At 34.1% G+C, this 57,671-nt stretch carries 47 protein-coding genes, 4 tRNA genes and 3 rRNA genes (1 of these 54 running past the window's edge); 24 read left to right on the top strand and 30 right to left on the bottom strand.

Features of this window, described 5'->3' with window-relative positions:
• Together msrA and msrB are read right to left on the bottom strand one after the other, a co-directional pair.
• Window positions 1-343, bottom strand: the 5' portion of a protein-coding gene (gene msrA / locus OZP08_RS19290; protein ID WP_268847657.1) for a peptide-methionine (S)-S-oxide reductase MsrA. The gene continues 284 nt to the left of window position 1, outside the view; only the first 343 of its 627 coding nucleotides appear in the window; its start codon is at window positions 341-343; its stop codon lies off the left edge, out of view.
• Window positions 344-367: 24 nt separating this feature from the next.
• On the bottom strand, window positions 368-919 hold the full coding sequence (gene msrB / locus OZP08_RS19285) for a peptide-methionine (R)-S-oxide reductase MsrB (protein ID WP_281322631.1): 552 nt from the start codon (window positions 917-919) through the stop codon (window positions 368-370).
• A 413-nt stretch (window positions 920-1,332) separates the two neighbouring features.
• On the opposite strand from msrB, the gene idi reads away from it, so the two are divergent.
• The 7 genes from idi to OZP08_RS19250 all read left to right on the top strand — a co-directional run bounded on the left by idi (window position 1,333) and on the right by OZP08_RS19250 (window position 4,400).
• Complete coding sequence (idi, locus tag OZP08_RS19280; protein ID WP_268847656.1) at window positions 1,333-1,860, top strand: isopentenyl-diphosphate Delta-isomerase; 528 nt, start codon at window positions 1,333-1,335, stop codon at window positions 1,858-1,860.
• A 52-nt stretch (window positions 1,861-1,912) separates the two neighbouring features.
• Complete coding sequence (locus OZP08_RS19275; RefSeq protein ID WP_281322630.1) at window positions 1,913-2,323, top strand: 6-pyruvoyl trahydropterin synthase family protein; 411 nt, start codon at window positions 1,913-1,915, stop codon at window positions 2,321-2,323.
• Complete coding sequence (locus OZP08_RS19270) at window positions 2,323-2,778, top strand: peroxiredoxin (protein WP_281322629.1); 456 nt, start codon at window positions 2,323-2,325, stop codon at window positions 2,776-2,778. Before OZP08_RS19275 ends, OZP08_RS19270 begins: the two co-directional genes overlap by 1 nt.
• Before the next feature lie 39 nt (window positions 2,779-2,817).
• A complete protein-coding gene (locus tag OZP08_RS19265) occupies window positions 2,818-3,786 on the top strand; it encodes a type I phosphomannose isomerase catalytic subunit (protein ID WP_268847655.1) in 969 nt (322 codons plus the stop codon).
• A gap of 55 nt (window positions 3,787-3,841) precedes the next feature.
• Entirely contained in the window at window positions 3,842-4,108 is a 267-nt protein-coding gene (locus OZP08_RS19260) for a hypothetical protein (protein WP_268847654.1), read from the top strand.
• A gap of 76 nt (window positions 4,109-4,184) precedes the next feature.
• Window positions 4,185-4,258 (top strand) — tRNA-Thr (locus OZP08_RS19255).
• Window positions 4,259-4,326: 68 nt separating this feature from the next.
• Window positions 4,327-4,400: transfer RNA gene (locus OZP08_RS19250), tRNA-Thr, on the top strand.
• Window positions 4,401-4,812: 412 nt separating this feature from the next.
• Here the strand turns inward: OZP08_RS19250 and OZP08_RS19245 are convergent.
• The 6 genes from OZP08_RS19245 to OZP08_RS19220 form a co-directional block, all read right to left on the bottom strand.
• Window positions 4,813-5,529: a DUF4369 domain-containing protein gene (locus OZP08_RS19245; RefSeq protein ID WP_281322628.1), complete on the bottom strand. Its 717-nt coding sequence runs from the start codon at window positions 5,527-5,529 to the stop codon at window positions 4,813-4,815.
• Window positions 5,530-5,716: 187 nt separating this feature from the next.
• Window positions 5,717-7,582, bottom strand: a complete 1,866-nt coding sequence (locus OZP08_RS19240; RefSeq protein WP_281322627.1) for a M61 family metallopeptidase — start codon at window positions 7,580-7,582, stop codon at window positions 5,717-5,719.
• 114 nt (window positions 7,583-7,696) lie between these two features.
• The gene (locus OZP08_RS19235; RefSeq protein ID WP_281322626.1) at window positions 7,697-7,975 is read right to left on the bottom strand and encodes a DUF2805 domain-containing protein; all 279 of its coding nucleotides are present in this window, start codon (window positions 7,973-7,975) and stop codon (window positions 7,697-7,699) included.
• Window positions 7,976-8,612: 637 nt separating this feature from the next.
• Window positions 8,613-9,320 (bottom strand): aquaporin Z, encoded by a 708-nt coding sequence (gene aqpZ / locus OZP08_RS19230; RefSeq protein ID WP_281322625.1) that lies wholly within the window; start codon window positions 9,318-9,320, stop codon window positions 8,613-8,615.
• Window positions 9,321-9,468: 148 nt separating this feature from the next.
• Window positions 9,469-9,852, bottom strand: coding sequence for a hypothetical protein (locus OZP08_RS19225; RefSeq protein ID WP_281322624.1), 384 nt, complete (start codon window positions 9,850-9,852; stop codon window positions 9,469-9,471).
• 102 nt (window positions 9,853-9,954) lie between these two features.
• Complete coding sequence (locus OZP08_RS19220; RefSeq protein ID WP_281322623.1) at window positions 9,955-10,857, bottom strand: EamA family transporter; 903 nt, start codon at window positions 10,855-10,857, stop codon at window positions 9,955-9,957.
• A gap of 1,215 nt (window positions 10,858-12,072) precedes the next feature.
• Here OZP08_RS19220 and OZP08_RS19215 point away from each other — a divergent pair.
• From OZP08_RS19215 to rrf, 5 genes are all read left to right on the top strand, one after another.
• Window positions 12,073-13,586 (top strand): 16S ribosomal RNA (locus OZP08_RS19215).
• Between the two features lie 130 nt (window positions 13,587-13,716).
• Window positions 13,717-13,790 (top strand) — tRNA-Ile (locus OZP08_RS19210).
• A gap of 150 nt (window positions 13,791-13,940) precedes the next feature.
• Window positions 13,941-14,014: transfer RNA gene (locus tag OZP08_RS19205), tRNA-Ala, on the top strand.
• A 142-nt stretch (window positions 14,015-14,156) separates the two neighbouring features.
• Window positions 14,157-17,040, top strand: a 23S ribosomal RNA gene (locus OZP08_RS19200).
• A 130-nt stretch (window positions 17,041-17,170) separates the two neighbouring features.
• Window positions 17,171-17,280: ribosomal RNA gene (gene rrf / locus OZP08_RS19195) — 5S ribosomal RNA — on the top strand.
• Together the 16S, 23S and 5S rRNA genes with 2 tRNA genes alongside form the textbook arrangement of a ribosomal RNA operon.
• A 541-nt stretch (window positions 17,281-17,821) precedes the next feature.
• Here rrf and OZP08_RS19190 read toward each other — a convergent pair.
• The 3 genes from OZP08_RS19190 to htpG form a co-directional block, all read right to left on the bottom strand.
• Window positions 17,822-18,634, bottom strand: coding sequence for a hypothetical protein (locus OZP08_RS19190; protein ID WP_268847650.1), 813 nt, complete (start codon window positions 18,632-18,634; stop codon window positions 17,822-17,824).
• Between the two features lie 262 nt (window positions 18,635-18,896).
• The gene (locus OZP08_RS19185) at window positions 18,897-20,090 is read right to left on the bottom strand and encodes a pYEATS domain-containing protein (protein ID WP_281322622.1); all 1,194 of its coding nucleotides are present in this window, start codon (window positions 20,088-20,090) and stop codon (window positions 18,897-18,899) included.
• A gap of 344 nt (window positions 20,091-20,434) precedes the next feature.
• Entirely contained in the window at window positions 20,435-22,321 is a 1,887-nt protein-coding gene (gene htpG, locus OZP08_RS19180; RefSeq protein ID WP_281322621.1) for a molecular chaperone HtpG, read from the bottom strand.
• A 171-nt stretch (window positions 22,322-22,492) separates the two neighbouring features.
• Here htpG and OZP08_RS19175 point away from each other — a divergent pair, with 171 nt between their 5' ends.
• The 4 genes from OZP08_RS19175 (at window position 22,493) to OZP08_RS19160 (ending at window position 26,274) form a co-directional block, all read left to right on the top strand.
• Window positions 22,493-23,005, top strand: coding sequence for a lipocalin family protein (locus tag OZP08_RS19175; RefSeq protein WP_268847647.1), 513 nt, complete (start codon window positions 22,493-22,495; stop codon window positions 23,003-23,005).
• A gap of 17 nt (window positions 23,006-23,022) precedes the next feature.
• Window positions 23,023-23,703, top strand: a complete 681-nt coding sequence (locus OZP08_RS19170) for a YiaD family glycine zipper/OmpA-like lipoprotein (protein WP_268847646.1) — start codon at window positions 23,023-23,025, stop codon at window positions 23,701-23,703.
• Between the two features lie 126 nt (window positions 23,704-23,829).
• Complete coding sequence (locus OZP08_RS19165; RefSeq protein WP_281322620.1) at window positions 23,830-24,774, top strand: ABC transporter ATP-binding protein; 945 nt, start codon at window positions 23,830-23,832, stop codon at window positions 24,772-24,774.
• Between the two features lie 492 nt (window positions 24,775-25,266).
• A complete protein-coding gene (locus tag OZP08_RS19160; protein WP_268847644.1) occupies window positions 25,267-26,274 on the top strand; it encodes a 3-oxoacyl-ACP synthase III family protein in 1,008 nt (335 codons plus the stop codon).
• 115 nt (window positions 26,275-26,389) lie between these two features.
• On the opposite strand, the gene OZP08_RS19155 is transcribed toward OZP08_RS19160, so the two are convergent.
• Window positions 26,390-28,732: a TonB-dependent receptor gene (locus OZP08_RS19155; RefSeq protein ID WP_281322619.1), complete on the bottom strand. Its 2,343-nt coding sequence runs from the start codon at window positions 28,730-28,732 to the stop codon at window positions 26,390-26,392.
• 348 nt (window positions 28,733-29,080) lie between these two features.
• Here OZP08_RS19155 and argS point away from each other — a divergent pair, with 348 nt between their 5' ends.
• Complete coding sequence (gene argS / locus OZP08_RS19150; RefSeq protein ID WP_281322618.1) at window positions 29,081-30,859, top strand: arginine--tRNA ligase; 1,779 nt, start codon at window positions 29,081-29,083, stop codon at window positions 30,857-30,859.
• 75 nt (window positions 30,860-30,934) lie between these two features.
• Here the strand turns inward: argS and OZP08_RS19145 are convergent, their stop codons facing one another.
• Together OZP08_RS19145 and OZP08_RS19140 are read right to left on the bottom strand one after the other, a co-directional pair.
• On the bottom strand, window positions 30,935-31,279 hold the full coding sequence (locus OZP08_RS19145) for a DUF6686 family protein (RefSeq protein WP_268847641.1): 345 nt from the start codon (window positions 31,277-31,279) through the stop codon (window positions 30,935-30,937).
• A gap of 16 nt (window positions 31,280-31,295) precedes the next feature.
• Entirely contained in the window at window positions 31,296-32,207 is a 912-nt protein-coding gene (locus OZP08_RS19140; RefSeq protein WP_268847640.1) for a DUF6607 family protein, read from the bottom strand.
• 116 nt (window positions 32,208-32,323) lie between these two features.
• Between OZP08_RS19140 and OZP08_RS19135 the strand changes: the two genes are divergently transcribed.
• The 4 genes from OZP08_RS19135 to OZP08_RS19120 all read left to right on the top strand — a co-directional run bounded on the left by OZP08_RS19135 (window position 32,324) and on the right by OZP08_RS19120 (window position 38,093).
• Window positions 32,324-34,435, top strand: a complete 2,112-nt coding sequence (locus OZP08_RS19135; protein ID WP_281322617.1) for a TonB-dependent receptor plug domain-containing protein — start codon at window positions 32,324-32,326, stop codon at window positions 34,433-34,435.
• 16 nt (window positions 34,436-34,451) lie between these two features.
• Complete coding sequence (locus OZP08_RS19130) at window positions 34,452-35,537, top strand: HmuY family protein (RefSeq protein ID WP_281322616.1); 1,086 nt, start codon at window positions 34,452-34,454, stop codon at window positions 35,535-35,537.
• 195 nt (window positions 35,538-35,732) lie between these two features.
• Complete coding sequence (gene ffh, locus OZP08_RS19125) at window positions 35,733-37,082, top strand: signal recognition particle protein (protein WP_268847636.1); 1,350 nt, start codon at window positions 35,733-35,735, stop codon at window positions 37,080-37,082.
• 126 nt (window positions 37,083-37,208) lie between these two features.
• The gene (locus OZP08_RS19120; RefSeq protein WP_268847635.1) at window positions 37,209-38,093 is read left to right on the top strand and encodes a bifunctional 5,10-methylenetetrahydrofolate dehydrogenase/5,10-methenyltetrahydrofolate cyclohydrolase; all 885 of its coding nucleotides are present in this window, start codon (window positions 37,209-37,211) and stop codon (window positions 38,091-38,093) included.
• 185 nt (window positions 38,094-38,278) lie between these two features.
• Here OZP08_RS19120 and rluF read toward each other — a convergent pair whose 3' ends face one another.
• From rluF to OZP08_RS19100, 4 genes are all read right to left on the bottom strand, one after another.
• Complete coding sequence (gene rluF, locus OZP08_RS19115) at window positions 38,279-39,091, bottom strand: 23S rRNA pseudouridine(2604) synthase RluF (RefSeq protein WP_268847634.1); 813 nt, start codon at window positions 39,089-39,091, stop codon at window positions 38,279-38,281.
• Window positions 39,092-39,366: 275 nt separating this feature from the next.
• Window positions 39,367-40,218 carry an alpha/beta fold hydrolase gene (locus tag OZP08_RS19110; protein WP_268847633.1) on the bottom strand — a complete coding sequence of 284 codons (852 nt, stop codon included), beginning with the start codon at window positions 40,216-40,218 and terminating at the stop codon, window positions 39,367-39,369.
• A 52-nt stretch (window positions 40,219-40,270) separates the two neighbouring features.
• Window positions 40,271-41,050 carry a zinc ribbon domain-containing protein gene (locus OZP08_RS19105; RefSeq protein ID WP_268847632.1) on the bottom strand — a complete coding sequence of 260 codons (780 nt, stop codon included), beginning with the start codon at window positions 41,048-41,050 and terminating at the stop codon, window positions 40,271-40,273.
• 3 nt (window positions 41,051-41,053) lie between these two features.
• Complete coding sequence (locus tag OZP08_RS19100) at window positions 41,054-42,151, bottom strand: Nif3-like dinuclear metal center hexameric protein (protein ID WP_281322615.1); 1,098 nt, start codon at window positions 42,149-42,151, stop codon at window positions 41,054-41,056.
• Window positions 42,152-42,290: 139 nt separating this feature from the next.
• On the opposite strand from OZP08_RS19100, the gene lpxK reads away from it, so the two are divergent.
• Window positions 42,291-43,316, top strand: coding sequence for a tetraacyldisaccharide 4'-kinase (gene lpxK / locus OZP08_RS19095; protein ID WP_281322614.1), 1,026 nt, complete (start codon window positions 42,291-42,293; stop codon window positions 43,314-43,316).
• On the top strand, window positions 43,288-44,100 hold the full coding sequence (locus tag OZP08_RS19090) for a purine-nucleoside phosphorylase (RefSeq protein ID WP_281322613.1): 813 nt from the start codon (window positions 43,288-43,290) through the stop codon (window positions 44,098-44,100). The genes lpxK and OZP08_RS19090 overlap by 29 nt, the downstream gene beginning before the upstream one ends.
• On the opposite strand, the gene OZP08_RS19085 is transcribed toward OZP08_RS19090, so the two are convergent.
• The 3 genes from OZP08_RS19085 to lipA all read right to left on the bottom strand — a co-directional run bounded on the left by OZP08_RS19085 (window position 44,097) and on the right by lipA (window position 48,263).
• On the bottom strand, window positions 44,097-46,277 hold the full coding sequence (locus OZP08_RS19085; protein WP_281322612.1) for a tetratricopeptide repeat-containing hybrid sensor histidine kinase/response regulator: 2,181 nt from the start codon (window positions 46,275-46,277) through the stop codon (window positions 44,097-44,099). The genes OZP08_RS19090 and OZP08_RS19085 overlap by 4 nt on opposite strands.
• Window positions 46,278-46,346: 69 nt before the next feature.
• Complete coding sequence (gap, locus tag OZP08_RS19080; RefSeq protein ID WP_268847629.1) at window positions 46,347-47,342, bottom strand: type I glyceraldehyde-3-phosphate dehydrogenase; 996 nt, start codon at window positions 47,340-47,342, stop codon at window positions 46,347-46,349.
• A gap of 51 nt (window positions 47,343-47,393) precedes the next feature.
• Entirely contained in the window at window positions 47,394-48,263 is an 870-nt protein-coding gene (gene lipA / locus OZP08_RS19075) for a lipoyl synthase (RefSeq protein WP_268847628.1), read from the bottom strand.
• 243 nt (window positions 48,264-48,506) lie between these two features.
• Here lipA and OZP08_RS19070 point away from each other — a divergent pair, with 243 nt between their 5' ends.
• On the top strand, window positions 48,507-49,361 hold the full coding sequence (locus tag OZP08_RS19070; RefSeq protein ID WP_281322611.1) for a M48 family metalloprotease: 855 nt from the start codon (window positions 48,507-48,509) through the stop codon (window positions 49,359-49,361).
• A 68-nt stretch (window positions 49,362-49,429) separates the two neighbouring features.
• Here the strand turns inward: OZP08_RS19070 and OZP08_RS19065 are convergent, their stop codons facing one another.
• The 9 genes from OZP08_RS19065 to OZP08_RS19025 form a co-directional block, all read right to left on the bottom strand.
• Window positions 49,430-50,257, bottom strand: a complete 828-nt coding sequence (locus OZP08_RS19065; protein WP_268847627.1) for an energy transducer TonB — start codon at window positions 50,255-50,257, stop codon at window positions 49,430-49,432.
• 186 nt (window positions 50,258-50,443) lie between these two features.
• Complete coding sequence (locus OZP08_RS19060) at window positions 50,444-50,995, bottom strand: RNA polymerase sigma factor (protein WP_268847626.1); 552 nt, start codon at window positions 50,993-50,995, stop codon at window positions 50,444-50,446.
• The gene (locus tag OZP08_RS19055; RefSeq protein ID WP_281322610.1) at window positions 50,986-52,092 is read right to left on the bottom strand and encodes a glycosyltransferase; all 1,107 of its coding nucleotides are present in this window, start codon (window positions 52,090-52,092) and stop codon (window positions 50,986-50,988) included. The genes OZP08_RS19060 and OZP08_RS19055 overlap by 10 nt, the downstream gene beginning before the upstream one ends.
• A gap of 73 nt (window positions 52,093-52,165) precedes the next feature.
• Window positions 52,166-52,780: an FMN-binding negative transcriptional regulator gene (locus OZP08_RS19050; protein ID WP_268847625.1), complete on the bottom strand. Its 615-nt coding sequence runs from the start codon at window positions 52,778-52,780 to the stop codon at window positions 52,166-52,168.
• Between the two features lie 74 nt (window positions 52,781-52,854).
• Entirely contained in the window at window positions 52,855-53,868 is a 1,014-nt protein-coding gene (murB, locus tag OZP08_RS19045) for a UDP-N-acetylmuramate dehydrogenase (protein WP_281322609.1), read from the bottom strand.
• A gap of 35 nt (window positions 53,869-53,903) precedes the next feature.
• Window positions 53,904-54,575 (bottom strand): DUF2461 domain-containing protein, encoded by a 672-nt coding sequence (locus OZP08_RS19040; RefSeq protein ID WP_281322608.1) that lies wholly within the window; start codon window positions 54,573-54,575, stop codon window positions 53,904-53,906.
• Between the two features lie 7 nt (window positions 54,576-54,582).
• On the bottom strand, window positions 54,583-55,281 hold the full coding sequence (locus OZP08_RS19035) for a thioredoxin domain-containing protein (RefSeq protein WP_268847624.1): 699 nt from the start codon (window positions 55,279-55,281) through the stop codon (window positions 54,583-54,585).
• Between the two features lie 80 nt (window positions 55,282-55,361).
• Window positions 55,362-56,441, bottom strand: coding sequence for a DNA replication/repair protein RecF (gene recF / locus OZP08_RS19030; RefSeq protein ID WP_281322607.1), 1,080 nt, complete (start codon window positions 56,439-56,441; stop codon window positions 55,362-55,364).
• A 137-nt stretch (window positions 56,442-56,578) separates the two neighbouring features.
• Window positions 56,579-57,340 carry an N-acetylmuramoyl-L-alanine amidase family protein gene (locus OZP08_RS19025; protein WP_268847623.1) on the bottom strand — a complete coding sequence of 254 codons (762 nt, stop codon included), beginning with the start codon at window positions 57,338-57,340 and terminating at the stop codon, window positions 56,579-56,581.
• Window positions 57,341-57,671: the final 331 nt, after the last annotated feature.

The raw sequence follows: 57,671 nt of genomic DNA, 5'->3' as shown, positions 1-57,671 counted from the left end.
GTCTATTAAGTGTTGTTGGATCGTGTACAGTAAAAAATACTTTGAAAATTTCATCGAGACTGGTTACGTTTTTGTCAAAAGTAATTTGAACTACTTCAGCATAACCTGTGGTACCAGAACAAACTTCTTCGTAACTTGGATTGGCTGTTTTGCCTCCTGAAAATCCGGAAACGACTGATTTTACTCCTTTCAGATTTTCGTAAACAGCTTCTACACACCAGTAGCAGCCACCTCCAAGAGTTATGGTTTCAAAATTAGATTGTGTCATTTTTTTAGTTGTATTATTATTTTGAGAAAAAAGGGTTCCGGTGATTAGCAAACAGGCTAAAATAATTGTTTTCATTGGGATAAAGATTGATTTGATTTTTTATTTAGTATCTGGAACAAAATCAAGTGCTATAGAATTCATACAGTATCTTTTGCCGGTTGGAGCAGGACCGTCATCAAATAAGTGACCTAAATGACCTCCACATCTGCCACAAAGAGCTTCTATTCTTTCCATTCCTAAAGAATTATCGTTTCTAAATACAATACTTTTTTTGTTTTCTTGTTCAAAAAAACTTGGCCAACCACAACTGCTTGCAAATTTGGCTCCTGATCGGAAAAGGGTATTACCGCAAGCAGCACAATAATAAGTGCCTTTTTGGTCAGTATTCCAATATTTTCCGGTAAATGCTCTTTCCGTATTAGCTTTGCGAGAAACTAAATAAACGTCTTCCGGCAGGATTTTTTTCCATTCGGAGTCAGTCAAATTTAGTTTTGTAGTGTCAGTGTGCGAGTAGTACGGATTTCCAGGTTTTGTTTTATAGGTTTCAACTGGAGTCATAGCGCTGCTCTTAGTTTCCTTACTCTGTCCGCATGCATGAAAAGCAAATAGGGGAAGCAGAAGTAAAATGTAAAAAAATGATGTTGTTTTCATTGTGTTTGTTTTTATACCTCAAAGATAATCGACGAATAGGAATCGAAATGTCGGGTATTTTACAATTCTATCTCTATTTATAAAATATTTAACTATTGTTAGTTGTGTCAAAAATGACTTCTTGGTTTTAAAAAAGTAATAGATAGGATGGTTTTTAGATTCTATCTTTTCGGGTGCTTTAACAGTTGGATCAATTACTTTTTTTAGTATTCAATCCTGTTTAATAGGTTGATGTTTTTTATTCTTTTTTTTCTAAATAGATTAGTATCAAAGATACAAAAAGAGAATGTAGAATTTCTTTGATTGGGATTCTAAGATTCGTCAAGAGAAATGATCTCAACAAAGAACCAAAAGGATGTTAAAGCCTTTATAAAGCATATCTTTTTTGTACTTTTGCTTCATCAATACAATATATGGAAGAAGAACAAGTAATATTAGTGAATGAATTAGATCAGCAAATTGGTTTAATGCCCAAATTAGAAGCACATGAAAAAGCCATCTTACATCGTGCTTTTTCTGTTTTTGTTTTGAATGATAGAAACGAAATCATGCTCCAGCAAAGAGCACATCAAAAATACCATTCTCCTTTGTTATGGACCAATACTTGTTGTAGTCATCAACGTGAAGGCGAAACAAATATTCAAGCCGGTAATCGAAGATTGTTTGAAGAAATGGGGTTTAATACAGAGTTGAAAGAGTTATTTCATTTTATATATAAAGCACCTTTTGATAATGGTTTGACAGAGCATGAACTGGATCACGTAATGATTGGTTATTATAATGAAGAACCGTTGATCAATAGAGAAGAAGTTGAAGATTGGAAATGGATGAAAATTGAAGATATTAAAGAAGACATGCTTTTGAATCCAGAAATTTATACCGTTTGGTTCAAAATCATTTTTGATGAGTTTTATCATTTTTTAGAAGAACATACAATATAAGATTTTAGATTACTGTAATCTAAAATCGACAATCTAAAATCTAAAATTACCTATGAGAGTAACTATATCCAGAAAAGCCCATTTTAATGCTGCCCATCGCTTGTATCGAAAAGATTGGACTTTCGAACAAAATGATGCCATTTTTGGCAAATGTAATAATCCTAATTTTCATGGGCACAACTATGAATTAATCGTTAGTGTTACAGGGGAAATAGACAAAGAAACAGGTTATGTTATGGATGTAAAGTTTCTGGCAGATATTATCAAAGCTGAGGTTGAAGATCAATTTGATCATAAGAATTTGAATCTGGATGTACCAGAATTTCAAGATTTGAACCCTACAGCAGAGAATATTGTAGTTGTAATTTGGAATAAAATCAGAAAAAAAATAAAATCAGAATTTGATTTAGAAGTGGTTCTTTATGAAACACCTCGTAATTTCGTAACCTACAAAGGGGAATAATGGGATTGAAAATAGGAGATAAAATCCCAGATTTTACCGCGAAAGATGCTGCTGGGAATGATTTTGATAGCCAGAGTGTAATAGGTGTAAAACCATTAGTTATTTATTTTTATCCAAAAGACAACACATCAGGTTGTACTGCACAGGCTTGTAGTTTTAGAGATCAGTATGAGGATTTTAAAGATCTGGGAGCCGAAGTAATAGGAATAAGTAGTGATAGTGTGGCTTCGCATCAAAAATTCACTCGGCAATTTCAGTTGCCTTTTATACTTTTATCAGATCATGATAAGAAAATAAGAAAACTTTTTGGAGTGCCTTCTCGTTTATTCGGAATATTACCGGGAAGAGTTACCTATGTAGCAGATAAAACGGGAACTATAATTATGATTTTTGATAATATATCGGCAACTCAACATATCCCAAAAGCGCTTGAGGTTATAAAGAAATTACATTAAATGAATTAACACAATAGTATTTAAATTTTCACAAAAAACATGAATTCAAAAATTTATCCATTACAGTTTGAAGCGATTTTAAAAGAAAGAATTTGGGGCGGAGAAAAATTAAAGTCAGTTCTAAATAAACCGATTACTTCAAGTATAACAGGAGAAAGTTGGGAATTATCTACAGTTGAAGGAGATGTTAGTGTTATTGCTAACGGTGATTATAAAGGAAAAACATTGACGGATTTGATCAATGAATATCCAAACGAAGTTCTTGGAACAGCTGTTTATAAAAGATTTGGGAATCAATTTCCATTGCTTTTTAAATACTTAGATGCTCGTGAAGATTTATCGATTCAAGTGCACCCTAATGATGAATTGGCTAAAAAACGTCACAACTCTTTTGGTAAAACTGAAATGTGGTATATTATGCAGGCAGATCAGGACGCAAGAATTATAGTGGGGTTTAAAGAAGATTCAAGCTCAAAAGAATATTTAGAGCATCTTGAAAACAATACCTTGGTTTCTATTCTGGATGATGTGAAAGTAAAATCGGGAGATGTTTTTTTCTTAGAAACAGGAACGGTTCATGCCATTGGGGCAGGATTAGTGGTTGCAGAAATACAGCAAACATCGGATATAACGTATCGTTTATACGATTTTGATCGTAAAGATGCTCAAGGAAATACAAGAGAGCTGCATGTAGATTTGGCTCTTGATGCTATCAATTACAATAAAGTCAATACATTTAAGGAATATACTAAGGAGGTAAATAAATCTAATACAATAGTTGATTGTCCTTACTTTACAACCAATTTTCTTCCTTTAGATGGAGAAAAGACAATGCATAGAACAGGAGAAACTTTTACTGTTTTTATGTGCATTGAAGGTTCTTTTGAAATAGAATACAATACAGTAAAATATAATTATAAAAAAGGAGATACGGTTCTAATACCGGCAGCTATGAATGAATTTAGCCTAAGTGGAAAAGCTTCTATCTTAGAAATTTACATTTCATAGTAGGTAATAGAAAGATTATGTGTACTTTTGCAAACGCAAATTAAATAAAAATAAAATGGCAAACGTTAAGAATTTAAAGAAAGACATCAACTACGTTTTAGGAGATATTATTGAAGCAGTTTACTTGTTCGAAATTTCTACAACAGGAAAACCTACAACAGAAACTAATGCATTAATCGACGAAGCTATCGCTGCTTTTGACGCTTTGATCACTAAAGTGAACGAAAAGAAGGTTGAAAATAAAAAAGCACACTTCAAACAAATAAATGTAGAATTGGAACAAGTTGCTAATCAATTGATTGCTAAAATCAACGAATTATAGTAAAAAAAAGGCAAAAAAAAGTCTGTATTTATTTTGAAAAAACGAAATACAGACTTATATTTGCACCCGTAATGAGGCCGATGTAGCTCAGCTGGCTAGAGCAGCTGATTTGTAATCAGCAGGTCGTGGGTTCGAGTCCCTCTATCGGCTCAAAAACCATCTATTTCTTTAGGTGGTTTTTTATTTAAGTTAACAACATTACAAGATATATTGAGTCTGCCAGCGTAGCTCAGTTGGCTAGAGCAGCTGATTTGTAATCAGCAGGTCGTGGGTTCGAATCCCTCCGCCGGCTCTTTATAGAAACCATAACATTCATTTGTTATGGTTTTTTTTATGGAAAAATATGAGCAAAAAAATTATCTCAATAAGGAATTAGGAGGCTCTTTTGTGGTTCTTTAATAAAAGCATCTAACTTTTGTTAGGTGTTTTTTGTTTTAGAGGTATTAGGTTATTAGTTTCAATAAGCCCTATAGGGGGGAGGACTGTTTTATCAATTTATTCGAATAATGGCTTAGAGAATTTGATTTAAAAGATTTCATTGGAGTAGTCTAAAACGTTTAGTAGTATTATGGAAAAGATAAATAAGTAATATGCAAATTAGCAGCTTTTTTTATAGTGGGGTCTTACTTGAATGTCTGAATTATAGAAACAAAAAAACCGCCTTGAATAAAGGCGGTTTTTGATATGTAAATTATTGTTGAATGCTATTTTGCTTCACTTTTTTTGATATCATTTACGTATTTGGTCAATTTTTTACCATATAATGAATTAGCCACTTTTGGAGTCATTGATTTTTGAATGGTATCCAAATATTTAATGTTGATGTCATAAATTTCGGCTAAAGCAATATAAGGAGAAACTTCATGATCTTTATTGTTTACAGCAAAATTAGTAGCATAAAGGTATTTACGTTTGATATTGGATTCTTGTTTTGCGTTTATGCTATCTAGAGCTTTGGTGTTATTATTTTTGATAGCGTTAAATTTATCTTGTATCAAAGTTAGATTTTCATCATTGAATCGAGAGTTTATCTTTTTGTACTCTTCATACAATTCATGGTTTTTAGAACCTGTGATTTTTGCACTTGCAATAAAAGTATCTAGGTTGGTGTCTATGTTTATAGTGCCTGGTTCTGCAAAAAACATAATATTATTGTCAAGAGAATTAGTAACTCCTCTGTCAAGATATAGATATAACATTTCTGGTGATTTTAAGTCAATATCACTTGTAAAAGCTGAGTTTCCGTCAATCTTGATGCTGTCAATTGCTACAAGAGCAGTGTCAACCACTCGTTGAATGTATATAGTACCTTCTTTCAACCCTTTGATGTTTCCGGTAATATGTAAGTTAGTTTTTGATTCATTTTTGTTACAAGAAACTAAAAGTAATAGTGTAACAAAAGCAATAATTGAATTTTTCATGTGTAATTAATATTTGTTTTTTTAGAACATGTTGTTGCCATTGCTTATAATTATGACAACTCCACTGTTTTTTAATTTTGGCGCAAAATAAAGAAAAATGTTGGATTGGAGGATGTAATAGAGCTGAATTTAAAAAAAAATCCCAATCTAGTAATAGATTGGGATTTGGGTGATTTTTTTAAAAGGATTATCCTTTCAACCAAGCTTGTCTTAAAGCGGCTTTTGATGCATCAGTTGCTTCAAGCCCATTAGAATCGATGTAAGGGAATTTTACAGTTCCTTTTAATACTTGTTCTTTACCATCTCTTTTTATTTTGATAGTAATAGCATCATCTTCTTTCCATTTTTGACTATCAGTAATCATTTCATAAATATTGTCTAATGAATACGCTTTGTCATTTATAGCAAGAATTATATCTCCGCCTCTAAGGTCTAAATTAGAATAGAAAACATTCAATTCTTTATTTGGCACTACAAAAATTTCTTTGCTTTCGTGGCTAACACCTATATAAGGGACTTGACCTTTTATGAATATTCCTTCTGGTGTTTTTTTGACAACTTTTGTTACACCTACTTTTGCTAAATATTCATAATAAGGAATTGGTGTTGGTCCTGCTACGTATTTGGTTAGGAAAGCACCTACTTCAGGATAAGTTAATGAAGTTATTTTTGCGAATAAATCGGCATCATTAAATGGTTTAGAAACTCCGTATTCATTAGATAGTTGATGCATTAAATCAAGAATTCCTCTTTTTCCTTCGCTGCTTTGTCTGATTTGAATATCCAAGCACATTCCGATTAGTGCTCCTTTTTCATATACATTTAAGTATTGATCTTTATAAGGCTCTTTTAGTACATTGGCACTCATAACTGTAAATGGTATGGTGTCATTCATGGTATTGGCATGTTCAATTTTTTCGGCAATTCTAGAGTAGAATTCGTCTTCATTGATTAAACCTTGGTTGATTTGGAATAGATTGGCAAAATATTCAGTTACTCCTTCGTACATCCATAAATGTTCAGACATTTTTGGAGCGTTATAATCAAAGTATTGAATTTCTTTTGAGTGAATAGTTAATGGAGTTACGATATGAAAGAATTCGTGAGATACTACGTCTTTCATTTGTTTTACCAATTCATCTTTTGGCATCATTTCAGGCATGACAACAGTTGTCGCTGTAGGATGTTCTAAGGCTCCAAAACCTTTTGCATCAGTAGGAGTCATTGTAGAAAGGTAAAGAATAACAGTGTATTTTTTAGTGGAATTGATTTTTCCTAAAAATGTTTTTTGAGCTGTCATCATTGTTTTCATTTCAGGAGTAATGCTTTCTGCAGTAAATTTTCCTGTTGGAGAGTAAACAGCAATCTGGATATTCATACCATCTACTGTAAAAGTAGTATAATCAGGTTTAGAATACATTATCGGGTTTTCCAACAATTCAGAATAAAGAGGCATCTCAAAAATATCATTTGTAGATGATGCATCTTTGTCGATCATTGAGGTTGCTCCCCAAAGAGATGCTGGATGTGTTATTGTTACTGTGTATGGTAGTTCTTTTTTGTCTTGGAAATAACCAACAAAACCATGTAGGTTTAACATAAAGTTTTTGTTGGCATCAATGTTTGTCCCGGCAGGAGAAAAGACATCATCTTTCCCGAAACCTCTGCCTTTTTCAGTGTCATAGGTATCATTTACCAAATAGGTGATCTTTGCCAGTGATTTTGCATTTTTGATTACCCAAGTATTATCATCAGATTTAGAAACAGTCAATAAATTTCCTTTACTGTCATAAGCTTTAAAATCAGCGATATATTTTCCATAATCGTCCGTTGAATAAGTTCCAGGGACTGTCTTTGGAAGGCTATAAGTGATTTCGTTTGTGTTAATTTTTGGAGTCTTAACGCTAACAAGAACTTGATCGTCTTTTACATCATTCAAATTGATGGTAACTTCAATTTTTTCTTTTTTAGGATTACCAGGAGTTGTAGAGGCGTTGGCCTTACCTGACCAAAATAAAGAAGAAAAAGCAAATGTAAATAGTAATTTTTTCATTTTGTTGTTTTTTGTTTTATAATAAGTGTATAAAAGAACTAGATTGTTACAGAGGTAGTAAAAAAACTGAGGCTAAAAAAAAACTCCTGTTTTTTAAAGGAGTTTTTCTTTTGATTAGTCAAGTTTGTTTTTTATGTAATATTTACCGTCTAAATCTTCATCAAAGTCATCAATTTTTATAGGTTTTGGTTTTGGTTTACTAGCAGTAGCCTTTTTTTTCCACATTTCAAATTTTTCTGTGGGCATTTTCTTTTTCATAATTTCCAGAACCTCTTTTTCAGCTAATCCAAATTCTTTTTTAATAATTTCAAATGGATTTTTTTCTTCTTGGGCCATTGTAACAAGTTTCTCTGTTTGTTCCCAGTTCAATTCTTTGCGGTTACTCTTTTTCATCAGGTGAAAATTAATTCAAATAGGTGTTAATGATTAATATAATTTATTTTAAATCTGATATCAATATTAATAAAAATAATAATTACTTTTTATTAAAAATTGAAAAAAATTTTGCTTTTAACTATTTTATAATGAGGGATGTTTTTGGGTGGTATTCTGATTTAATTTTTATAAATATAAGATTTATTTTATAAATAACAAGCTTTTGGGTTTTTAGATGTTTGATCTTTCTTAAAAGGTTGTGTAGTTTTTTGTGTTATTAATGAGGAATCTTGTTCGAGAATATTTTTTTGAATAGAATCAGAATTGTGTTTCAATTAAAAAACATGTTCAATGCTTATGTATAATGACGTAGTTGTTGGATTTGTAATCAATATTAATTAAGGGTATAGTTGCAAAATTGTCCCGAAACATTTTCGAAACAGGATTTTATTTTTCGCAGAAATGATATCGAAGGATATGGTTGTATGATGATGTTAGAGTAGGAGTAGGGCTTTCTTTCATTTCGATATTTAGTAATTCTATGTATTATATGCTGTGATTGAAAAAAAGGAATTTATGTCGCAAAAAATAAAGAGAAAAAGGAAGTGATTAAACTTTCTTTTTCTCTTTATAATATAGTTTTGATCAAAAAAAGCTAAGCTTCTGAATGGTCTTGCAGTAAGTTTTTATAAATGAATCCAGCCACAATAGCGCCTAAAATTGGAGCTACCCAAAACATCCAAAGTTGTGATAATGGTTCGCCACCTACAAATAAAGCTTGTGATAATGATCTAGCAGGATTTACAGAGGTGTTTGTAATTGGAATACTGATTAAGTGAATTAGAGTTAGACCTAGTCCTATGGCTACTCCAGCAAATTTTCCATTTGCAAATTTATCGGTTGCTCCAAGAATTATTAATAGAAAAAACAGTGTTAAGGCAAACTCTGCAATAAATGCTGATTGCATTGAGTATCCATCAGGAGAAAAAGCTCCATATCCATTAGAGGCAAAAGCTCCGGCCTTGGTGTTGTCAATCATGAATCCTGCTTTTCCGGATGCAATAGTATATAATGTTCCAGCCGCAGCAATGGCACCTATACATTGTGCAATAATATAAGGGAGTAATTCTTTGGCAGAAAAACGTCCACCAGCCCATAGTCCAAAAGAGACAGCAGGATTAAAATGCCCTCCCGAAATATGCCCTACTGCATAAGCCATAGTTAAAACGGTTAATCCAAAAGCAAGTGAAACACCAACAAAGCCGATGCCGGCTCCGGGAAAATTACAAGCAAATAATGCGCTACCGCAACCTCCAAATACAAGCCAATACGTTCCGAAAAATTCTGCTAATAGTTTTTTCATAATGTTAATTTTAGGTTTTAATTGTAACGAATTTAGTAAAAATACTGTTAATGTGCACCTTGTTAAATTAAAATATCGCAAAATGAAAACAAAATTTATTGGAATTATAGTGTGAAGTTTGTTGTTAAGTCATGGCGGTATAAGTTGTTTATTTGTCTTCTACTCTTGAATAATCAATGTAGCTTTCATATTTTTTACCAGTTTTATGATTGTAAAAGGTGATATTGTTATTTTTTATTTTAACAGTTACTTCTCTACCGTCCTTATGAATTAGTTCATATGTTTTTACGGTTGTTTTAGGATCTTTTTTTTCACTCACAATTGTAAAAATTTGAGGTGTCTTGTAGTCAATACGAACGCTGCATGTTTTATCTTTTTTATTGAATAAAAAAGCAACCTCATGATTTTCGGTAGAAGTAGTGCCGTCAGGATTTTTGATTTTGACTTTATTAACTTCAAGATATCGTTCTTGTGAAAATGAAAGAGCAGTAGTTAAGAATGCTACAAATAAAAGGAGTTTTGATAGATTCATTTTTGAATTATTTAGATAGTTAGTTTTTAGATTAAAACGACTGAAGCATAGCTATATACTAACAAAAATAAAACAATAATGTAATACTTTATGTTTATTCTTTTAATTGTTGTTGTTTCTGTTGAAATTTATATTCATTAATATTATTGCTAATAAGATTAGAGCAATGCCAAACCATTGAGTGATATTTATATTTTCATTCAGCAGAAAATAAGCCATTAAAACAGATACAGGAAGTTCAAGAGCCGAAATAATGCTGCCAAGTCCAATTCCGGTAAGAGGGAATCCGGCATTCATAAGCATAGGAGGAATGATGGTACCAAAAAGAGATAGGACGATTCCCCATTTTAGAAATATTGAAAGATTAAGTGGAGTATTCTGTGATGCTATTGCAAACCCAAAAACGATAACAGCACCTCCGAGAAGCATATATAAACTTCTTTGAGCAGATGATATTCCTAAGGCAATGCGATTTGCGGTAAACATGGTGGTGGTAAAGGAACAGGCAGCCAACATTCCCCAAAGTAGTCCGCGCCAATCGAGTTGTATCTCGTTTTTAAGGATGTCAGTTGCTAATAGGGTTCCGATTAAAACAATGACTACCGATACTATTTTTTGTTTCGAAGGAATTTTTTTCTCCAAAAGCATTTCTAATACTACACCAATCCATACGGTTTGCATCAACAATACAATGGCTATTGAAACAGGAACGTATTTTACTGCCATATAATAAAAGACACTCGTCATACCAAGTGATGTCCCAGCAGCCATTAATTGGAATATGTTTTTTTTAGATGCTTTAATAACATCTTCTTCGCTTTTTGCTTTTTGGAAACCATTAATGATAAGAATTCCGGTTATTCCTAATACAAATTGAGAGATTGTTACCTCTGCGGTAGTATATCCTTCCGCGTATGCCATTTTTACAAAAGTTGCTAGCATCCCAAAACTGGTTGCTCCAAGGGCTACTAGAAATACTCCTTTAAATACATTGTTTTTAAACATTTCGTTTCTTTTTTTTAATCATTAATTTTTTGTCTAATCTTACTTCTTTAGGATGGTGTTAGAATTCCTTAATATATAGGAGTCTATTGTTTAATAGTGACTAGCTGCCGTTTTTAAAGTTCTTGATGATTTAGGTCACTCAAATGCAATCGAAGAGCATTAATAGAAATCAATAAGGCTTTAGTTTTTATGTAAAGAAGAGTCATTTATATTTTGTTGGGCCGCAAAGTTCGGTTTTTTAAACATGAATAAAAAATGAATAGGGGATATAGTATTTTTAGAAAAGGGATGATGTATGATAATATAGTTTAGCAGCTTTATCCCGCTCTTCGTTCCAATCTTGTTGCCCGAACACCGGCCAACAAGGATTTTCACTACTATCGGGGCTAGGGCATAGGTCTTTCATAAGAGAGATTCTTCTATACATAAGGTGACATATATAATATAGGATTATATAAAAAGACATGCTTATTATATAGGAGAGACTGTTTTGAGGTGAGAATCTATATAAATAGGTGTTTTGGCTTAGCTGAATTGGTTGCATCCGCCTGTAGTTTGGGTGTTGACATCTTCAATCTGCCACTAAAAACGGTGCAAAACGTCAAAAACCACTCTAAAGTGAGAGCTAAACGGAAAGAAACGTAAAAAAGAAGAAATGTAAATAGCGCAAAACCAAAGTGTTGAAAAAAACTTTAGGATAAGGTTAAAAAAAGGTTAGAAAAAGTATTGTTTAAGTGAATAAAAGGTCTACTTTTGCACCCGCAACAACGCAGACGTTCATAGAGAGACTGGCAAGAAGAAGAAATTGAGATTGAAAAAAAATTCAAAAAAGATTTCAAAAAGCTTGCGAGAATTAAAAATGATGTTTACTTTTGCACCCCGCAAAATGCGCAACGTTCCTTGAGAGACTGGATAGAGAAAGAGAAGAAATCGAGATAAAGATTTCGAAAAAAAAACTTCAAATTTTTCTTGCCGGTTAAAAAAAGAATTGCTAGTTTTGCACCCGCTTTGAGAAACAACGAAAAGCGCGAAACACGGACTCACACTGAGATGTGATTCTTAGAAAGAATTAAGATACGTTCCTAGACATATTGAATTGACAGCCGTCTCGATTAATCGAGACAAAAGAAATAAGAGTAATAGAATCGAAAGATTTGAATAAAACCACTAGACCTTCAGTCAAATAAATAAAGAGATTTAAATCTCAAACAATATACGATGAAGAGTTTGATCCTGGCTCAGGATGAACGCTAGCGGCAGGCTTAACACATGCAAGTCGAGGGGTATTGGTTTTCGGACCAAGAGACCGGCGCACGGGTGCGTAACGCGTATGCAATCTACCTTTCACAGAGGGATAGCCCAGAGAAATTTGGATTAATACCTCATAGTATTAAAGATCGGCATCGATTTTTAATTAAAGTCACAACGGTGAAAGATGAGCATGCGTCCCATTAGCTAGTTGGTAAGGTAACGGCTTACCAAGGCTACGATGGGTAGGGGTCCTGAGAGGGAGATCCCCCACACTGGTACTGAGACACGGACCAGACTCCTACGGGAGGCAGCAGTGAGGAATATTGGACAATGGGCGCAAGCCTGATCCAGCCATGCCGCGTGCAGGATGACGGTCCTATGGATTGTAAACTGCTTTTGTACAGGAAGAAACACTCCTACGTGTAGGAGCTTGACGGTACTGTAAGAATAAGGATCGGCTAACTCCGTGCCAGCAGCCGCGGTAATACGGAGGATCCAAGCGTTATCCGGAATCATTGGGTTTAAAGGGTCCGTAGGCGGTTTAGTAAGTCAGTGGTGAAAGCCCATCGCTCAACGGTGGAACGGCCATTGATACTGCTAGACTTGAATTATTAGGAAGTAACTAGAATATGTAGTGTAGCGGTGAAATGCTTAGAGATTACATGGAATACCAATTGCGAAGGCAGGTTACTACTAATGGATTGACGCTGATGGACGAAAGCGTGGGTAGCGAACAGGATTAGATACCCTGGTAGTCCACGCCGTAAACGATGGATACTAGCTGTTGGGCGCAAGTTCAGTGGCTAAGCGAAAGTGATAAGTATCCCACCTGGGGAGTACGTTCGCAAGAATGAAACTCAAAGGAATTGACGGGGGCCCGCACAAGCGGTGGAGCATGTGGTTTAATTCGATGATACGCGAGGAACCTTACCAAGGCTTAAATGTAGATTGACCGATTTGGAAACAGATCTTTCGCAAGACAATTTACAAGGTGCTGCATGGTTGTCGTCAGCTCGTGCCGTGAGGTGTCAGGTTAAGTCCTATAACGAGCGCAACCCCTGTTGTTAGTTGCCAGCGAGTCATGTCGGGAACTCTAACGAGACTGCCAGTGCAAACTGTGAGGAAGGTGGGGATGACGTCAAATCATCACGGCCCTTACGCCTTGGGCTACACACGTGCTACAATGGCCGGTACAGAGAGCAGCCACCTCGCGAGGGGGAGCGAATCTATAAAACCGGTCACAGTTCGGATCGGAGTCTGCAACTCGACTCCGTGAAGCTGGAATCGCTAGTAATCGGATATCAGCCATGATCCGGTGAATACGTTCCCGGGCCTTGTACACACCGCCCGTCAAGCCATGGAAGCTGGGGGTGCCTGAAGTCGGTGACCGCAAGGAGCTGCCTAGGGTAAAACTGGTAACTAGGGCTAAGTCGTAACAAGGTAGCCGTACCGGAAGGTGCGGCTGGAACACCTCCTTTCTAGAGCTTCAGTGTTAGCGCAAGCACGCTGGAGAAAGAAGACGAAAAGGACTATTTGGGAACGAATGTGGACGTTTTATTACTCTTGCTGTTAATTTAAAAAAAAAGAATAAGAATTAAGTAAAAACAGAGTCTCGTAGCTCAGCTGGTTAGAGTACTACACTGATAATGTAGGGGTCGGCAGTTCGAGTCTGCCCGGGACTACAAAATTTGAGATTTTAGATTTAAGAATGAAGATTTTAGATTTAAGATTTTAAAAAAAAACTGAAAAATACTTAATAAAAGGAAATTCTAGGGTTGAGACCTTATGAGCTGTGATTCATAACTCATAACTAATAACTCATAACTAAAATTGGGGGATTAGCTCAGCTGGCTAGAGCGCCTGCCTTGCACGCAGGAGGTCAACGGTTCGACTCCGTTATTCTCCACAAGAGCGAAAGCTTATGGCTAAAAGCCAATAAAGTTCATTGACATATTGAGATAAGAAATAATAAAAAGTAGAAAGCAGTTTTACTTGATTTATTTAAGTAAAACGAAACAAAACGGTCATAATTGATTTTATGATTGGTACAATAAGCAAAATAAGGGCGTATGGGGGATGCCTAGGCTCTCAGAGGCGATGAAGGGCGTGATAAGCTGCGAAAAGCTACGGGGATCGGCACACACGATTCGATCCGTAGATACCCGAATGGGGCAACCCACTATGTTGAAGACATAGTACACCGATAGGTGGGCAAACCCGCTGAACTGAAACATCTAAGTAGGCGGAGGAGAAGAAAACAAAAGTGATTCCGTAAGTAGTGGCGAGCGAACGCGGATTAGCCCAAACCAATGTTGTTACGGCAATGTTGGGGTTGTAGGACCACGATATTTCTTGCACAAAGAACCGGAATCTACTGGAAAGTAGAACCAAAGAGGGTGATAGTCCCGTATGGGTAATGAGTGTAAAGGATAGTGGTATCCTGAGTAGGGCGGGGCACGTGAAACCCTGTCTGAATTTGGCGGGACCATCCGCTAAGGCTAAATACTCCTGAGAGACCGATAGTGAACCAGTACCGTGAGGGAAAGGTGAAAAGAACCGTGAATAACGGAGTGAAATAGATCCTGAAACCATACGCTTACAAGCGGTCGGAGCCCATTCGTTGGGTGACGGCGTGCCTTTTGCATAATGAGCCTACGAGTTAACGTTGCTGGCAAGGATAAGTGGTTAAGCCATGGATCCGTAGCGAAAGCGAGTCTGAATAGGGCGCTTTAGTCAGTAGTGTTAGACGCGAAACCGTGTGATCTACCCATGGGCAGGTTGAAGCTGTGGTAACACACAGTGGAGGACCGAACCGGTTGACGTTGAAAAGTCTTCGGATGACCTGTGGGTAGGGGTGAAAGGCCAATCAAACTCGGAAATAGCTCGTACTCCCCGAAATGCATTTAGGTGCAGCGCACGGCGTAAAGTTATATAGAGGTAGAGCTACTGATTGGATGCGGGGGCTTCACCGCCTACCAATTCCTGACAAACTCCGAATGCTATATAATGTTTCCGTGCAGTGAGGGCTTGGGTGCTAAGGTCCAAGTCCGAGAGGGAAAGAACCCAGACCATCAGCTAAGGTCCCCAAATATATGTTAAGTTGAAAGAACGAGGTTTGTCTGCCCAGACAGCTAGGATGTTGGCTTGGAAGCAGCCATTCATTTAAAGAGTGCGTAACAGCTCACTAGTCGAGCGGACGAGCATGGATAATAATCGGGCATAAACATATTACCGAAGCTATGGATTTACAGTTTACTGTAAGTGGTAGGGGAGCATTCTAACAGGGTTGAAGGTGTATCGTAAGGTATGCTGGACTGGTTAGAAAAGAAAATGTAGGCATAAGTAACGATAATGCGGGCGAGAAACCCGCACACCGAAAGACTAAGGTTTCCACAGCTATGCTAATCAGCTGTGGGTTAGTCGGGACCTAAGGCGAACCCGAAAGGGACAGTCGATGGCCAACGGGTTAATATTCCCGTACTAGTTATTACTGTGATGGGGTGACGGAGTGATGAAAGCGCCGCGAACTGACGGAATAGTTCGTTGAAGTACCTACCTATAAGCTGCGCAGGCAAATCCACGCGGCTTGGGGAAATACGATAGTACTCGGAGTCTTCGGACAAAGAGATAGTGCGCCTAAGGGCTTCCAAGAAAAACCTCTAAACTTCAGGTAATAAGTACCCGTACCGTAAACCGACACAGGTAGTCGAGGAGAGAATCCTAAGGTGCTCGAGAGATTCATGGCTAAGGAATTAGGCAAAATAGACCCGTAACTTCGGGAGAAGGGTCGCCCCGAGTAATCGGGGCCGCAGTGAAGAGGTCCAGGCGACTGTTTATCAAAAACACAGGGCTCTGCAAAATCGTAAGATGAAGTATAGGGCCTGACACCTGCCCGGTGCTGGAAGGTTAAGAGGAGATGTTATCTTCGGAGAAGCATTGAATTGAAGCCCCAGTAAACGGCGGCCGTAACTATAACGGTCCTAAGGTAGCGAAATTCCTTGTCGGGTAAGTTCCGACCTGCACGAATGGTGTAACGATCTGGACACTGTCTCAGCCATGAGCTCGGTGAAATTGTAGTAACGGTGAAGATGCCGTTTACCCGCAGTGGGACGAAAAGACCCTGTGCACCTTTACTATAGCTTAGTATTGACCTTGGATAAATGATGTGTAGGATAGGTTGGAGACTTTGAAGTGGCGTCGCCAGGCGTTGTGGAGTCATTGTTGAAATACAACCCTTTGTTTATCTGAGGCCTAACCCCATATTGTGGGGGACATTGCTTGGTGGGTAGTTTGACTGGGGTGGTCGCCTCCAAAAGAGTAACGGAGGCTTCTAAAGGTTCCCTCAGTACGCTTGGTAACCGTGCGTAGAGTGCAATGGCATAAGGGAGCTTGACTGAGAGACATACAGGTCGATCAGGTACGAAAGTAGAGCATAGTGATCCGGTGGTTCCGCATGGAAGGGCCATCGCTCAAAGGATAAAAGGTACGCCGGGGATAACAGGCTGATCTCCCCCAAGAGCTCATATCGACGGGGGGGTTTGGCACCTCGATGTCGGCTCGTCACATCCTGGGGCTGGAGAAGGTCCCAAGGGTTGGGCTGTTCGCCCATTAAAGTGGCACGCGAGCTGGGTTCAGAACGTCGTGAGACAGTTCGGTCTCTATCTACTGTGGGCGTTAGAAATTTGAGTGGATCTGATTCTAGTACGAGAGGACCGAATTGGACAAACCTCTAGTGTATCTGTTGTCCCGCCAGGGGCACCGCAGAGTAGCTACGTTTGGAAGGGATAAGCGCTGAAAGCATATAAGCGCGAAACCCACCACAAGATGAGATTTCTTTTAAGGGTCGTGGAAGATGACCACGTTGATAGGCTATAGATGTAAAGGCAGTAATGTCATAGTCGAGTAGTACTAATAACCCGTAAGCTTATGTACATCCTTTTCCCGAGTCTCAGGACTCGGGAGAGAACTTTCTAAAGTGCTTTTTATGTTCTTTATCTCAGTATGTTAAGATATTGTGTAATGTTGTTCCGAATACGTCGGAATACCCATTGCAAAACGACCTTAAGGTGGTTATTGCGGCGGGGCTCACCTCTTCCCATCCCGAACAGAGTAGTTAAGCCCGCCTGCGCAGATGGTACTGCAGTTATGTGGGAGAGTATGTCGTCGCCTTTCTTTTGAAAACCCCGTTTCTAACGAAACGGGGTTTTTTGTTTTACAAAATATCCATCTCGTGATTGCAAACCAATAACAAATCCCAAGTATTAATCGATATGCTGAGCGATAAGCATTGAAAATCATGTGGTTTTTAGCCAAGTATGGTTTTGAAATTGCTCAAGCTTGTTTTGAATACCAGATTGCATGAGGGATAGGAATAGCATCCTTTTCTTTTCTTTTCTTTCTTTTGGAAAAGAAAAAATATGATGGACAGCCCGACCCGGAGGGGCATGCAATAATAGAAAACATATTGGATTTAGGTATTTTTTGTGATGTGGTTAGCTGAGATTGAGTAGTTTGGAGAGAATTTATAAAGAACGAGAGTATAAGTTCTTTTGTATATATTTTCAATATTTCATTTTGAATTTAAAATATCCCAACTTATTAGATTTATTTATGAGTATAGTTGGTATTCTATTGAGATTATTTATAAAAAAAGAGGCTGTCTTTTCAGACAGCCTCTCTCTAGGTATTTTAAATATTTTATAATATTACATAATTACAATGTAATAGGAAAGACTATTCCGTTTTGTGTATAGGTTGCTTTGTTATCACAATCACCATTGCCATAGTCGATTACTCCATTTAAAAGTGTGCTTTCTACTTTTAATTTTCCTTTTGAAACATAATCACATGAATAATTCTTGATTAATGATTCAATAACAGTTACTGTTATTTTAGCGCCATTTTCTTTTGTAACGGTGTGAGTTCCTTCTGTCATTTCATAGGTGTTGTCATCTAATGAAAGAGTTGAAACACCCGCAGTTTGTTTGATAGTATGTGTTCCTGAGTTTGTAAATATATCACCTTTGGTATCAGTAAGTTTTCCATTAGTAATCGTTCTTGTCCATTGTGGTGTGTTTGGGCTTGAGGTTGTGTTTTTATAAACTATTGTACCTTCAACTTTATTTCCGTTAACATAATAGTTTACTCTTTCTATAGTCATTGTACTTCCAGTTTCAGTAACTAAGCCAGAAAATGTGATTTTCAATTTACCTTTTCTAACGATATTGTTTACTGTACATCCATCTCCAAAATTAACATAAAAGGTTTTAGGAAAAGTTGTTGTTTGCGGATCCATGGTAACTACTGCACAAGAAGCAGTTAATGATTTTTCTGTTTTTTTAGCGGTTAATTTTTCAAAAGAGATTTGAGTTCCTGTTTGAATGTCTAATTCGTTAACTAAGTCAATTGAGGCTGACGCTACTACAGGGCTTGTATCTGATGCAGTGGTAATATCATCTTTGGTACAGGATAGAACTGTTAGAGCTAAAGCACTTACTACAGGAAATAAAAATTTAATTTTTCTCATAAAAATTAGTTTTAGGGTTAAGTTTAATATTTGGGTATGCGAATATAAAAATATTTTTTAGAAGATGGGATTATGAGGAGATAATCGTGTGCTAAGTGGTTTGTATGTAGGTAAATGCATATGTTTTTTAGTTTCGATTTTTTTTTGATCTTTAACTATTCTGATGTATCAATAACGATAGGTCTACCAAAATCAAAATTTTAAAAACTGTAGTGATATAATGCAATTGTATTCGTAAATAACCTTTACTTAATTTTGATTGCTAATGATTTTTAAAATAATAAGAAACATTTGGTAACTCAGCTAAATTGAGTTCTAATTCGGTTGTGCCTTTATCTACAAAAGCACCAATGGTAAACGATTCATAGGAATATAAATCAAGTTCAGCAGATTGATTTTCTACTTTTATAAGACGGAAAGGAGGTGCTCCAAATGTATTGTGTAATGCAAAAAGAACTAAATCGGATGTGTCTAAAGGGTTGTCTGGATTTGTAGAGATTACTTTTAGTTTGATTTTATACAACCCCTTTGCTTCTTCAATAACTGTAGCTGTTAATTGTCTTTCATTATGTATGGCGAGTTTTCCCCATTGTCCATTTTGTGGATCGTTGTCATTAAAGGTTAATCCTTTTTGGAGCTTTAATTTTGCATCAGCTACCATTTTGTCAATATATTGTTCAATGGTTTTCTTGTTGTCATTTACATCTTTGGAAGCTATCATTTTTTTAATTATAGATTCCTTGTTAATTTGAAGTATTTCGGGCTCATTAATTTTTTTTAGCAACACTTTTGTGATTTGTTCTTTATCTTTTAGAATGTTCTCTATTTGATTAATTTTTAAGTTTTTTTGATCGTTATCTTCTTTTATCTTAATGACTTTTTCTTTTTCTTCTTCAAGTGCTTTATATATCAAACGCTCATTGGCTTTTTTGTATTTATTTGATAATACCAACCGCATATAATTATAGCCAATATACAGTCCTAAAAATCCAAAATAAATGACAGTACCTATGGTATAAATATTTAATAATTCGCTTTTATATTTTGTTGATGCACTAACATATTCTCCTAGATTTATAAAATAACTTGGGATTTCTTTTAGATTGATTAATCCAAGCCCGACCATTATTTTTGTTAGCCAATCGGATACATCTACCAAACTATTATTAAAAGCCTGATCATTTTCTTTACCAGTTTCTTTGTTTCGTTTTGGCATACCAAATAATGTACCTATAAAGAAAGAAGCGATAAATGAAGCTAAAGCGAGCAACAGTCCTATAAAAATTATTCGACCACCTATTTCTGGAATAAAAATCGGGTACCCAACTACAGGGACCAATCCTAAAAACAATCCCATATACAGTGTAAGAGTGATGGAGGTTTCAGCATCCTTAGCTATTACTTTTGCCTCTTCTATTTCTTTTTGATTTCCAACTTGATCATTGTCGTTTTTCATATGAAGATGATATTAGTTTTTTAGAAAGAACATGATTTCACTATTCTTCATTCAAATTTTTGATTTTTGAATATATAGCGATTCTATAAGAACAAGGATTTAAGCATTTATTTGCAGTATTTTTAGTCATGAACTGCATTTGTCTTAATTGTAATAGATTCTAAAGTTATGAAAAAATTAACATAAAATATGGATGTAAATACCTATTTGTTAGTTAATTGGCTCCAGGTAGTTTTTTTATGACAAGAATTGAGTTCCATAAAAAAAACCTGCAAGTATATACTTGCAGGTTTTGGAATTCAACTTTGTCAGTTTTTTATCCCGTCAAAGTTTTGTTTTAATTCTTATTTTATCAAATCAAAACTTCTTTTTACAAAAGCGGTTAAAGCTTCTCCTTTTAATAAGTTTTGAGATAATTTAGCTAAATCTAAAGCTTGTTTTACTAAGCTTTCCTGAGCTAATTTGTCAGTATTGTTTAATATGCTTAAAGCTAAATCAGAGTTGCTGTTAACAACCAAATTATACATTTCAGGCATATTCCCCATTCCGAACATTCCTCCACCACCTGTTTGGCTCATTTCTTTCATTCTGCGCATGAATTCAGGTTGCGTGATGATAAATGGAGCCGCATCACTATCTAAAGCTTCTAGTTGTACAGTGTAAGTTTGTTTTGGAACAATAGTTTCAAGAACAGTTTTTAAACTTTCTTTTTCCTCTTCAGATAATTTAGAAATGGCATTTTCTTCTTTCTTGATTAAATTATCAATGTGGTCAGAATCGACACGAACAAAATGCATATCGCTGTTATCGCCTTCAATTTTTTGAATTAAGTGAGAGATAATTGGAGAATCTAAAAGTAAAACTTCGTAACCTTTGTCTTTTGCTATCTCGATGTAAGAGTGTTGTGCTTCCTTATTCCCAGCGTATAAGACAACTAATTTTCCGTTTTTATCAGTTTGTTTTTCTTTTAGGTTTTCTTTTAATTCTTCTAGCGTGAAGTATTTGTCATCTACTGTTGGGTATAAAACAAAAGCTCCTGCTTTTTCGTAGAATTTATCCTCAGAAAGCATTCCGTATTCCAGAACGATTTTAATATCATTCCATTTTTTCTCAAAATCTTCTCTGTTTTCGTTGAATAAAGATTTTAATTTATCGGCAACTTTACGAGTGATATAGTTAGAAATTTTCTTTACAGCACCATCTGCTTGTAATCCTGAACGAGAAACATTCAATGGAATGTCTGGAGAATCAACAACACCACGAAGCATCATCAAGAATTCAGGTACAATTCCTTCTACGTTATCTGTTACATAAACTTGATTTTGGAATAATTGAATTTTGTCTCTCTGAATTTGCATATCAGATCCCAGTTTTGGGAAATACAAAATACCAGTTAAATTAAATGGATAATCTACATTTAAGTGAATATGAAACAATGGTTCTTCAAACTGCATTGGATACATCTCACGATAGAAATTTTTATAATCCTCATCCGATAATTCTGTTGGTTGTTTAGTCCAGGCTGGGTTAGGGTTGTTGATGATATTGTCAATTTCTACTGTTTCTGCAACATAATCCTCTGGTGCATCTTCCGGTTTTGGAAGCGTTTCAGTTTTTGTTCCAAATTTAATTGGAATAGGCATAAACTTATTGTACTTATTCAATAAGCCTGAAATTTTAGATTCTTCCAAGAATTCTAAAGAATCTTCGGCAACATGTAAAATAATTTCAGTTCCTCTGGTAGTTTTGTCAGCTGGCTCTAATGAGAACTCTGGGCTTCCGTCACATGTCCAGTGAGCAGCTGGTTCATCTTTGTATGATTTGGTGATAATTTCAACTTTCTCTGCAACCATGAAAGCAGAATAAAAACCAAGACCAAAATGACCAATAATACCAGAATCTTTGGCAGAATCTTTATATTTATCGAGGAATTCTTCAGCTCCAGAAAAAGCCACTTGATTGATGTATTTTTCTACTTCATCAGCGGTCATTCCTAATCCTTGATCAATGATGTGGATTTTTTTTGCTTCCTTGTCAATTTTAACTTCTATAATTGGTGTACCATATTCAACGTTGGCTTCACCAATACTAGTAAGGTGTTTTAGTTTTAAAGTCGCATCGGTTCCGTTTGAAATCAATTCACGCAAGAAAATTTCGTGATCACTGTATAAGAACTTCTTGATTAGAGGAAAGATGTTTTCAACTGAAACATTAATTTTACCTGTTGTCATGTTTTTTATATTTATTAAATGGTTTTACAATTGGTTAAATTATATTTCAAATAGGATACCAATTAGTTAGGGAGTGACAAATTGTCGTAGGTAAATTATATAACAAAAAAATAATTTTTAATCAATTTGATATGTATCTTTGTAGGTACATTAATTTAAAAATGAAATAAAATGAGAAAAATTCTGTTATTATGCTCGATGGCCATTTTGGTTTTTGCATGTAAATCTGCACCTACACCGCCTGCTACGCCACAGCCGGTTTCTAATGCTCCAATGACAAAATTAGATAAGACTTCTCAAGTTGGTATGAAAGGAAATTGGGAGATTACCAAAGTAGTATATCCGGGTTCTGACTATATTAAAGTAAATTCTTTTAATCTTGCTGATTCAAAATGTTTTATAGGAAGTACATGGAAATTTATTTCAAACAATAATAAAGGAACCATGACTTTGAACAATTCAAATTGTACTGCTTTTACGTCAGATATCACATGGTATGTGAATAAAGAGGGGCAGTTTGTTTTGAAAATATTAGATGAAGGACTAAAGTCTAAGAAAGTGAAAACCGGATTTGTCCTTGGAGTAAGAAATCAATCAGAGAATGAGTTTCAATTGGTTGATAAAATAAATGTTGGAGGTAAAGATACAGATGTTGTTTACCAATTTCAAAGAGCTACTAATTAATATATAATATGATGAAGATGAAAAAAATAGCAATTTTAGGATTAAGCAGTTTATTGGTACTAAGTTTTCTTTTTACAAGCTGCGAATCAGTGAAAAATGCCAATAATACGCAAAAAGGAGCTGGTATTGGTGCAATTGCAGGAGGAGTTATTGGAGGAATAATTGGTGCAAATTCAGGACATGCCGCAGCTGGTGCTGCTATTGGTGCTGCTATTGGTGGTGGAACTGGAGCACTTATCGGAAATAGCATGGATAAACAGGCAAGAGAAATTGATGAGGCACTTCCTGGAGCCGATGTTGAAAGAGTAGGTGAAGGAATTCGTTTGGTTTTAAAAGAGGATGCTGTTCGTTTTGATGTAAATAAATCTACTTTAACCGCTCAAGCAAAAGCCAATTTAGATAAGCTAGTTCCAGTATTTAAAGAATATGGTGATACTAATATTGAAATTTTTGGTTATACAGATAATACAGGAAAACCAGAATACAACTTAACACTTTCTCAAAAAAGAGCAGAATCTGTAAAAATGTATTTAATATCGAAAGGATTAGTGTCTAGCCGTTTCAAAACATCTGGTTTTGGTATTGCAGACCCAATTGCTACGAATGACACCCCAGATGGTAGAAGTCAAAATCGTCGTGTGGAATTTGCCATTACTGCTAATCAAAAAATGATTGATGACGCCAAAAAGAAGCAATAAGGATTGATCTTCTTATTAAAAAAACTGCTTCATTGAAGCAGTTTTTTTTTGGATATAAATCAATTATAAACATATTTTTTTTAGTAAAGGAGTTATATTTGTCTTTTCAAATTTTAATGTCATAGAATGCTTCAGGTTCAAAATATTTCATTCGGCTATACCGAAAAAATCATTATTCAAAATGTTGATTTCACAGTTGCCAAAGGGCAGAATATAGCAATTCTAGGTGAGAGTGGTTGTGGAAAGAGCACGCTCTTAAAGCTTATCTATGGCATGTATGATTTAGGCGAAGGCCGCATTTTTTATAATGAAACGGAGATAAAAGGACCTAAATACAATTTGATTCCCGGAATGCCGTTCATGAAATATTTGGCTCAAGATTTTGATTTAATGCCTTATGAAACGGTAGCCGAAAATGTTGGTAAGTTTCTTTCGAATGGTTTTTTACCTCTAAAAAAACTACGTGTCCAAGAATTATTGGAGATGGTTGAAATGACTGAATTTGCTCATGTAAAAGCGAAGCTATTAAGTGGTGGTCAGCAACAACGTATTGCATTAGCAAGAGTTTTGGCTTTAGAACCAGAAGTTTTGTTACTTGATGAGCCTTTTAGCCATATTGATAATTTTAGAAAAAACGCCTTGCGTAGAAACCTTTTTGCTTACTTAAAGAAAAAGGGAATTACTTGTTTTATTGCAACTCATGATAGTACAGATGCCTTATCATTTTCTGATGAAACTATAGTTTTGCACCAAGGAAGAATTATAGAAAAAGGACCATCGGCGGAGGTTTATACTTATCCTTTAAATAAATATGTTGCTTCTCTTTTTGGAGAAGTAAATGAACTGAAATTGTCACAATTAATGCCAATTGAAGGAGAGGATGAGATTGTTTTATTGTATCCGCATCAATTAAAAATTGATCCAAACGGTTCTTTACGAGCAATAGTAAAGCAATCTTTTTTTAAGGGTAGCCGTTATTTGATTAAAGCAGCTTTTGATAGAAAAGCTATTTTTTTTGAGCATGAAACTGCTTTAGAACTCAATCAAGAAGTAGTGTTGAGGATTATTTAATGAGTTCTGAACTTTAAAAGTTTATAATAAAATTATTTATATAAGAAAGAGACAGTTTCCGGACTGTCTCTTTTTTTATTGAAAAGTTGGGTTTTCTATTTTAGTTTTTTAAATATTTTTCCATGAATTGATCTTGCTCCCAGAGTAAATGAATAATATTTTCTTTTGTACACTAACAGTGAGATTCTTTGGGTAATATAACCTTCTAACCTTTTTAGAACTTGAAAATAGTACTTAGTCAGTAAGACAAAGCGCCGTTAGGTTTTGTGGTTCCTTTACTAATTATTAGAAAAGAAGTGTCATGGTGTGCAGTATATCCTTTCTTCTGGAAAAAAAGATACAGTAGTATAGCAGGAAATAGAAGATTCTGCGAAGTAAAATAGCTCCCGAAAAATTAAAAAATGAATATCGCTAAAAAAATAGTAATTTGTCATTAGATATTTTAAAAGATATTTAAATTTGTAATCTTCATTTTAATAATATAACAAAAGTATGTACCATTCAAAAATAACGGGATTGGGATATTATGTCCCAGACAATGTAGTGACTAATGATGATTTGTCTAAAATTATAGATACCAATGACGAATGGATTCAAGAAAGAACAGGAATTCAGGAGAGAAGACATATCATTCGTGGAGAAGACACAACTACATCAATGGGTGTAAAAGCTGCTAAAATAGCTATAGAGCGTTCAGGTGTAGCTGCAGAGGATATTGATTTTGTTGTTTTTGCAACATTGAGCCCTGATTACTATTTTCCAGGACCAGGAGTTTTGGTACAACGCGATTTAGGATTAAGAACAGTTGGAGCGTTAGATGTGAGAAATCAATGTTCCGGTTTTGTTTATGCTCTTTCTGTAGCTGACCAATATATTAAGACAGGAATGTATAAAAATATCCTAGTTATTGGTTCCGAAGTGCATTCTACAGGATTAGATATGACAACACGTGGAAGAAGTGTTTCAGTAATTTTTGGTGATGGGGCAGGAGCTGCCATTTTGAGCAGAGAAGAAGATTTAACTAAAGGGATTTTATCTACTCATTTACATTCTGAAGGATTGCATGCAGAAGAATTAGCACTTACAGCACCAGGAATGGGGGCGCGTTGGGTAACTGATATTATTGCCGATAATAATCCGGATGATGAAAGCTATTTCCCGTACATGAATGGGCAATTTGTATTTAAAAATGCAGTGGTTCGTTTTGCAGAAGTAATTAATGAAGGTTTGGAGGCTAATAATTTGAATGTTTCGGATATTGATATGTTAATTCCTCATCAAGCCAATTTGAGAATATCTCAGTTTATACAAAAGAAATTTGAACTGAATGATGATCAAGTATTTAATAACATTCAGAAATACGGGAATACAACAGCAGCTTCTATTCCGATTGCTTTGACGGAAGCTTGGGAACAAGGGAAAATAAAATCAGGAGACACTGTGGTTTTAGCTGCTTTCGGAAGTGGATTTACTTGGGCAAGCGCGATTATAAAATGGTAATTCGACTTTGTTTCTAAAAGTTTAATAGAAGCGATAAAGTATTTAAAAATAAGAAACCCCAGAGTTGGCATACTCTGGGGTTTCTTTCTTTGCAACAAATTATTAAAACTAATCTTTAGAACCCACCACTTCCTTGGGTTTCGTTTTTATCCCTTGCTTTTCTTTGAATTGCTTTATTTTTTCCAGTTCCAAAACGATAGTTAAAACCTATATATGCAGTTTGGCTTTCCCAGTGAAATTCACCAGTTTGTACTTTTGGTCTTGTAGCATCAAATTCAAAATGCATACTGTCAAATAAGTCACTTACTCGAGCTGTTATTGTTCCGCTTCCTTTTAACACGGTAAGGCTAGAACCTAAATCTACTTTCCACATTGGTTTTCTAAGGAATTGTAATCCTAAATCTTCACCTCTGTACATTCCTGTTAATTGAAAACGTAAATTTTTACTAGCTTTAAAGGTGTTACTAATACGAGAATTGAAAGTAGTTACATTTACTTCTACATATTCAGTTTCTACATATCCTTTTGTTTTTTTGTTGTACATGTCAAAACTAATATTGGCAGTATACCATTTTGTAAAATCTAGGTTTCCTGAAAGTTCAACTCCATAAGCATTATTATCACCTAAGTTGGCATACGATAAAATTAATTTTTCTGTGTCATTAGGGTTTTCAGTAAGAGTTCTTGTAATCTCGTCATTAATTTGACGGTAGAATACTCCCGAAGTGATAGAACCTATTTTAGTTTTTCTAGTATAATTTAATTCGATCGAATTGGTAAATTGAGGATACAAATCTGGATTTCCTTCAGAAGTTATTTGAGGTGTACTCCATTGGCGTATCGGATTTACTTGGTCTATACTTGGTCTGTCTACACGTTTTGAGATACTAAGATTAAAGGAGTCATTATCATTTGGTGTATAGTTTAAAAAACCAGAAGGATAAACCGTGAATAAATCATCATTAAAAGTACCGTCAGCTTCATTCAGTTTTTGGAATAATGCATCGGCAGTGTACTTTTCAAATCGCGCTCCTACTTGTGCGTTCCATTTTTTCCATTGTTTGGAAAAAGTTGTATAGGCTGAATAAATCTTTCTTTCATAATTAAAATTTGAATTGGTACTATTGGCACTATACTCATGAAAATCATTTTTAGTGTTTTCAATTCGAGTTTCTAATCCGGCTTCCAATTTGATGGTTTCAGTCAAGGGGTTAGTGTAATCCAAATTAAGCAAAACGTTTTCACCTTTATTATTGACATCATTTATGGAAGGAACATTATATACAGTGTTTTCGGTATCTTTACTGTTACTGTAATTGCCTTCAAATTCTAAAGTATGCCCCTCTTTTTTGAATTTTTTCTTGTAATCTAAATTATAAGTTTGGGTGTAATTGTCTGTTTTACTATCAAATGTTTGTAGGAGATCTGTTCTTGAAGGATTTGTAAAATCTACTGTTACACGTGAGTTTCCGCTTCCATTATCAATATTTTGCGTAGTGTAAATAGAAATTGTGTTAGTATCATTAAGATAATAGTCTAAACCAACTTTGGCTAGATGCGCATTATTGTCATTATTAAGATTGAAATCTTGATAATTTTCTTCATTAGGTTCAAATGATTGTACATTTCCATAGTTATGGTGTTTTCCGGTAGTTAAACCATAATTACCATACATGTTAATTTTTCCGTTACGGTAATTCATATCAAAAGATGAATTTGTTTTTGGAGTTTCTCCAAAGGTAACACCACTATTTATACTTCCGTTAAAACCTATTTTAGCATTTTTGTTCAATACAATATTGATAATTCCACTCATTCCTTCAGGATTGTATTTGGCGGATGGGTTGGTAATTAATTCAATTTGTTTGATTGAAGTAGATGGGATTTGTTGCAATAACTGTGATGCATCAACAGTAGATGGTTTACCATCTACAAATACCCTAACATTAGAATTTCCTCTAAGACTCACCGCGTTGGTTTGTGGATCAACACTTACTGAGGGAATGTTGTTCATGATTTCGGCTGCAGTTGCTCCTGCGCTTAGTAAATCTTTACCAACATTAATGACTTTTCGATCTGTTTTTTGTTCAATTAATGAATGCTCTTTAACAATGTCAACTGATTGAAGTTGTGTAGCTTCTTCTTCCAAAAGGATATTCATAGAAGAAGTTTTTTTTGCAGTATTCAATTCAAATGAGGTGGTGTATTTTTTGTATCCAATGAATTCTACTTCTAAGGTGTATTTTTTTAATTCTAAGTTTTTAATAGAAAAATTTCCATTGTCATCGGCTACCACACCATTGATTACTTTATCGGCATCTTTTACAACAACAGAAGCGTAAGGAACGGGGGTATTTGTTGTTTTGTTTATCACTTTTCCCGACATAATTCCGGGGTTTTCAGCTTGGGCTATTCCTATAAAACTCAGTAGGAATAATACTAATAGTTTAGTTTTCATAATTTGTTTTTTGATTATTACTTTGATTGACGATTTCACATAAGACTATTTTATAGACTTTTTGTAACAGCATTTTTTGAAAAAAAATAATGGTTTTTACTAATTATTGATGGTAGACTTTGATTTTTAGTAGTTTGTGTTCCAAAAAAAAATTACAAATTTTCGAATTTTTGTTATTTAATTAGGTTTTTTCTTATATTGTCAATAAGGAATCAAAAGCACTATTGTGTGGATTTAGTATTTTACTATAGTTTTTTTGCAATCGAGGTTGAATAGAATTTTTTTATTCATTTTCTATCATTTGGTGAATAAGCCTTATATTTGCACACTTAAAAAAATCAAGTATACATGTCATTATCCAATATTCTTACCCCATCCATAGAGAAAGCTATTCAAACCTTGTTTGATGTAACTATTGAAAAAGTCGAATTTCAAGCTACCAGAAAAGAATTTGAAGGAGATATTACTATGGTTATTTTTCCATTACTTAAATTGGTGAAAAGTAACCCTGTTGAATTAGGGAATAAAATTGGAAATTACCTTGTAGAAAATGTTCCGGAAGTTGCTCGTTTTAACGTAGTTTCTGGATTTCTTAATATTGTTATTGCAGATCAATATTATATGAATTTTTTTAATGAAATCAGAAATATTGACAAATTCGGATTTGTGACACCTTCGGCAAATGACAAAGCGGTGATGGTTGAGTATTCTTCGCCAAACACCAATAAACCATTACACTTAGGACACGTTCGTAATAATTTATTAGGATATTCAGTTGCTGAAATTCTTAAGGCTTCTGGCAAAAAAGTATACAAAACCCAAATCATCAACGATAGAGGAATCCATATTTGTAAGTCAATGTTGGCTTGGCAAAAGTTTGGAAACGGAGAAACTCCTGAATCTACAGGGTTGAAAGGAGATAAATTGGTTGGTAATTATTATGTGGCTTTTGATAAAGCATATAAAGAGGAAATCAATCAATTAATTTCGGAAGGAAAAACAGAAGATGAAGCCAAAAAACAGGCTCCAATTATTCTTGAAGCACAACAAATGCTTTTAGACTGGGAGAATGGTAAACCTGAAGTAATCGCGCTTTGGAAAAACATGAACCAATGGGTTTATGATGGTTTTGCTACTACTTATAAAAATCTTGGAGTGAATTTTGACAGCTTCTATTATGAAAGCAATACTTATTTACTAGGAAAAGATGTAGTTCAAGTAGGATTGGACAAAGGAATTTTCGAAAAAGATCCAGACGGTTCAGTTTGGATTGATTTGACCGATGAAGGATTAGATCGTAAAATTGTTTTACGTTCTGATGGGACAGCGGTTTATATGACACAAGATATTGGAACAGCAATCCAGCGTGTAAAAGACATGCAGGATGTTGGTGGAATGGTGTATACAGTAGGGAATGAGCAAGATTATCATTTCAAAGTATTGTTTCTTATTTTGAAAAAACTTGGTTTTGATTGGGCTTCAAATTTATTTCATTTATCATACGGTATGGTAGATTTACCTTCTGGAAAAATGAAAAGCCGTGAAGGAACTGTAGTTGATGCTGATGATTTGATGCAGGAGATGACTGATACAGCTCAAAAAATTGCCGAAGATTTAGGAAAATTAGATTCATACTCAGCAGAAGAAAAATCAAAATTATACAATACAATAGGTCTTGGAGCTCTTAAATACTATATTCTAAAAGTAGATCCAAAAAAACGAATCTTGTTCAATCCAGAAGAGTCTGTTGATTTTGCTGGAAATACGGGACCTTTTATTCAATATACTTACGCTAGAATCCAATCAATTATTCGTAAAGCCGATTTTGATTTTGCAACCAATGCTGGAATTGTGGAGCTTCACGAAAAAGAAAAAGAATTGGTAAAACAACTTGAATTGTTTCCTGAAGTGATACAGAATGCAGCACATAATCATAGCCCAGCTTTAATCGCTAACTATACGTATGAGTTGGTTCGTGAATACAACTCTTTTTACCAAGCCGTTTCTATACTTGGAGAAACTGACTTAAACAAAAAAATATTCAGAGTGCAATTGTCTAAAAAAGTGGCAGATGTTATTGCAGATTCCTTTAGTTTATTAGGAATAAATGTTCCAGAGAGAATGTAATTTTTATAGATAAAACTAAAAATCCGAACTTTTCAGTTCGGATTTTTTTATGTGCGTTTTCTATATTCTTTTTTATCAATTAGAAATAATTAGGTAATTGATATCAACAGGCTTTAAGATTTTGTCTTCACAAACACAATCTACTAAAAATCGTAATTCTTCTAACTCTTTTCTGTTTAACAAAATTATAAAGTTGGATTGCAAAGTTGGAATTGGAATCTTCCTTTCATAAATGGAATGCTGATATTCGGTTTCCCAATAATCAATGTCTATTTGATCCAAATAGTTGGAAAAACTGGTCATTTCAATACTGCTCAAATCAAAAGTCAAATTATTAAACAGTAACTGATACATGTCTCTATCGTGACAATACAGTAGAATACCATTAGAGGTTCGATTTAATATTTTTAGATTGCACATAAGCGTAATTCTTAAATTATTTGATGACGAAAGAATCAATTATAGCGTCAACTTCAGCTTGTGAAGCAGTAGGTTTTAAATCAAATAGAACAGAGAAAAGCGATTTTTTATTTACTTTGTTCTGTAATGACAAATCTTTGTTACTTGCGTAAATTTTCTCCCATTTGCTTCTTACTTTAGCCCAAACTTCGTTGTTGTTTTTCCACCAATTTTGAGCCAATTTGCATTTACTGTCATCTACTTTAGTGTAAATATCTATTCCTTTTTCTTGAGCTAATAAAGCATCTTTTCCATTGACATCTCTAACTAGTTTATCATTGTCTTGCTCATGAATCCAACCAAATGAGGTTATTTCCTGAATGTTTCTTCTTTTTAGCACATTATAATCATTTCTTTTAGTGTGTTCTCTTCTAGGTAAAGGAGCATCAGTAATGTTTTTCCAATAATCAGTTCCGTCTACATGAACCCAGCTTGCAGTTCCTTCATATCTTGGACTATCATCTACTTGAAATACTTTTTGTGTCCATTGACCTTTTACATTTTGTGCTGGTAATTTGTTGAATTTCCAGGTTTGGTCTTTGTAAAATGAGTACAAATCAGTGTTTTCATATAGCCAATCTTGTCTCCAGTGTTTAACAATGTCATTTTCTCCGGTTCCAACAATTAATAAATGTTGCAAAACAATCTTGTTGGGTTGGTTTTCTACCAATTCTACCCATTCTAGTCCGGTATCGTGTTTGGTTTCTGATGGTTTATAATTGATGCTGTCTTTTGAATATTTAAAAGTTTCGATGAAATTAAACTTTACTTCATAACAACCGCACATTGATTTGATAGAATTAATGTCTTGTTGTTTTTTTAGATCTTGACTTTTGCCGGTTTGACTTGCTAATAATGCAATTGAAAATAGAATTGCTTTGATTCTCATAGGGTTAATTTTTAATGAATACTTATTTACAACAAAAATAGTATTTTTATTTAGAACAAATAAAAATAAGGTATATATTTGCAAAAAATTATTAAGAAAGCTTCTAAATAAAGGCAATGAAAATTAAAACTTCTCTTATTATACTACTTCTTTTTTCTTACACTTTTTTCGCCCAGAAAAAAGATACTATTGCGGTAAATAAACTTTCAGAAGTGGTTGTTACAGGGCAGTTCAAACCGCAGTCCATAAAAAAATCGGTTTTTAATGTAAGGTTAATTTCGAGTCAGGATATTCAGAATTTAGCAGCAAATAATTTATCAGATGTTCTGAATCAGTATTTGAATATTACTGTAAAGCCAAGCGGGAATGATGGCAGGTCTACAGTATCAATGTTTGGATTAGATGCACAATATTTTAAAATATTGGTAGATAATGTCCCTTTGGTTAATGAAGCAGGTTTAGGAAATAATACAGATTTGTCCCAAATTAATTTGAATGATATTGAACAAATCGAAATTATAGAAGGTTCAATGGGAGTTACCCACGGAGCCAATGCTGTAAGTGGTGTTTTGAATATCATTACCAAAACATCTTCAAAATACAAATGGGGAATTTCGGCAACTCTCCAAGAAGAAACAGTTGGTAAAGAATACTCGCTTTTTGATAAAGGCCGTCATGTTCAAGCTTTAAAAGTCTCCCATAATTTTGATAATAATTGGTTTGTTTCTATTGGAGCCAATCGGAATGATTTTCAAGGATTTTTGGATAATAAAAAAGGAAAGGATTATGCCGAAAATGATGGGTTGCGTGGTTATACCTGGCTCCCAAAAGAGCAATTAAACACAACGGCATTAGTGTCGTATAGAAAAAATAATTTCAGCGTTTTCTACAAATTTGAATATCTGGATGAAGATGTAGATTATTATGATAGTGCAGTTCAATCAGGTTACAATACTACTTTAGGCTCTTACCGATATGCAAATGACAAACGATATTTGACCAATAGGTATTTTCATCATTTGAATTCAGCTGGAAAATTATTCTCAAAACTCAATTATAATCTTTCCTTTTCAGATCAAAAGCAAGAGCGAGATGTAGAGGCTTTTAGATATTATTTGAGTACACAAACAGAATCTAATAATATCAAAATTAAAGATCAGTCTATGGATGTGCTTTATTCTACAGGAACTTTGAGTAATTTTTTTCCGGATAGTAAAGTTGACTTACAATTAGGATATGAATTTGTGAATAACCTTGGTTTTTCATTAGTTCAAGAGGCTAATAATATATTTGTTCCTATCACGAAACGCATTCAGAATTATGATTTTTTTGTTTCATCAGAGATAAAAGCAACAGAGCGATTTTCGATACGTCCGGGAATTCGATTTTCAGTTCAGTCTATGTTCAAAAATCAATATGCCTCTTCTTTGGGACTGAGATATTTATTTGACAAAGGAGTAGAACTCCGCGGTTCTATGGGTAAATCTTTTAGAACACCCACTTTTCAGGAGTTGTATTCTAAGCTGATTTTTGATGGTCATTTCTTTACAGGAAATGAGAATCTTATTCCGGAAACAAGTACTTCGTATGAAATGAGCATAAAAAAAGAGACAATTAAAGCTTCTGGATTTCAGCTTTATAATATGTTAATGGGGAGTTATTTAGATGTAAACGATAGAATTGATATGGCTCTTGTAGGGTTTAATGAAGATACTGGAAATCCGGAATACCAATACATTAATATCAGTAAATATAAAATGTGGAATATTTCTTCTGTGAATCAATTCAAGAAGAATAATCTGACAATCAATTTTGGAGCGTCAATAATAGGAGTTTCTCAAAAAATCGAAAATCAGATTTTTAGTTCAGATGATAAATTTCTGTATTCTTTTAATTTGAACAGTAGTGTTTCATATAATATTCCGAGCTGGAAAACGATATTTTCTGCCTACTATAAACACAATGGAAAATCACAGCAATTTATAGAAGGCACATCTGAATATTTAATTTCAGAAGTAGATTCAAGTAATTGGCTTGATGCCTCAGTTCGGAAAAATTTCTTGAATAATAAACTCGAAGCTACAATTGGGGCAAGAAACTTATTTGATATAAAAAATGTGAATCAAACAAAGACTGCTGGAGGAGCAGGTCATGCATCTTCGGGTGAAGTTTTGATGGCTTACGGGCGCTCTTATTTTTTAAAATTAACATATAACCTTAACCTTTAATTTAAATATAATTACAATGAAAAAAGCATTTCTATTTTTATCTTTTGCCCTATTGTCACTTGCGTCATGTTCTAATGATGACGATAAAACTCCAGTAGAAATTCCTTCAGTTGGAGCAGTTTTGCAACCTGCAATTGGTGGAGCAAACCAACCTAATCAGGTTTATCTTGATTTAAGTACAGGAAAATCAGAATCAATAAACAGGGAAGCTTGGGATTTTGGATTTTCTACAGGTTCAGATTTTAGAGTTGTAATCAATGGATCTCTAAAAATGGCTGTAAAAAAATTAGAAACTTCAGATATTACCTTGACTCAAGTAAGTGATGCCAATGTTGCAGTAGGAGCAGGTACAAATCCTTCAAGTAATGGTTATGTTGATAACCCAACTGGTGTTTTGGCTGGAGCTGGAGCAGGAATTGGAACCGCAATTGCCGAAGTTTCGGCTACAGATGTAGAGAACAAAGTGTATTTAGTAAATCTTGGATTTGCAGTTTCGACTACAAAGCCAAATACAGGTTCAGTAAGTGTTGACGGTGAGGCTAGAGGCTGGAAAAAAGTTAGGATTTTAAGAAACGGAAACGGATATAAAATTCAATATGCAGATTTAGCATCTCCGACTTTTACAGAAAAAACAATTGCTAAAGATGCTGATTTCAATTTCTCCTTTTTTAGTTTGAAGACAGGAAACACAGTTTCGGTTGAGCCACAAAAAGCTAAATGGGATTTGAATTTTACAACATTCACCAATTATTTACCAGGAGCTACAGAAGTAACTTATGGATATTCTGATTTTATCGTTTCGAATATGAAAGGAGGAACGCAAGCTTATCAAGTTTTGGTTGCAGATGGAGGATCTTATGCAGACTTCACAAAGGCAAAAGTAGTTGAAGCTAATTTTGCAGTTTCTGTAAAGGATCAAAGAGCGATAGGTTCTAGCTGGAGAAGCGGTGGAGGGCCAGGTTCTTTGCCAAGCATAAAAACAGATCGTTTTTATGTAATAAAAGATGCTTCAGGAAATTATTATAAAGTTAAATTCCTAGCTATGACAAATGATGTCGGAGAAAGAGGGCATTTAACATTAGAATATTCAATTTTAAAATAATTGGTATTGAGAAAGAAAAATTAGTTAGTTTCATTAGTTAGTTTTGTTTATGGGAGAAGGAGGTTGGATTTATCTGGCCTCTTTTTTGTTGTTTTGAACTATATTTTAAAACAATTGCTTTTTTTATTTCTAATACTATTTAAACTTCAATATCAAATCATTAAATTTGCGCCTTAATTAAAGAGAAATACAATTATGTTCGATAATTTAAGCGATAAACTAGACAAAGCCTTTCATATATTAAAAGGACACGGAAAAATCACTGAAGTAAACGTTGCCGAAACTTTGAAAGAAGTGCGTCGTGCTTTACTTGATGCCGATGTCAATTTTAAAATAGCTAAAGATTTTACAACCAAAGTAAAAGAGAAAGCAATAGGTCAAGATGTATTAACTACATTACAGCCAGGACAATTATTGGTAAAGTTAGTCAAAGATGAGCTTACCGAATTGATGGGTGGAGATGTTGCAGGAATAAATCTTTCTGGGAATCCAACAGTAATATTAATGTCAGGATTACAAGGATCTGGAAAAACTACTTTTTCTGGTAAATTGGCCAATTATCTTAAAACAAAAAAGAATAAGAAACCACTTTTGGTGGCTTGTGATATTTATCGTCCAGCGGCAATTCAGCAATTGTATGTAGTTGGAGATTCCCTTGGTGTTGAGGTATACTCTGAACCAGAAAATAAAAATCCGGTTGAGATTGCTCAAAATGCTATAAAGCATGCAAAAGCAAACGGATTCAATGTTGTGATTGTCGATACAGCCGGACGTTTGGCTGTCGATAAAGAAATGATGGACGAAATTGCCAAAGTGCATAAAGCGATTCAGCCACAAGAAACTTTATTTGTTGTGGATGCCATGACAGGTCAAGATGCTGTTAATACAGCAAAAGCTTTCAACGATATATTGAATTTTGATGGGGTTATTTTAACCAAATTAGATGGGGATACTCGTGGTGGAGCTGCAATTTCTATCAAATCAGTAGTAAACAAACCAATTAAGTTTGTAGGTACTGGAGAGAAAATGGATGCTATTGATGTGTTCTATCCAGATCGTATGGCTGAGCGTATCCTTGGGATGGGAGACGTTGTGTCTTTGGTTGAAAGAGCGCAAGAGCAATATGACGAAGATGAAGCTAGAAAAATCCAAAAGAAAATTGCTAAAAATGAATTTGGTTTTGATGATTTCTTGTCACAAATTCAGCAAGTTAAGAAAATGGGTAATATGAAAGACTTGGTTGGGATGATACCAGGAGCTTCAAAAGCGATGAAAGATATCGAAATAGAAGATGATGCATTCAAACATATTGAGGCAATTATCCACTCTATGACTCCAATAGAAAGAAGTAAGCCAGCATTGATAGATGCAAAAAGAAAAATTAGAATAGCTAAAGGCTCCGGGACAAAAATTGAGCAAGTAAATCAATTGATGAAACAGTTTGACCAAATGAGCAAAATGATGAAGATGATGCAAGGCCCTGGAGGAAAAAACCTAATGAAAATGATGGGTGGAATGAAGGGAATGCCAGGAATGCCGAGATAATAAAAAAGGTTTCAAGTTTTAGGTTTCAAGTTGTTGAGACTAAAATTTGAAACTTTTTTGATTTAATAAATTAGAAGTTTCGTTTTTAAAGATGAAACTTGAAACCTTAAACTTTAAACAAAAAAAATGCAACTACTCGACGGAAAAAAAACAGCAGAAGATATAAAAAGCGAAATCGCTGCCGAAGTACAAAAAATTAAAGCTAAAGGTGGTAAAGTACCTCATTTAGCGGCTTTGATTGTAGGTAATGATGGAGCAAGTTTAACTTATGTTGGGAGCAAAGTAAAAGCTTGTGAGCGTGTGGGTTTTGAGTCTACATTAATTAAAATGCCTAGTACAACTTCAGAAACTGAATTGCTGAAAAAGATTAAGGAGTTGAATGAGAATGATGAAATCGATGGTTTTATTGTTCAGTTACCTCTTCCGGAGCAAATTGATGAGCAAAAGGTTTTGATGGAAATTGACCCAAGAAAAGATGTTGACGGATTTCACCCTGAGAATTTTGGGAAAATGGCTTTAGATATGACAACTTTTATTCCAGCAACTCCTTTTGGAATTTTGGAGTTGTTAGAAAGATATGGTGTAGAGACTCAAGGGAAACATACCGTAGTAATAGGAAGAAGCCATATTGTGGGAAGACCTATGAGTATCTTAATGGGGAGAAAAGGTTTTCCAGGAAACTCAACAGTTACATTAACACATAGCTATACCAAAAACATTGCGCAGATTACAACGCAAGCCGATATTATTATCACTGCTTTGGGAGTTCCAAATTATTTGAAAGCAGAAATGGTGAAAGATGGAGCTGTTGTTATTGACGTTGGTATTACTCGTGTTGCTGATGATACAAATTCTAAAGGATATGTAATAACCGGTGATGTTGATTTTGACAATGTAAGCAAAAAAACGTCTTTCATAACTCCAGTGCCAGGTGGTGTAGGACCAATGACTATTGCGATGTTGTTGAAAAATACACTTTTGGCAAGAGAAATGAGAATCACCAGAAGCTAATAAAATCAGAAAAAAAATATTTTATAGAATGCCTTAAACTCGATGTTTAGGGCATTTTTGCTTTTACATCTTTCGAAATTTGTATTGTTTTAGTTTTCTTGAAATTGTTTAGAAATGCTTTAGCAAAAGAAGGTTATAGTAATAAGAAAAAAAGCCGTTTCATTTTTTTGAAACGGCTTTGGGATTTAATAATTTCCTCTTTTTCTAAATCTTGGGTCATCCCTTTTGATGAATTCTGTTCTTCGTTTTGGTGCCTCCTTTTTTGGCAAACTTGCTTCTTCTGTTTTACTGGAAGGTTCAATTAATTGATTAAGTTCCTTTATTTCGGCTTCGGTTAGATCGCGATAACGACCTACGGGAACGTCTAGTGAAATATTGATAATTCGGATACGTTTTAAAGCGGTAACTTCATAACCTAAATATTCGCACATTCTACGGATTTGACGATTCAATCCTTGTGTCAAAATAATTTTGAAAATGTATTTACTGATTTGTTCTACTTTACATTTGCGGGTAACTGTATCTAGAATTGGTATACCATTACTCATTCTCTCTATAAAACGATCAGTAATAGGTTTGTTTACAGTTACGGTATATTCTTTTTCGTGATTGTTTCTCGCACGTAATATTTTGTTAACTATATCTCCGTCATTGGTCATGAAAATCAATCCTTCACTGGCTTTGTCTAATCTACCAATCGGGAAAATACGTTTAGGATAATTAATATAATCCACAATGTTATTACGAACTTCCAAATTGGTGGTGCATTCTATTCCTACTGGTTTGTAGAAAGCAAGATATACTGGTTTTTCTGTTTTTTCCCGGATTAGTTTACCATCTATGCGTACTTCATCATCAGGCGCAACTTTTGTTCCTAATTCCGGAACAACGCCGTTAATGGTCACTCGGCCTTCTTCTATGAATTTGTCGGCTTCGCGACGCGAACAATAGCCTGTTTCTGCAATGAATTTATTGAGACGTTTTAGATTTTCTTCCATAGTGCAAAAATAGTCTTTTTTTAGACTTCTTGGATTTTTGGATTATTAGATTATTAGATTGTTCGATTTTTAGATTTATAATTAAATCGTAAGAGTGTATTCTTTATTTTAGACTTCTTGGATTATTAGATTGTTCGATCTTTAGATTAATAGTTAAGTCGTATGAATGTTTTTTTTAATAGAATTCTCAGATTGTTAAAGTACCCGAAATCCAAAAATCTAATAATCCAAAAATCGAACAGTCTAGAAACCGAACAGTCTAGAAATCGAGCAATCTATTTTTTAAATAAAAAGCGGTAGATTTCCTGATACAAATCATCATCGTGCATGGAGTGACCAAGATCAGTAGTGGTTATGAAATGTCCTTTTTTCCAACCGTTAGCTATTTTTTGCCCTTCTTCAAATGCAACTATATTGTCAGTGGTGTCGTGAGCAATAATTCCCTCTATATTGATTTGTTCGGCAAATGTGGCACCTGAAAAATTTTCCAGCTCGAAATTGAAATTTTCTAAATAGCGTTTTTCTAAAAGAGAGAACATTTTACGGTTTAGACTCAACATTTGGATATAATTATCAATAAGTGTTCTCAAATCTGATGGTGCGCCTAGAATTACCATTTTTTCAATGCTGGTTTCGGGATGTAAATACTGATGGTAAATACAGGTTGCGCCTCCTATGGAGTGACCAATGATAATGCTTGGATTGTGTTTTTTTACCGCTTTGTTGATGAATTCTGCATAACGGGGTACATTGAATTCCTTACCGCTACTTTGTCCGTGAGCAGGTGCATCTATGGCTATGATGGTGCTTCCGGATTTTTGTAGATAAGGTAGGGTTTTTTCCCAACGGGCAGAATTGCTTTCCCAGCCGTGAACCAAAAGAATTTTAGTATCATTTCCTTTCCAAGTATAGGTCTGGAAATGGTCTTCGTTGTGATGGAATGTTTCTTTGATGGTGTCTTGAAGGATTTCTGGAAGGTTGTCTTCTTGAATTTTACCTATTCTGGGGTTGGTAAAAAGAGAATAGGATATATGCAACGCTTTTTTGGGATTCACCAAACTGAGTAGGTTGATGTATTGACCAACCGATTTGACAATTAGAAACCGAATACTTTTTTTGAGACTCAAAATATGTGGAGATATAAAAAAAGTCCCGATTAGATCGGGACTTAGTTATTTTTTAGAATTTTGAAAACAATTGTTCCATTTTCTCTCTTTCTTCTTCAGCTAAAACACTGTCAACTAAAATTCTTCCAGAATGCTCGTCAATTAAGATTTTCTTTCTAGAAGCGATTTCTACTTGTGTTTGTGGTGGAATCGTAAAGAATGACCCTGCAGATGCACCTCTTTCGATAGAAACTACTGCTAATCCGTTACGAACACTGCTTCTGATTCTTTTGTAAGCTACCAATAAACGCTCTTCAATTAGCTCTTCATATTCCGCTGATTTCTCAGTTAAGAAAGCCTCTTCTTTTTGAGTTTCGGACATGATAGCATCCAATTCAGATTTTTTATGTTTTAAGTGAGACATTTTAGACTCTAATTTCTCTTTTGAAGAAGCGATTACTTCTTTTTTATGCTCAATAGAAGCTTTCATTTCTTTGATTTGCTTTTCAGCTAGTTGAATTTCTAATTCTTGAAATTCTACTTCTTTAGTCAAAGAGTTGAATTCGCGGTTATTGCGAACACTTTCTTGTTGTTTAGTGTATTTTTTGACAGCTTCTTTGTGCTCGTCGATTGCATTCTTTTTTTCTTTGATAAGGTTTTCGATAACTTCGAGTTCACCTTTCAATTTCTCTGAACGAGTGCTTAAACCTGCAACTTCATCTTCTAAATCCTCAACCTCTAAAGGAAGTTCTCCTCTAACGTTTCTGATTTCGTCAATTCTAGAGTCAATTAACTGTAAGTCATAAATTGCTCTTAACTTGTCCTCAACACTTAATTCTTTCGTATTCGCCATATTCTATAAGTACTTAACTGGATTTGTATTTTCTTCCGATAAAATGATTGCAAAATTATGAATTTTTTTTCTAAGATAATCAACAATATACTCTTTTGTATAGCGTTCGCTTTCAAAATGGCCAATATCTGCTAATAAAAGTTGATTTTCGGCTTCATAATACTGATGATATTTTAAATCGGCTGTCAAAAAAACATCGGCACCGGCTTGAATGGCATTTTTAATAGCAAAACTACCCGAGCCTCCTAAGACTGCTACTTTTTTTATCTTTTTTCCTGTAAAGGCAGAGTGACGAATTCCATCGGCTTTCATTTTGTCTTTTGCATAAAGCAAAAAGTCATTTTCATCCATCGGTTCTTCGAGTTCACCAATCATTCCTAAACCAATATGATTGAACGTATTTTTCATATTGTAGATTTCAGTAGCAACTTCTTCGTAAATATGATTTTCCCTCAATGCTTTTATAATATTTGCTTCCAAGTGTTTGGCGTAAACCACTTCTATTTTAACCTCGGTACCTGTAGATAACACACCTCTTTGTCCAATTGTAGGTTCACTTTTTTCATTACCTTGGTAAGTAAAAGTTCCTTCTGAATTGAAGCTGCATTTGTCATAATTACCAATGCTTCCTGCGCCTGCTTCAAACAAGGCATTACGAACTTTGTCGGCATTATCTCGAATGGTATAGGTAACTAATTTTCGGATGTGATTTTGTTTTGGGATTAAAATCTGGGTGTTTGTGAGTCCCAATGTATCACAAAATATTTTATTTACACCTTCTGGGTGATTGTCTAGTGCCGTATGAACCGCATAAATAGCTATGTCGTTTTTTATGGCTTTGAGTAGAGCTCGTTCTACATAATTTTTTCCTGTTATTTTCTTTATTCCTGAAAATAAAATAGGATGGAAGCAAACTATCAAATTACATTTTTTAGTTATAGCTTCGTCAATTACATTTTCTAAAGCATCGTGGCAAACCAAAATACCCGTTGCTTCAGCGTTTTCGTCTCCGATTATTAAACCTACATTGTCAAAATCTTCGGCATATGCCAATGGAGCCATTTCTTCAAGAACAGAAAGAATTTCTTTTATAGTACTCATTTTTTAATCTTTATGGGGTATTTATTAGTTTGTACTTTACTAATTAACAATAGTAACTATTAGATGTTAATTTGTAAAGTTAGTATTAGTTTGTTTTTAATAATTTCCATCCAAAGATAAAATATTATACTTTCGTAAAATGAATTTACTGCGAAAAATATTGTTTCCATTTGCCATTTTGTATGGCTTTATTACAAGTGTTCGGAATTTTCTTTTCAATACTGGGGTTTTAAAATCCTATTCTTTTGATTTGCCTGTTATTGCAGTAGGTAATCTTAGTGTTGGTGGTACAGGGAAAACACCTCAAATAGAATATTTAATTCGGTTATTATCGGATAAATATAAAGTAGCTACCTTGAGCAGAGGCTATAAAAGACAATCAGAAGGATTTGTTTTGGCTAATTCAACTTCGGATGCATTACAATTGGGTGATGAACCTTTTCAGTTTTATCAAAAATTCAAGAATATTCAAGTGGCTGTAGATGCCAATAGGAAAAATGGAATCGAACAGTTACTTTCTAATTCAAATCCTCCTGAGGTTATTTTATTAGACGATGCGTTTCAACATAGGAAAGTAAAAGCAGGTTTTTATATATTGCTTACTGCTTATGGAGATTTGTATTGTAATGATCTTATGTTGCCTACAGGAAATTTAAGAGAGAGTAGGAGTGGAGTTCAGAGAGCAAATGTGGTTATTGTCACCAAATGTCCTTCGGACCTTTCGATTGCAGAACAAAATAATATTAAAAAACAGTTTGGCCTATCTTCGAATCAAAGTTTGTTCTTTACCTTTATAGATTATGATGATGTAGTTTATTCTGAAAAGGAAACGCTAAAAGTACTAGAGATTAAAAGTTTAAGCAAGATGCTTTTGGCTGGAATTGCAAAACCCGAATCGTTTTTTGCCCATTTGAAACAAGGGGATGACGAATGTTTGACTTTTCCGGATCACCACAATTTTAGCGAAAGCGAATTGTTGGAAATTAAGGAGAAAGCACATGATAAGATTATTGTAACAACCGAAAAAGATTATGTTCGATTGAAAGGAAGTATTTTGAGTGAACAGCTTTATTTTTTGCCTATTAAAAGTTCGTTCCTTTCTGATGCAGATAATTTTGATAAAAATATTTTGAACTATGTGGGACAAAGTACAAGAAACAGTTAGCTTTATTCAGGGGAAAATAAATTTTATTCCTGAATATGGAGTGATTTTAGGATCAGGATTAGGAGGTTTTACCGATGATATAGATGTAAAGTTTACTTTACCATATGAAGAAATACCAAATTTTCCGGTTTCTACCGTTGAGGGGCACAAAGGAGCATTGGTTTTTGGTACAATTGGTGTTAAAAAAGTTGTAGCAATGCAAGGACGCTTTCATTATTATGAAGGATATTCTATGAAGGAAGTGACTTTTCCTGTTCGGGTAATGAAGTATTTGGGTGTTGAAAAATTAATCGTTTCTAACGCTTCTGGAGGAGTAAACCCCAATTATAAAGTAGGGTCGATTGTTATTATCAAAGACCATATCAATTTCATGCCTGATCATCCTTTAAGAGGAAAGAACGACGAACGTTTTGGACCAAGGTTTGTAAATATGAGCCAACCATATTCTGTTGAAATGATTGCTAAAGCAAAAGAAATTGCAAAAGAGTTAGATGTTGAGGTTCATGATGGGGTATATTTAGGTCTGCAAGGTCCTACGTATGAAACCTTATCCGAGTATAGAATGGTTAAGATTTTGGGAGCTGATTGTGTTGGAATGTCAACTGTACCTGAGGTAATTGTGGCCCGACATATGGAGTTAGAAACTTTTGGAATTTCAATTATTACAGATATGGGTGATGAAGAAAATATTCTGTCTGTTACTCATGATGAGGTTTTAGAAGCTGCTAAAAAAGCTGAGCCTATTTTGAGAAATCTCGTAAAAGAGTTAATCGTAAGAGGTTAGGAATTAACCATGTTTTGGGCAATAATGGTATAAAAATCTTCCGGAACAAAAGGTTTTGTAATTACATCGGTCATGCCAAAAGAAAGTAGCATTTCTCTGTTTTCATTTAATGAAATTGCAGTTAGTGCAATGATTGGAGTTGTGGTGTCAAATTCTCTAATTTGTTGTGTAGCAATAGTTCCATTGATACCAAGTAAATGAACGTCCATTAAAACCAAATCAAATGCATTATCTTTTAAGATTTCAATGGCTTCTTCACCATTGTCTAAAATAGTACATTCCATTTCTTTATTCACCAACATTTTCTTGGTAATCATTTGGTTGATTTTGTTGTCTTCAACCACCAATACTTTTTTGTTTTTGAATATTTCCTGATCGTAATTTTTATTTTCGGGCTTAACTTGAATAGGCATCGAATCTACTTTGAAATTTAAATCAAATGAAAAAGTAGTCCCTTCTCCAACTTCACTTTTTAGTTTTATTTCTCCACCTAATATTTTGACCAATTTTTTTACGATGGTTAATCCTAATCCGGTGCCTCCAAACTTTCTGTTGATTTCTATAGAACCTTGGGAGAAGCTTTCGAATACTGTTTCTAATTTATCTTCTGGAATCCCAATTCCGGTATCAACGATTTGGAAATGAATAACTGCATTATCGTTTTGATAGGATACTAATTTAGTAATTACACTAATTGTTCCGTTATTGGTAAATTTTAAGGCATTATTGATTAAGTTCATGAAGATTTGGGATAATTTGGTTGGATCACCAATCAAATTTTCAGGAACTTCAGGGTCAATTTTGAGAATGAATTTATTATTGTTTATTGTGGCTATCTCTTTTAGGGAGTTTTGTATGTCGCCCAATAATTGTTTTAGATTAAAATTGATGTATTCTATCTCCAGTTTATTGGAGTCTATTTTGTTTATTTCCAAAATATCATTGATGAATGTCGTTAGATAATTCCCCGAAAATTTTAAGGAAGTTAAATAATGCATTTGTGATTTTTTGGGATTTTCTTCCAATAATAAATGAGCAATCCCATTTATGGCATTCAAGGGGGTTCTTAATTCATGACTTACGGTTGATAAGAACTCAGATCTTGCCTTTGAGGCTTCTTCTGCTTTGTTTTTTGCCAGAATTAATTCATTGTTTTTTTCTTTTAATAATAAGTTCGTTTGATTACGAATGATATTATTTTTATAAAGAGATAAACTTAATAGAGATAAAATTGAAATAATAGCAATGGCAAGAATGCTTATAAGCTTAGAGAATTTATCGGATTTTTCTTTTTCTTTGTTTTCTTTGTCAAGACGTAGAGTTTCCTGTAATCGCTGTACTTCTTTAAAGTTTTCATAATCATTGATGCCTAACTTTTGATCATTGGACAGGGAAATATTTTCTTTTAAATTCAAATGCTGTTTGAGATAGATAAAAGCATTCGTTTTATCTAACATTTTGTCATATACAGAGCTGATAGTTAGTAAAATGCTTGATCTTTGGTCAAGATTTTTGGTGTTTTTGTTTAAATCTAAGGCCCTGTTGAGGTAGTTTAAAGCTAAATTATATCTTTTTCCTAGGGCTTCAATAGTTCCTATTTGGTATAAGGCTTCGGCTTTAGTGTTTGTTGTTACTTCGCTTTTAGGTTTGGCAAGAATAGAATTGAATATAGTCGAAGCGAAAGCAATGTTTCCTTTTGTTTTTGAAAGTATTCCTTTTTGAAGGTTTATTAAGTCGGTTTGATCTTTAATTCCTAGTTTTTTTTGAATTTCTTCCGACTTAGAAATGCAAGTTTCTGCAAGTGAGTAATTCTTTTTCTCGATATAAGACAAGCCCATAAAATAATAGGCATTTGCCACTTTTATATTTGGCTTATTAGAAACGGCACTGAATAAATGAATGCTTCTGTTTAAAATTTCAATAGCATCATTGTGAAGTTTTAGATCGAAATAAATTTTTCCAAGCTTATAGTTTTGAATAGCTTCAGCTTCTGTTTTGTTATTTCTTTTGCAAAAATCAATAGATTTTTGAGTGTATAATAAAGCCTCTTTATATTTATTATTATTGATGCTCTCAGCTGCTAGATAAGAGTAGTATGAGATACTATCAACTTTAACTCTTTTTTGGGGATACAGTACTGAATGAAAAAAAATAATAAATAATAAAAAGTGCTTCATATGTTAATATTTATTGATTTTTCATTTCCTTCCCGAGCTATTAGGAGATATTTGGCTGTTTACACTTTTTTACTGTATCAATAGAATTAAATCAATGAGCCTGGAGGAGTATCCTATTTCATTGTCATACCAGCCTACTACTTTTACCATTTTGTCTATTACTGATGTAAGCTGTGAGTCAAATATACATGAATTTTTATTGCCAATAACATCTACGGATACAATTGGGTCTTCGGTATATTCTAAATATCCTTTTAAAGTGTTTTGGGAAGCTAATTTAAAAGCATCATTTATTTCTTTTATGGTAACTTCACGTTTTACATTGAATGTAATATCTGTTAGAGAACCATCAGGAACAGGTACTCTAATTCCGCAACCACCCATTTTACCATCTAGTTCCGTAAAAATTTTGGTCAATGCTTTTGCAGCACCTGTGGTTGTTGGAACTATTGATTGACTTGCGCCTCTAGCCCTACGCAAATCTTTATGAGGTTGGTCGTGTAAACTTTGATCAGTAGTAAAGGAGTGAATGGTGGTAATGTAAGCTTGCTCAATGCCGCAAAGTTCGTCAATGACTTTTATCATGGGAGCTGCATTATTGGTCGTGCAACTTGCATTAGAGATAATGGTTTCTGTCCCGTCAAGAATAGATTCATTAACACCTAATACTACAGTTTTTATAGTGTCTACTTCTGATGGAGCCGAAAGAATTACTTTTTTGGCTCCAACAAGAATGTGTGTGTTTATTTCTTCGAAAGTTTTGTGTTTTCCGGTAGATTCTATGACAATATCTATATCGATACTTTTCCAGTCTAGTTTTGCAATGCTTTTTTCGTGGAAAAACAAAACATGTTTACCATCAACAAAAATTCCTGTTTCATCTGCGCTTACTGCAAATGGCAAAACACCATGAATACTATCGTACTTTACCAAATGCGCCATTGTTTTTTTATCGGCAATGTCATTGATGGCGACTACTTCAATAGTGGGATGGTTTAAAAGCAAGCGAAATAAATTTCGACCAATTCTTCCAAACCCATTTATAGCAATTCTTGTTTTTGTCATTTTAAAGTTGATGCGAAGCTAATAGTTTCCAGATTTCTCAGAAATCTAAAATTAATTGATATGTTTCTGTGCCTTATATGAAGATCGTACTAATGGACCACTCTCTACATGGCGGAAGCCTAACTCTAATCCGTATTTTTCATATCTTTCGAATTGCTCGGGTGTTATGAACTCTTTTACAGGAAGGTGTTTTTTGCTAGGCTGTAAATATTGACCAATGGTTACAATATCTACATTGGCAGCACGTAAATCACGCATGGTTTGAAAAACTTCCTCTTCTTCTTCACCAAGTCCTAGCATAATTCCGGATTTGGTTCTATTGATGCCTTTTTCTTTTAGGTATCTCAAAACTTCCAGGCTTCGGTCGTATTTTGCTTGTATACGTACTTCACGAGTTAGTCTACGAACGGTTTCTACGTTATGGGAAACAACTTCAGGATTGGCTTCTACGATTCGGTCGATATTTCTTTCAATACCTTGAAAATCGGGAATCAAAGTTTCCAGAGTAGTATTTGGGTTCATTCTTCGAATGGCTTTAACAGTTTCGATCCATATAATAGAACCACCATCTTTCAAATCATCTCTATCTACACTCGTAATTACTGCGTGTTTGATATTCATAATTTTTATAGAACGCGCTACTTTTTCAGGTTCATCCCAATCTACAGTTTCTGGTCTTCCTGTTTTTACTCCACAAAAACCGCAAGAACGTGTACAGACATTTCCTAAAATCATAAAAGTTGCAGTTCCTTCTCCCCAACATTCACCCATATTTGGACAACTTCCAGATGTACAAATCGTATTCAAGCTATATTTATCTACTAAACCACGAAGTTCAGTGTATTTTTGTCCTATTGGAAGTTTTACCTTTAGCCATTTTGGCTTTCCAACAGGTAATGTATTGTCTAAAACAGTTTCCATATTTCGATTTTCAGACTGCAAAGATAAGGAATGTAGTTTTAAAAAATAAGATTCAATATTTATGATTTTTGATGAAATGTACACAAATATCAGGTCAATTTTTAGGTTTTTGTATAAAGTCTCTTTTCGTTGTTAAGATTATTTAAAGGCTTTGAAGGATTAAATTCTAAACATTAGAATAAAACTAAATTCAGTTATGTCAAACTTATATTATATTTGTACCTTCAAATAAATAAAAAAAAGATGAACACAAAATCAATATTATTAGGAGCTTTAGTTGTTTTGTTTGGAGTTTCAACAACACATGCGCAAATTAATTTAGGTGAAAGAGCATTAGGTGCTGTTCAAAAAGGGATGACTGGATTTACTTTTTCTGATGCTGATGCAGCAGCTTTATCTAAGCCAGCCGTTGATAAAATGGATGCCGAAAATAAAGTGGCAGGACCAACAGATCCTTATGCAATTCGTTTAGCTAGAGTTTTTGGGAAACATACCAAAGGAGAGTTTTATACCTTGAATTACAAAGTGTATTTAACAAAAGATATCAATGCATTTGCAACTGCTGATGGGAGTGTACGTGTTTTTTCTGGTTTGATGGATGTGATGGATGATAATGAGCTAATTGCTGTTATTGGTCATGAAATAGGACATGTTAATAATCATGATTCAAGAGATGCTATGAAAGCTATATATCAAAAAGAGGCTTTGATTGATGCAGCAGCTTCTCAATCTAATAAAGTTGCGGCAATAACTGATAGCCAATTGGCAAAAATTGGTAGTGCTATGATTGATAGTAAACACAGCCGTAAGCAAGAAGCAGAAGCGGATTTGTTTGCTTATGATTTCATGAAGAAAAACGGGTATAATGTAAATGCTGAAGAATCTGCTTTTAGGATATTGGCAAAAATGAGTGGTGGAGCGCAAAGTTCTTTTATAGATCAAATGATGAGTTCTCACCCTGATTCAAATCAAAGAGCTGATGATGCAAAAGCAAGAGCTGAGAAAGATGGTTTATACAAACCGTATGTGCAACAAAAGATTGTAAATACTGTTCCTGTAAAGAAAACTACTACGAAGAAGACTACAAAGAAAAAATAAATCTCAATCTTTGTATTGTGGTTAATTAAAAAAAGAAAGCTGAACTTTTGGAGTTCAGCTTTCTTTTTTTAGTTAGCTTGTATGGTAATAGGTAAGTTGTAGGCGGTTCGAACGGCCTTGCCTTCAATCATTCCGGGAGCCCATTTGGTTTTTAAAGATTTCAAAACGCGTATGGCTTCTGTTCCTAATCCATAACCCGGATCTTTGAGTACTTTAATATCTGTCATGCTTCCGTCTTTCTCGATTACAAATGAAACGTTTACTCGAATCTCACTTTCGCTTTCTAATTCCGGTTTTTCAAAATTATTCCCAACATAAGTGTAGAATTTTTTGATTCCACCAGGGAATTCAGGCATTTTGTCTAATACGGCACTAGAAACAATAGTGTTGTCCGGAACGCTGGGAGTGCTTACTCCTGTGCTTGTACCTGTTGGAGCTGTTGTGTCTAAACCTGTGCTAACTGCACCTTCAGTGTTGTTGCTTGTGGTATTTTTAAGTTCAACATTAGTAGCAATTTCTGTAGTTGCCAGATCTGAATGAACGATTTCTGGATTTATAAGTTTTGTATCTGTATTAATATTCTCTGTAATTGGTCTTTTAATTTCTGGCATAACTGTTTTTTCTACTTCTGTTTTGGGTGGAACATAAGTAGTAAGATCTACAAGAGTAACAGGAGTATCAAGAGGTATTGATGGGGCGATCCTGTGCTCCGGATTTAGATAATTATAAACCATAGGAAGACTAATGGCCGATGTCAAAAGTAAGGCTCCTGTAAAGAGAGCAGTTAAGGATGTTTTGGTGTTTTCTTGGCGTAAAGGATACGCGCCATACTCTTTGTTTCTGTTTTCGAAAACAAGGTCAATCCAGTTGGTTTCGTAGATGCTTAATTTAGACATAATTTATAGATTTAATGGTTAGGTAATAATTAAATCATAAGCTAAAGTGATTTTAACTTCTAACGAAAACAATAGGAATTTTAGTGTATAGAGAATGTATTATTTTTCAATTAAATTGTTAAATAAGTAATAATTATAAGTGGATGAAGAAGTTGTGTTAGTTAAAAATTTATTTATTTAACTAAATTAATGTCTATTTCTGATAATTTCAGATAGAAGCTTTTTTGCACGAAGGAGTTTAATCTTTACATTACTCAATGGTTCATCTATTTTATTGGCAATTTCCTGATAACTCATTTCTTGAAAATAGCGTAACTGAATTACTTCTTGGTAATGGGGTTTCAACTCTTTGATGAATTGTAATAATTGTGAAAGATTTTGTTCTGTGATTAATACGTCTTCGGCAGATGGAGTTGTATCGGCAATATTATAAGCCTGTTGGTCTTGCTCATCTGTAATTTCTATAAAAAGACTCGATTTGTTTTTGCGTATCAAATCGATATGGACATTTTTTGCAATAGAAATGAGCCAGGTGTTAAACTGATATTCTGAATTGTAAGTACTTATTTTGTCAAAAGCTTTAGAAAAGGTTTCTATTGTGATGTCTTCTGCAGTGGTTTCGTTTTCGGTGCGTTTAAGCATAAAACCATAGACTTCATTCCAATAATAATCCAATAAAAAAGTAAAGGCAACTTGATCTCCTTTTTTTGCTTTTTCTATTTGTTTGTTTATTTCCAATGTGCTGGTTTTGAAAAAATGTTGGTCATGAAGACATTAATTTGTGTGAATATAAGTATAAATTCTATAATAGGGAACCAATACATCACATCTTTTTCTTTTAATTTCCCAGCGGCGAACCCAAGAACAATCCAAGTGAATAAATATCTAAAGCCAATTATGCTCAATACTAATATCCATTGAAATTGAAAGGCTAATAAAATAATAGGCAATGTAAGAAACAACAATTGCGAACTAAAGAAAATAGCTAATTGTGCTTTGTCAAATGTTTTGTAATGTTTGGCAGTGGCAACATGTCTTCTTTTTTGAATAAACCAATCTTTATATGTGGTTTTAGGTGCCGAGTAAGTAAAACTTTCAGGGCTGTAGCTGATAGTTGTATTGTCTGAATCCGCAGCTTGATTGATGAATAAATCATCATCCCCAGAGCGAATTTGAATGTGGTCTATAAAACCATTTACATTAAAAAACTCTTCTTTTTTGTATGCTAAATTTCGACCTACTCCCATGTAAGGATTACCTGATTTTGCCCATGAAAGATATTGAACAGCGGTAAGTAAAGTCTCAAAACGGATTAATTTATTCAAAAATGAACGCTCTATTTTCTCATAACCGCCATATCCTAAAATAATTGTTTTTTCTCTTGAGAATTGGGCACTCATCGCAGTGATCCATTCTTTTGAAGTAGGATAACAATCAGCATCAGTAAATAATAAATATTCTTTTTTTGCGGCTTTGATACCTAATGTCAATGCATATTTTTTGTTTCCCCAAAAAGCTTCGTTATTCTTTACTTTTACAAGGCGAATGTTTGGATATGTTTTCTCAAATTCTTCAAAAATATCTAAAGTTGAGTCGCTTGAAGCATCGTCAATCAAGACGATTTCAAAATCGGGATAATTTTGTTCGGCAAGTAAAGGGACATATTTAATAATATTATCTTCTTCATTTTTGGCGCAAACAATTACAGAAATTGGAATGTTTTTAGCGTTTATTTCTTGTGCTTTGGCAAATGAAAATTTTGCAAAAACAAAGAGATAATAAAAAAGTTGAATGACAACTACAGCAATAAAAAAGTATAAAATAATGGTTAGCATCTTTTATTTTTTGGCTTTTAAAACGACTGCAAATGTAATTAGCAATTACCAATTTTCAATGTAAAATTGGTAATTACTTTCTGTATTTTTCCATTTCTTTTGCTACTGCTATAGATTGCGGATTTTCTGTATTGTTAAGTTCTTTAATAATAGCTGCATAATTTTTGTCATCTCTGTTTTGTGACATTTTGGTTAGAGCCTGTATTTCTTGTATTTTAATTTCAAAAGCTACAACTCCTCTAGCTTCCATCATTGTTTTCTTTGATAGATCGGCGACTCTAACTGGGCATTTTGAGTTTTGCTCATATTTGTCCACCAGTTTACTCAAGGATTCGATTACGGCATCTCCTTCTACGATTTTAATTTTTCCATAAACATGAACAGCCGAGTAATTCCAAGTAGGTACATTTTCATGGTCATACCAAGAAGGGGAAATATAGGAATGAACTCCTGTAAATACTGCTAAAACGTCGTCATTCGATTCAAAAGCTGTCCATTGTGGATTCTCTTTTGAGATATGGCCATATAAAATTTCTTCACCATCTTTGTTATAATCTAATTCCAAAGGGATATGAGTTACCCATAATTTTCCATTGGTTTGATTGATAAGGATTCCAAAAGCATTCTCTTTCAAAAAGGTTCTAATGGCTTCTGGGTTTTCGTTTTTGAATAAATCAGGTATATACATTTTCTGTTAATTTAGATTCTTGAATTTAGAGCAGTTTTTTCGTAATCCGGAATTTGAATTGTAAAACCTGCTATCTATATTATGTTTACTTCAGCTTCAATATGAATGCCAAAGGTTTCAAAAACGGTATCTTGAACTTTTTTAGAAACATTCAAAATTTCCTGTCCAGTAGCATTTCCGTAATTTACGAGTACAAGCGCTTGATTTTTATGAATTCCGGCATCTCCAAAACGTTTTCCTTTTAGACCTGCTTGTTCAATTAACCAACCAGCTGGGACTTTGACTTCGGCTTCTGAAATATCAAAGAATCTCATTTCTGGGAATTTTTGATGAATTTTCTCGAAATCAGTTTTTAAAAGTATTGGGTTTTTAAAAAAACTACCACTGTTTCCTAATTCAGCAGGATCAGGTAATTTGCTTTTTCGAATGGCAATTACGGCATTGCTAACGTCTTTTAAACCGGGAGTTGCAATGTTGTTTTTTGCTAACTCAGCAGTAATATCTCCGTATGAAGTATTGATTTTATGGTTGTGCTTTGTAAGTTTAAAAATAACTGAAGTTATAACGTATTGATTTTTTACTTCGTTTTTGAAAATACTTTCTCGGTATCCAAAATTACATTCCTCTTTTGTGAATGTTTTTGTTTCTTGATTTTCGATATTTATGGCATCACAAGAAACAAAAGTGTCTTTCATTTCAACACCGTAAGCTCCAATATTTTGTACAGGAGTGGTACCTACATTTCCTGGGATAAGAGACATGTTTTCTAATCCTCCAAAATTTTGATCAATGGCCCACAGTACAAATTCGTGCCAGTTTTCTCCAGCTTGTCCTTCAACCCAAACAAAATCGGTGTCTTCTTTTAGAATTTTTTTTCCTTTTAAATCGATATGGACTACCAAAGCTTCAATATCTTTTGTTAGAAGCATGTTGCTTCCACCGCCAAGAATAAATTTTTTATTTGATTTGTTTTGTTCCAAAATGTTTTTCAATTCGGATACACTGTGAACGGCGACAAACTGTTGGGCTTTGGCTTCAATGCCAAATGTATTATAGTTTTTTAAAGAAAAATTATTTAAAATCTCCATAAAGAATTGGATTAAGTAGGGGTTGGTTTTTAAAGCTATTCTGAATCTAAAGCTCTATTAATAAAATTATTCAAAGGTTTTAATGCGATCATTTTTTCTACCATAATAGGTACAAAGTCTTTTTGGGTGGCCAGTTTTGTGTCAAAATTTTGAGTAGCGGTATAGCTCTTTAATTTTAAGTATTCAATGGCTGGGTCTTCTTTATCATATCCTTTTGGAGGATTTTTTAAAGTCATATTTTCGTCTCTATTTAAATTCTGATAAGTAGACTGAAATGTTTTGTCATTTATGATCTCTACTAAATCATCATAGAAAAAATGAATTTCTTTTCTGATTTTTTTTAGTTGGTTGGGTTCTGGAGAATATAATCCGCCTCCAACAAAACATTTTCCATTTTCTATATGAAGATAATAGCCAGAAGCTTCGGCGTTTTTGGCACCAGGAGATATCCAGATCCCTAAATTGGTTTTATAAGGTGACTTGTCTTTAGAAAATCGAACATCTCTATTGATTCTAAAGGCGCAGTTCTTGACTTCCAGCATTTCTAGTGATGGATCAAGTGGCTTCATGGCATCAAGTAAAGCAGCTATCAATTGGTGATAGTCTTTCTTTACGGCTTCGTAGCGTTTTTTGTTTTCAAGAAACCAATCACGATTGTTATTGGCTTTTAAATCTTCCAGGAATTGTAAGGTGTCTTTTGTTAGCATGGGCAGATTATAATAATTGTTTTTTTAAATCTTCTTCACTAATAAATCCTGAATTCTGCCATTTTATTGTTTTGTTTTTATACAATAATAGAGTAGGGAGTTCGCTGATTTTTAAATCCTGCATGATAGTTTTGTTTTCATCAGCGTTCAATCGGATGATAACTACTTTATCACTCATTTCTTTTTGCATTTTTAGGATATAAGGTTCCATTTTTTTGCAGGGCGCACACCAAGGGGCGTAAAAATTAATCAATACTTCTTTATCTGTATTCAATAATTCAGCATATTCCTGACTACAAACACCTATGATTTTATCATCGGGTTTTGATAGTCCTGCGGCTTCCCATTTTAGAATTCCGCCATCAAGATTGTAAATGGTGGTAAAACCTAATTCGGCTAATTTATTGGCAGCTTTAATACTTCTTCCGCCACTTTTGCAATATACAAAGACAGGTTTTGTTTTGTCGTACTTGTCTGTTCTTAAAATAAAACTATCGCTAAGCCAGTTTACATTGTCAGAGTTTTCGATATGTCCTGTTGCATATTCCTCTGGCGTACGAACATCTAGGATTTGGGCATTTGGAGTTGCTTTTATTTTTTCTGAATACGTTTTGACATCAACAGTTTTAACTGCAGGGTTCGTTTGTCCGGTGCAGGAAAACAGAATAAAAGATATAATGAACAGATATAGGTGATTTGTTTTCATTAATGTATAAATGATTTAGAGTTGGTGTAAAAATAAGCAATTTTTACTTTTTTGAATCTTTAAGGAATCTTAAATTAAAGCTACAAATTGAAAATGGTATAAGTTTGGTGTGTCGATTTTACTATTGTTTCGGTACGTTCGGGATGGGTATCTGATATAAAAAGTTGTCCAAAGATGTCGTTGTTCACCATCTCTATAATTTTGGATACCCGACTTTCGTCTAATTTATCGAATATATCGTCAAAAAGCAGGATGGGTTTTACGCCACTTTGTTTTTTTAGGAATTCGAACTGTGCTAGTTTTAAGGCGATTAAAAATGATTTTTGCTGACCTTGTGAGCCAAACTTCTTGATTGGATAATTGTCTATTTCAAAAGAAAGGTCATCTTTATGAATACCCACGCTGGTGTATTGCAGGATTCTGTCCTTGTTGATATTTTGTTGTAATAAGGTGAGTAGGTCATTTTCGAATAAATGGCTTTCATAAATCATCTGGACAGATTCTTGTGAGCCAGTTATATTATGATGATGAAAGTTGAAAATAGGAATGAACTCGGCAATGAAAGTTTTTCTTTTTTCGAAAATAGATTGTCCAAATTCAGTTAGTTGCTCATTATATATAGATAAGGTATCATTGTCATAAGTGTGGTTTAGGGCAAAATACTTTAATAATGCATTGCGCTGATTCATTACTTTTTGGTAATGAATGAGTTGTTGTAAATAATGTGGGTCTAATTGCGAAATCACGCTGTCCATAAACTTTCTGCGGGTCTCACTTCCTTCTACAATTAAGTCTCTGTCGGCAGGTGATATGATAACCAAGGGTATGAATCCTATGTGATCCGAAAATTTATCGTAGGCTTTTCCGTTGCGTTTCAGTATTTTTTTTTGACCTTTTTTGAGGCTGCAAACAATTTGTTCGGTTCTTTCGTTCTTTTCAAATTCGGCATCAATCACGAAAAATTCTTCACCATGTTTGATGTTTTGTACAGCAAGCGGATTGAAATAACTTTTTCCGTAGGACAAATGATAGATGGCATCCAATACATTGGTTTTTCCGATGCCGTTTTTGCCCACAAAACAATTGATTTTGCTGTCAAATTCGAAATTGGCTTCAGAAAAGTTTTTGTAATTGAATAACGATATTTTTTTTAGATACATCTGGAGATCTTGCTGGAATTGTTGACTTTAAAGTCTTTTTCTGGACTGTTTTAAAGAGGGTGCAAATTATTGAAAAATATTGATATAAAGGAGGCCAATTTGTTAAGGTTTCCTTTAAGAGTTTCTGCTCAGCTATTTCAAAAGTTTTCATTTTTATAACTTATGATAGCGTTGGCAATGGCTGTTGCAATACTATTTTGTCCATCTTCTGATTCTAGTATACTTACATCGTTTTTGTTAGAAATAAAACCTATCTCGATTAAAACTCCAGGCATTGTAGTTGCGTCTAAAACCCAGAGCGGTTCTTGTTTAATTCCTCTGGATTTTATAGCTATAGAATTTGAGAAATTATTCTGTATTTTATTTGCTAGATCAATACTGCTCGTTAAATTACTTTCCTGTAAGATTTGCAATCCTATTAACGTTTCTGGTTTGTTTGGATCAAAACCTTTATATGTTTTCTGGTAATTATCTTCTAAAAAGATTACTGAGTTTTCTGCTTTGGAAACTTCTAAATTCATGTTAGCTCTCGACATACCCATTACATAAGTCTCGCTTCCGTTTCCTGTTGCGCTTTTATTTGCATTACAATGAATGGAAACAAATAAATTGGCACTCGCTCGATTGGAAATTTTTGCTCTTTCTCGAAGCTCAATAAACTCATCGGTTTTTCGGGTATATATCAAGCTAATACCATAATTTTGTTCTAATATCTTGCCTACTTTCAAGGTAACTGCCAAGGTTAAATCTTTTTCTTTATTATCGAAATACTTAGCTCCATCATCTTTACCACCATGTCCGGCATCTAATGTAACTATGAAATTATTAGATTGACCATACGTATTGACCGCCAACATCATTATTAAAAAAGCGAATATAATTTTTGTTTTTTTTGACATAAACATCTAAATAGTTAATTTAATTAATAGATTATAATTTGCATAGTCGGACGCAAATTATTGAAAAATATTGATATAAAGGATGCTAATTTGTATTTTCCTTTTTTATTGTAAACAGGAGTCTGCGTGAGGGACAGAAGCAAGCTACCGAAGTAGCGCGGATGGCCCGACAGCAGCTAGGAAAAAGGGCCCTGATCACAAAGTGAATAGCCCTGTTTTCTAGCTGGTGGCACGCCCTGATTATTAGAATATTCGGTATTGTTTTCATGGGTTAAATCGCTATAAAAATATTTTTTTTCAAATTTTAATATAAAATCAATTTTTTTTACGT

The sequence above is a fragment of the Flavobacterium aestivum genome (assembly GCF_026870175.2).
Taxonomy (GTDB): Bacteria; Bacteroidota; Bacteroidia; order Flavobacteriales; family Flavobacteriaceae; genus Flavobacterium; species Flavobacterium aestivum.
The sequence above is the reverse complement of the archived record's forward strand: the minus strand, read 5'-3'. Positions and strand labels throughout refer to the sequence as shown.

Coding starts and splice junctions, on each gene's coding strand:
- msrB (WP_281322631.1), bottom strand. CDS start 919: ATGAAAACAACATCATTTTTTTACATTTTACTTCTGCTTCCCCTATTT.
- idi (WP_268847656.1), top strand. CDS start 1,333: ATGGAAGAAGAACAAGTAATATTAGTGAATGAATTAGATCAGCAAATT.
- OZP08_RS19275 (WP_281322630.1), top strand. CDS start 1,913: ATGAGAGTAACTATATCCAGAAAAGCCCATTTTAATGCTGCCCATCGC.
- OZP08_RS19270 (WP_281322629.1), top strand. CDS start 2,323: ATGGGATTGAAAATAGGAGATAAAATCCCAGATTTTACCGCGAAAGAT.
- OZP08_RS19265 (WP_268847655.1), top strand. CDS start 2,818: ATGAATTCAAAAATTTATCCATTACAGTTTGAAGCGATTTTAAAAGAA.
- OZP08_RS19260 (WP_268847654.1), top strand. CDS start 3,842: ATGGCAAACGTTAAGAATTTAAAGAAAGACATCAACTACGTTTTAGGA.
- OZP08_RS19245 (WP_281322628.1), bottom strand. CDS start 5,529: ATGAAAAATTCAATTATTGCTTTTGTTACACTATTACTTTTAGTTTCT.
- OZP08_RS19240 (WP_281322627.1), bottom strand. CDS start 7,582: ATGAAAAAATTACTATTTACATTTGCTTTTTCTTCTTTATTTTGGTCA.
- OZP08_RS19235 (WP_281322626.1), bottom strand. CDS start 7,975: ATGAAAAAGAGTAACCGCAAAGAATTGAACTGGGAACAAACAGAGAAA.
- aqpZ (WP_281322625.1), bottom strand. CDS start 9,320: ATGAAAAAACTATTAGCAGAATTTTTCGGAACGTATTGGCTTGTATTT.
- OZP08_RS19225 (WP_281322624.1), bottom strand. CDS start 9,852: ATGAATCTATCAAAACTCCTTTTATTTGTAGCATTCTTAACTACTGCT.
- OZP08_RS19220 (WP_281322623.1), bottom strand. CDS start 10,857: ATGTTTAAAAACAATGTATTTAAAGGAGTATTTCTAGTAGCCCTTGGA.
- OZP08_RS19190 (WP_268847650.1), bottom strand. CDS start 18,634: ATGAGAAAAATTAAATTTTTATTTCCTGTAGTAAGTGCTTTAGCTCTA.
- OZP08_RS19185 (WP_281322622.1), bottom strand. CDS start 20,090: ATGAAAAACGACAATGATCAAGTTGGAAATCAAAAAGAAATAGAAGAG.
- htpG (WP_281322621.1), bottom strand. CDS start 22,321: ATGACAACAGGTAAAATTAATGTTTCAGTTGAAAACATCTTTCCTCTA.
- OZP08_RS19175 (WP_268847647.1), top strand. CDS start 22,493: ATGAGAAAAATTCTGTTATTATGCTCGATGGCCATTTTGGTTTTTGCA.
- OZP08_RS19170 (WP_268847646.1), top strand. CDS start 23,023: ATGAAAAAAATAGCAATTTTAGGATTAAGCAGTTTATTGGTACTAAGT.
- OZP08_RS19165 (WP_281322620.1), top strand. CDS start 23,830: ATGCTTCAGGTTCAAAATATTTCATTCGGCTATACCGAAAAAATCATT.
- OZP08_RS19160 (WP_268847644.1), top strand. CDS start 25,267: ATGTACCATTCAAAAATAACGGGATTGGGATATTATGTCCCAGACAAT.
- OZP08_RS19155 (WP_281322619.1), bottom strand. CDS start 28,732: ATGAAAACTAAACTATTAGTATTATTCCTACTGAGTTTTATAGGAATA.
- argS (WP_281322618.1), top strand. CDS start 29,081: ATGTCATTATCCAATATTCTTACCCCATCCATAGAGAAAGCTATTCAA.
- OZP08_RS19145 (WP_268847641.1), bottom strand. CDS start 31,279: ATGTGCAATCTAAAAATATTAAATCGAACCTCTAATGGTATTCTACTG.
- OZP08_RS19140 (WP_268847640.1), bottom strand. CDS start 32,207: ATGAGAATCAAAGCAATTCTATTTTCAATTGCATTATTAGCAAGTCAA.
- OZP08_RS19135 (WP_281322617.1), top strand. CDS start 32,324: ATGAAAATTAAAACTTCTCTTATTATACTACTTCTTTTTTCTTACACT.
- OZP08_RS19130 (WP_281322616.1), top strand. CDS start 34,452: ATGAAAAAAGCATTTCTATTTTTATCTTTTGCCCTATTGTCACTTGCG.
- ffh (WP_268847636.1), top strand. CDS start 35,733: ATGTTCGATAATTTAAGCGATAAACTAGACAAAGCCTTTCATATATTA.
- OZP08_RS19120 (WP_268847635.1), top strand. CDS start 37,209: ATGCAACTACTCGACGGAAAAAAAACAGCAGAAGATATAAAAAGCGAA.
- rluF (WP_268847634.1), bottom strand. CDS start 39,091: ATGGAAGAAAATCTAAAACGTCTCAATAAATTCATTGCAGAAACAGGC.
- OZP08_RS19105 (WP_268847632.1), bottom strand. CDS start 41,050: ATGGCGAATACGAAAGAATTAAGTGTTGAGGACAAGTTAAGAGCAATT.
- OZP08_RS19100 (WP_281322615.1), bottom strand. CDS start 42,151: ATGAGTACTATAAAAGAAATTCTTTCTGTTCTTGAAGAAATGGCTCCA.
- lpxK (WP_281322614.1), top strand. CDS start 42,291: ATGAATTTACTGCGAAAAATATTGTTTCCATTTGCCATTTTGTATGGC.
- OZP08_RS19090 (WP_281322613.1), top strand. CDS start 43,288: ATGTGGGACAAAGTACAAGAAACAGTTAGCTTTATTCAGGGGAAAATA.
- OZP08_RS19085 (WP_281322612.1), bottom strand. CDS start 46,277: ATGAAGCACTTTTTATTATTTATTATTTTTTTTCATTCAGTACTGTAT.
- gap (WP_268847629.1), bottom strand. CDS start 47,342: ATGACAAAAACAAGAATTGCTATAAATGGGTTTGGAAGAATTGGTCGA.
- lipA (WP_268847628.1), bottom strand. CDS start 48,263: ATGGAAACTGTTTTAGACAATACATTACCTGTTGGAAAGCCAAAATGG.
- OZP08_RS19070 (WP_281322611.1), top strand. CDS start 48,507: ATGAACACAAAATCAATATTATTAGGAGCTTTAGTTGTTTTGTTTGGA.
- OZP08_RS19065 (WP_268847627.1), bottom strand. CDS start 50,257: ATGTCTAAATTAAGCATCTACGAAACCAACTGGATTGACCTTGTTTTC.
- OZP08_RS19055 (WP_281322610.1), bottom strand. CDS start 52,092: ATGCTAACCATTATTTTATACTTTTTTATTGCTGTAGTTGTCATTCAA.
- OZP08_RS19050 (WP_268847625.1), bottom strand. CDS start 52,780: ATGTATATACCTGATTTATTCAAAAACGAAAACCCAGAAGCCATTAGA.
- murB (WP_281322609.1), bottom strand. CDS start 53,868: ATGGAGATTTTAAATAATTTTTCTTTAAAAAACTATAATACATTTGGC.
- OZP08_RS19040 (WP_281322608.1), bottom strand. CDS start 54,575: ATGCTAACAAAAGACACCTTACAATTCCTGGAAGATTTAAAAGCCAAT.
- OZP08_RS19035 (WP_268847624.1), bottom strand. CDS start 55,281: ATGAAAACAAATCACCTATATCTGTTCATTATATCTTTTATTCTGTTT.
- recF (WP_281322607.1), bottom strand. CDS start 56,441: ATGTATCTAAAAAAAATATCGTTATTCAATTACAAAAACTTTTCTGAA.
- OZP08_RS19025 (WP_268847623.1), bottom strand. CDS start 57,340: ATGTCAAAAAAAACAAAAATTATATTCGCTTTTTTAATAATGATGTTG.